Below are 55,756 nucleotides of genomic sequence, written 5' to 3' on the forward strand. Positions count from 1 at the left end.
TATAATAGTAATCATCCACATAAATCTTTGAATGGACTTAGCCCTTGGTTATATGCTAAGAATATTTAATCTATTAGAAGATATTTTATATTTATCAACAGTTTGAAAAAGGGGAAGTCTTCAGTGGGACTGTTGAACTCCAGCGCTCCCACTCTCAAACTCTCAAACGCTCCCACACTAAAAACCCTCAAGCCCTCTCACTCTCAAACCCGAAAACTCACTTCTTAGACGCCTTTGCCACCGGATTATAATCAAGACAGATTCTGACCCAATATTCAAAATCATCAGGCTTTTGGAAACCTGAAGGTTCTACGTAACAATATCCTCTGAGCTGCTTTCCTTTCATAATCATCGGCAGAAAACCCTTTTTCTCTGCAACCTCATCTTCCAGTCCCGGATCATAGCGGCACATCAGATTATCATGACTGATATTGATACACATCTTCCCGTTCACCAGAAAAGACAGTCCGCTGAACATTTTCTTTTCTTCAACCTGTATATTTTCTACCTTGGAGAGCCGTTCGCGTACCCGGTCGGCAAGTTCAGTACTGTAAGCCATGATTTTAATTTTTGTTATTTAAAATTAATAAAAAACAGTGATGATCACGTTATTTCTTCCGTTTTAGTCATTGATTTTAATTTGAAAATATAAAATTTTATTTAAATTAATTATTGTTTTACGATAATTAATTATACATTTGCAATATCAATTACTATTCATATCATGAACCAGACCAAAATTATTGCAAGGATTTTATTTTATATCTGCTCTGTATTATCAGCGGGATATCTAATCGTTGTGCTCTACTCTCTGATCTGCCTTATGACAGATTTTTCTGTTACGCCTTATGGAGAAGGGAAATACCTTCATATCAATTATCCGTTGACAGAAAAACCTTTCCTGAATATTGACAACAGCTATCCGTATATCATCTTTTCATTTCTGTCTGTGCTTATCACATATGGAATCTTTTTCTGGTTGGCCGCCAGGGTTTTCAGAGTATTTTTTCAGCAGAAGCTTTTTACCCAGGATAATATACGGCAGCTGACGAGATTTTACCTGTATAATATTTTCATCCCGCTTCCGCTGGTGATTATCGCGAGTTTCTTTGTGGAAGTAGAAAGTATCATCTGGGGATTGGTGTTTATTCACTTTATGCTTGGAATTTTCTGTCTGTTTCTTGCCAATATCTTTAAGCAAGGGCTACATTTGCAAAACGAACAAGACCTATTTATTTAACATGCCAATTATAGTCAACTTAGATGTGATGCTTGCCAAACGAAAAATGCAGAGTAAAGAATTGGCAGAAAAACTGGGTATCACCCCCGTGAACCTTTCTATCCTTAAAACCGGTAAAGCCAAAGGCGTCCGCTTCGATACCCTTGAAGCGATCTGTAAAATCCTTGAATGCCAGCCGGGAGATATTCTTGAATTTAAAGAATAGTTGTTGGGTTTGAGTGTGAGAGGGGTTGAGGGTTTTAGTGTGGGAGCGTTTGAATATGGCAGGTGAAACTTCCAGCAACCAACTTTTAACTTGCAGCATCCAGCAACCAGCAACATCTAAACTCCATCTTCCAGTACCCAGTCACTAACTTCTAACTTCTCAATAAGCTGCCGAAAGGCCGCCTGTCCTTCTATTCCCCAAACACAACATTATGAATACATTAACCATCAACAATCTTAGCCTCACGTACAAAAACGGTTTCCAGGCTATTAAAAACATTTCACTTGACATTCAAAATGGAATGATCGGGCTGCTTGGTCCGAACGGAGCCGGAAAATCCTCTTTGATGAAAACCATTGTCGGGCTTCAGAAACCCACATCGGGAACTCTGCTTTTCAATGAAACAGACATCGTTAAAAATCCCGATTATATCAAACAGAATCTGGGATTTCTCCCCCAGGATTTCGGGGTGTATCCCAAAGTTTCTGCCTATGATCTGCTGGAACATATAGCTGTATTGAAAGGTATTAGCGATAAACATCAGCGAAAAAACCAGATTCTGAGTCTGCTTGAAAAAGTCAATCTTTCTGATTTTGCCAAAAAAGAGGTCCATACCTTTTCAGGTGGAATGAAGCAGCGTTTCGGTGTGGCACAGGCTCTGTTAGGTGATCCTAAGATTATCATTGTAGATGAACCTACTGCAGGACTGGATCCCGAAGAACGCAACCGTTTCAATACATTGCTGAATGATATCAGCCAGGAGGTGATTGTCATTCTGTCTACCCATCTCGTGGAAGACGTCAGAAACCTATGCTCAGAAATGGCGGTAATGAACCATGGCCAGATTCTCAGAAAAGGAAATCCGGGAACATTGATCGCTGAACTGGAAAACAAAATCTGGTCAAAGCCTATTCACAAAAACGAACTGGAAAGCTATCATTCCAGCTATGAAATCATCAGCAGACAGCTTTTGGAAAGAGAACTTCATATCACTGTATTTTCTGAAGAACCTCCGAAAAACTTCAGCCCGGTAACCCCTTTGCTGGAACACGTTTATTTCCATACCCTCACTCAAAAACCTTAATCATGAACACTATATTTTTATTCGAAGCCGGACGCTCTTCCAAGCACTGGCTCACCTATCTTGTGGCTTTACTTTTAATAAGCCTGGGGATTTTTTGTGGCAGTCAGTTCAACCTTTCAGCAGGAGAAGGAATTTATCTGAACTCACCTTACACCATCGGATTTATGACCGGAATGCTGAGTCTTGCCGTTATTTTTTTTGCTACTGTTTATGCCTTACAGCTGTTATTCAAAGACCAGGATTCCAAGTTTGACAGTATTCTGTTTTCTTTTCCTTTTTCAAAATTTACTTATCTGAAAGGGAAATTCTTCACTTATTTTCTTCAGACCTTACTGAGTTTCACTTTCTTAATGACAGGTTTTCTCCTGGGCCAGCTGATGCGTACAGGAAGTGAAATGCAGGATCATTTTAATATTTTATATTACTTCTACCCGTTATTGATTTTCGGGCTGATCAACAGTTTCTTTGTCTGCAGCTTTCTGTTCCTTATTTCATTTACGGTAAAGAAAAAGCTATTGGTTGTAGTTGGAGGACTGCTTCTGTATGTGTTATATATGATCATTTTACTGTTTTCCAATTCTCCGTTTATGGCGGGAAGTCTGCCTCAGTCATTGGAAACACAACAGTTTTCAGCTTTGATCGATCCGTTTGGACTATCCGCTTATTTCATGCAGGCCCGTGACCTGACAGCCAGTCAGAAAAATGTTCAGATGGTCCCTTTTACAGGTTATCTTCTGTTCAACAGGATCTTATTTTTCCTGCTCTCATTTGGTTTTTTATTTCTGTCTCTTACCTTATTTTCTTTCTCCAATGCATCAGGAGGGAAAGTAAAAACACGGGGAACCTTTCAGTCATTCTCTGAAATGCATACATCGGAATATTCTACTGTTACACCAAACTTTAACTGGCGGAGCTCATTAAGGTCTGTATTCTCTTTCGTAAAAACAGATCTTACCTATCTTTTCAAAAGCATAGCTGTTCCTGCTGTTTCCATTCTGCTATTATTCTTTGTCGGAATGGAAATGTATGCTGAAATTGAAAAGGGAATCCGTCTTCCACAGAAGTATGCAGGCTCCGGATTGATGGCATCAGCCATTTCAGAAAATTTTCATCTGCTTGGGCTTCTGATTTCTGTTTATTTTCTCAATGATATGTTCTGGAGAAGTCCATCTTCCGGATTCTATCTGATTGAAAACAGTACTTTCTTTTCAAAAAACAGGTTAACAGGGCATTTTATTTCGATCAGCCTGTTGCTGTTCTTCTTTACCGTAATTTTAATCGTTCAGGGAATTGTTTTCCAGGCGGCTTATCTGTATTTTCATATCGACTGGAATGCCTATCTCGGCGTTGTCCTTTTCAATACTTTCCCTTTGATCTTATTTTCCGGATTGATCCTGCTGATTAATGACAGGATCCCCAATAAATTTATGGCATTAGGAATCTCCATTCTTGCTGTTTTCGTATTGTCGGGCCCTGTTTCCGGGAAAGTCATCTCCTACCCTCTTTTCAGGATATTTTCAGATTTCAAAGGGACTTACAGTGATTTTAACGGGTATGGAATTTATAAAAAAGCTTTTGCACAAAGGCTTTTGTTCGGAACAGGAATTATCGGCGTCTTATGGTTTTTCAACAGGAGCATAAAGAGTAAAAAAGTACGTGTACCTGTTTTTGTTTTCACTATCTTCCTGCTGATTTCAGGGATCATTGCCGGAATATTCTTTATGAAAGGGTATGCTCCTAAAGATGAACAGCAGATTATCTTAAGCTCTGTAGAATATGAAAAGAACTACCGGAAATATGAAAATCTCCCACAACCTGATATCACTGATATTGCCACAGAAATAAAACTGTATCCTTCAGAAAATGCTTATCAGATTGTTGGAAAATATACGCTTAAAAATCAAACCCAACAGCCTATCAATAAGATTCTGATCAATTTTAATGATGATTTACAACTTGAATCTGCTGTAATGACATCAGGAAATGAAAGAACAGAGATTCATAAAAATATTACGGAAGTTTCATTAAAACAGCCTTTGCTCCCGGGTAAAACAGCTTCTCTTGATTTTGTACAGTCATATCAATGGTTTGCTGTCAATGGTCACCAGTCTTTCAATGCTGTTATCGAAAACGGATCTTTCATGAGGATCAGCAGGTATTATCCTACTGTCGGGTACCAAAAGGACTATCAACTTCAGGATGAAAAACAACGCAGCCTATTCAATCTTGGGAAACTCACCGGACTGAAGGAGCCGGAAGCTCCTGAGGTTATAAAAAGAGATTTTATCAACCTCAACATGATTGTTTCAACTGAAAGAAATCAAACAGCTATAGGCACCGGAGATCTGATCAGGAAATGGGTAAAATCCGGGCGCAATTATTTCGAATATAAAGCAGATCAGATTCCTTTCAGATTTGCCGTTTCTTCTGCAGAATATAAAGTAAAAAGTGTAAACTATAAAGGTATAATGGTTAATATCTTTTATCATCAAAAACATTCTGAAAACGTCCGCCACCTTCTTGAAAATGCTAAGCTGACCTTAGATTACTGTCAGCAGAATTTTGAGCGTTATCCTTTTAAAACCATCAGTTTTGCAGAGATTTCTTCTTTTACCAGAGGCTTTGCTGCTACTGCATACCCTTCTGCGGTCTTTATGCCGGAAGATATGGTTTTTCATGCCAATATTGGGGCGGATAAGAAACAGGATGTCATCAATGAACTGGCGGGACATGAGCTTTCTCACCTCTGGTGGGGCAACAGCCGGATAGATCCGGACAACAGAAAAGGTTCTGTAATGCTTACCGAAACCCTTGCTATGTATACGGAAATGATGCTCTATAAAAAAATGCACGGTAAAGAAAAAATGATGGACAGGATTAAAGTACACCAGCAGATCTACGACAGCGAAAAAGGATTATCTGAAGATGTTCCTGTTTACAAAGCTACAGGAAATGCTCCTCACATCTCTTATTCTAAAGGTGCGATTGCCATGGTACAGTTGAGCAATCTGATTGGTGAAGACCATGTGAATACAGCTTTAAAAAATTTTCTCAATAACAACCAATATCCAAAGAAACCCACTTCATTGGACCTCATCCATGAATTTTATAAAGCTGCACCTGATGCCTCTATGAGAAAACAGATTGACAGATTATTCAAAACCACAGACAATATCACTTTTACATCCGACCCTAAAGCCACATCAGTAAAAGCTAATCCAAAGGAACCAATTGACGGATTCTAATTTTTCTGAATTTTTCAGGGATTATAACAAAATAGATACGTTGCATTTCGCAATCACATAAAAGCAAAAATCCCTCAAAGCTGAGGGATTTTTATGTTTAAGAATGAATCTTATTATGCTTCATTAGAAGGAGTCTGGTTTTCCACAGGTTTTTCGCTTTGTGGTCTCTCACCCTGCGGCTTTTGTCCTTCTGGTCTTCTTTGTCCTTCCGGTCTGCCCTGTCCTTCGTTTCTTGGTTTTCCTTCCGGCTTCGGAGGTCTTGGTAAAAGAACTTTACGGGAAAGTTTCATTTTCTTACGGTCATCATATCCCATGAACTTCACTTCTACCTCATCACCTTCTGCATATGGAACTTTGTCAAGACGAGCCCATTCAATTTCAGAAATGTGAAGAAGTCCTTCTGTTCCTTTAGCAATGGCTACGAATGCACCAAAGTCCATTACTTTTACTACTTTACCTTTGTAAACTTCGCCTACAACCGGTACGAAAGTAATTTCATTGATCTTAGCAATCGCTGCATTGATCTTTTCTCTGTCTGTTCCGGCAATCTCGATACGTCCGATTTCTCCGATTTCCTCAATTGCAATAACAGTATCTGTATCTTTCTGTAACTGTTGGATAATTTTTCCACCAGGCCCGATTACAGCACCGATGAAATCTTTCGGAATCTCCATTACCACCATTTTCGGAGCGTGAGGCTTCACGTCTGCTCTTGGCTGGGAAATTGTTTCCGTGATTTTGTTCAGGATGTGTAATCTTCCGTCTTTAGCCTGCATCAGAGCTTTTTCCATGATATCCATAGAAAGTCCCTGGATTTTGATATCCATCTGACAAGCTGTGATACCGTCTGCAGTACCTGTTACTTTGAAGTCCATATCTCCAAGGTGATCCTCATCTCCCAAGATATCAGAAAGTACCGTAAATTTACCTGACTTTTTATCAGTGATCAGACCCATTGCAATTCCTGAAACAGGTTTTGTGATCTGAACCCCTGCATCCATCAATGCCAATGTACCTGCACAAACTGTTGCCATTGAAGAAGAACCGTTAGATTCCAGGATATCGGAAACAATTCTGATTGTGTATGGATTTTCTGCCGGAATTACTGCTGTTAAAGCTCTCTGAGCTAAGTTTCCGTGTCCTACTTCTCTTCTTGAAGTACCTCTTAAAGGTCTTGCTTCACCTGTTGAGAATGGAGGGAAGTTATAATGCAGGAAGAATCTTTCGTCGTGCTGCGTGATTACGCTGTCGATCATGTTGGCATCTTTTACAGAACCCAGGGTTACAGCAGTCAAAGACTGAGTTTCCCCTCTTGTAAATACTGCAGAACCGTGAGCTCCCGGAAGGTAATCAATTTCTGACCAGATCGGACGGATCGTCTGAGGATCACGGCCATCAAGACGGATATTGTCTTCAAGGATCATCTGACGCATCGCTTCTTTTTCTACATCATGGTAGTATACTTTAACGAAAGGAGTTACTCTTGCCAACTCTTCTTCGTTTTCAGCATACTGAGCTAAAAACTCTTCAAGAACCGCTTTGAATTTTTCTCCTCTTTCTTCTTTATTGGATGGCGTTTTTGCTACTTCATATACTTTATCATAGCACTCTTTCCATACTTTTTCACGAATTTCCTCATCGTGTTCTTCGTGGCTGTATTCTCTCTTAGGGAAAGCTTTTCCTACTTTTTCAGCTAATCTTTCCTGAGCTTCGATCTGTTTTTTGATCTCAGCATGAGCGAAGTTGATCGCTTCAAGCATTTCCTGCTCAGAAATCTCCTTCATTTCTCCTTCTACCATTACGATGGAGTCCTTAGTAGCTCCAACCATAATGTCAATATCTGATTTTAATAAATTTTCATAGCTTGGGTTAACAGATAATTCTCCGTCAACTCTTACTACTCTTGCTTCAGACATAGGTCCATTGAAAGGGATATCTGTAATTGCAATAGCTGCAGAAGCTGCCAAACCTGCCAATGCTTCAGGCATTACTTCTTTATCGTAAGAAATCAGTGAAATCATCACCTGTACTTCCGCGTGGAAATCTTCAGGGAAAAGAGGACGCAATACTCTGTCTACCAATCTCATGGTAAGCACTTCATCATCAGATGGTTTTGCTTCTCTACGGAAGAAATTTCCGGGAATTCTTCCACCTGCATAAAACTTTTCTCTGTAATCTACCGTTAATGGTAAAAAGTCTACACCAGGATTGGCTTCTTTGTTGGCTACAACAGTTGCTAAAAGCATTGTTCCGCCACATTTCACCACTACAGATCCGTCAGCCTGCTTAGCCAGCTTTCCCGTTTCGATAGTGATCTCCCTGCCGTCTGCAAGGGTAATCGTTTCTGTAAACGCTTGAGGTATACTCATAAATTTGCTTCTTTATACTCCGTATTGAGTATGATTAATATTTAAACTCTTTAAATTTTCGTCTGCAAAGGTACTATATAATAATGATATATTAAATTTTTCGATTGCATAAATAGGTTCTTAAAATACAAAAAATTGGGTATCAGTGGATGATTTTTTTTAAATTTTATACCATCCTCGACAGCTTATTCGTAATATATGAAAGTAAAAAAGCGTTTTTATGAAGATAATGTATTGAAAAATCCCGCTGTTTTTGTATTATTGTCTCAAAAAATGAAAATAATATTATAATCTGGAAAGAAGTATCTGTTTCTTTCTAAAAAATATTAAAATTATTGCAAACCTATAGGCTGATCCCTATATTTGCCTTACTTCACCAAATACAATGCTGTAGGCAAAAAGTTAAGGACTTTTCCTTATACAGATAAATACATGTTTATGACTAATAAAGAAGTACAATTACAAAGCAGGAATTATACGGTTCCGTTGATTACCATTACCCTGCTGTTTTTTATGTGGGGATTCATCACCTGTATGAATGATATCCTGATCCCCTATCTGAAGCAACTTTTCAATCTTACCTTTTTCGAGTCCATGCTGGTACAGTTCTGTTTCTTTGGAGCGTACTTTATCGGATCGCTGATTTATTTTATGATCTCCATTACCAAAGGAGACCCTATCAATAAATTAGGTTATAAAAAAGGGATCCTGTTCGGGATTTTCCTGGCGGCATTGGGCTGTATCCTCTTTTATCCGGCGGCCACTTTTTCCTATTATCCGCTGTTTTTGGGGGCTTTATTTATTTTAGGACTGGGCTTCACGGTGCTGCAGATTACTGCCAACGCTTATGTTTCCCTTCTGGGAAGTGAAGAATCCGCTTCCAGCCGGCTGAATATGACCCAGGCATTCAATGCATTCGGAACAACCATTGCACCGGTGCTTGGAGGCCATCTTATATTTGAGTTTTTCTCTTCTCCGGATGGATCTTTCAGTGCGGTAGCCACAAGAATTCCTTATCTCATTTTCGCAGGAATCCTTTTACTGGTTGCCCTGTTGATTTCAAGGGTTAAGCTTCCGTCATTCCAGATGGGTGAAGAGGAAGTGGTAAAAGGCTGGGGAGCTCTTGAGTTCAGCCATCTGAAATTCGGGGTATTTGCAATGTTCTGCTATGTGGGCGGAGAAGTAGCGGTGGGAAGTTTTATCATCAGTTTCCTGGAACAGCCACAGATTATGGGCTTTAATGAAATCATCAGTAAAAACTATCTTTCCCTCTATTGGGGTGGAGCGATGATCGGACGTTTTCTGGGAGCGATATCTTTAAACCAATCAATAAGCCAAAGCAAAAAAGCTGTTTATATGCTGGGGGCAGCAGCTGCAGTCTTCCTTGTGATCTTCAGTATTGTTAACCTTACCTTCTCTCAGATCAGCTTTTTCCTGGTATTCATTGTTCTTAATTTCATTGCCTTTTTCGTGGGTAAAGCAGCTCCGGCAAGAACACTATCCATCTTTGCTGCGGTGAATGTTGCGTTATTGATTTCTGCTATGGTGAATCATGGTGAGCTGGCCATGTACAGTATTTTAGGTATCGGAATCTTCAACTCTATTATGTTTTCCAATATTTATACGCTGGCTATTTCAGGACTGGGTAAGTATACCAGCCAGGGATCATCACTAGTGGTAATGGCTATTTTAGGAGGGGCTATTGTTCCTATATTCCAGGGATACCTTGCAGATCAGTTTGGAGTGCAGCATTCATTTATTATTCCTGTATTCTGCTATCTGGTCATTCTTATTTTTGGAGCGTACTGCACCAAATATCTTGGTCATGTAGAAGCTGCTGAAGCTAAATCCGGACATTAAAATCAATTAAAAAAATATACAAAGCGGAATATCTCAAAGTATTCCGCTTTCTTTTTTTCCAGATCCTGAAATGTAACTTTTCATCATAAAAAACAACTTATCGTATGTATCAACACAATTATTATGAAAGCACAGTTAAAGCTTGAATACGCAGCCTTTCTTGTATTAGGAATATATGGTTTTGCTCAGACAGGATATTCCTGGTGGTGGTTTGCAGGACTATTCCTTGCTCCTGATATTTCTATGCTGGGATATACTGTTAATAATAAAGCAGGAGCATTTTGCTACAACCTGTTTCATCATTTTGGCGTGGCTGTCGCAGTTTATCTTGTAGGAATAATCTTATCACTTCCCTATTTACAGATGGCTGGAGCTATTTTATTTTCACACTCTGCTTTTGATAGAATATTAGGATATGGACTAAAATATCCGGATAGTTTTCAACATACACATTTAGGGAAAATCGGGAAAAAGACGGAATAAGTACTCATTCAGAGCGCTAACCACCCGTCAAAAATTCTTTGAATTTTTGCCACCCCTCCGGAAGAGCAGAATGCTTTCCATTAGATTTATCCCCACCAGTACTGATTCAGATAATAATATTCATTCTGATATTCTATAACAAAACAATCATTATAGAAAGTTTTATAAGAAAAAATACGGGTAATATCATAAACGAATAAAGAGTCTATCAAAACAAACAGGGTACTTGCAAAGTTTTTAGAGTGTGCCTCATTATCATAGGTATCATTCAAAGACTTTTCAATAAAGGTTTTCAAAAGGTTTTTATAGTCTGCAAGATTAATTTCATTAAGGCTTTCATCATTCTCAAGCTGTATTTCCGGGATGGGCTTACCTTTATAAAACTCAAAACCTTCAAAATAGTTTCCACCCATAAATTTCCTTTCCATATAAGGGTTTATAGCCATCAGAAAACCCTCGATAAGATGCATTTTATACTTCTCATTCAGTACTCTGTCTTTGTAAGAATCCGGAATTTCATAATTATATTTTTCAAAATACCTTAGAAGCTTACCTGCGACCCAAAGAGATTGTGTATTTATGAATTGTCCTGGTTGCAACGGTAATAATTCTATTAGAAACCGATTAATATAAAATTCTCTTCCATACCCAAGATCATTTCTCTGTATCATATCAGATATATCATGATCTGTAATTTCCACTTGATCATCATTCACTGTTATCTCATGCAGGTTTTCATTAAAAAGAGTATAGCAGTAATATCCCTGCAGGGTTTTCTCTTTAATAATTACTCTATGTTCCTCCTTAAAAAAATGGGAAAGAGCCGCTTGCTTTTGGTTTTTAAAACGTACTTTCATCGTATTACTTTTTACTGGAATTATAATTCCTGTTTTTGATAATGCAAAGTAAAAAACAAAGTACGCAACCATACTGCGCACAAATAAAATATTGATTTTTTCTGTTAGAATAATGATATGACTGACGCTTAAAACAAAAAAGCAACCTCTTTCGAAGTTGCTTTTTGTTTTTGAAAATCTTTATAGATTATTTTCTTAAACCTAGTTCAGCGATGATCGCTCTGTATCTTGCGATATCTTTATTTTTAAGGTAATCTAGTAATCTTTTTCTTTTACCTACCAATTTAACCAAAGATTTTTCAGTGTTGAAATCTTTGTGATTGCTCTTTAAGTGAGCAGAAAGGTGGTTGATTCTGAAAGTGAAAAGTGCAATTTGTCCTTCAGCACTTCCTGTGTCTTGTGCAGATTTTCCGTGTTTTGCGAAAATTTCCTGCTTTTTGTCTGTTGTTAAGTACATTCCAATATTGTTTAATGATTATTATGTAACGGGTGCAAAATTACGACTATTTTTTGATTCTGCAAACATTATTGATTTCATGAATCAAATTTGATAGAAAAAAATGTTAAAAATTTCTTAATAAATTATATACAATCCAACGAAAAGGCAGTAATTTTGCATTCGAATTACAAATGAAAAAAATTATACTCTTTACAGCGGTCGCTAGTTTTTTATTCATAGGCTTTACTTCAGTAAAAGCCCAGAAAAATGCTGATGATAAAATAAGAAAAGTTCTCTACTTCAATCCTGAGGTTGAGCCTGATATTGATGAAATAAAAGACCCTACCAACAATGCTTTCTTTGATGCTGTTACTGATAATTTCAGCGGCAGAAAAAATAAAATGCTCCGTGCTGAAGTTCAGGTTCCTTTTGACAGCATTGACAAACAGACCATCGTGGATTACTGCACCAACAATGATGCAGATTTTGCCATTGTTTCCAAAGTGAGGTATTTCAAGGTAGGTTTTGGCAAATATGTTTTTTCCAATCAGGTAGTGGTAAGCATGAAATTATTTGGTGCTGACGGCAATCTGGTGACTGAAACAGATCATGATACCTACAGAAAAAATATGCGCTTGCTGGGATCTACCGTCAACTCAGTTAAGATCGGAACAGAAGGAGCTATAAAAGGAATTATTAAAAAACTGAGAAAACTGAAACCAACAGAAGCAGAACTTTGAGGTTTAAGGTTTAAAGGACTTTTACGGTGAATGGTCAATTTGCTTCGCAAGTCAATGGTGAATTTTTTGCTGTAGAGATCAATGTATATATTTAATTAATTCATCATTTATTTTCATTTATATTTTTCATAAAGTATTTCTTCCTGAATTATAAATATTTTAACATTAAATAAAGCGCTTATCCGTACTTACGAATAAGTGCTTTTCATTTAAAACACACTATAAATTATTGATTAACAATTAAATATTTTCACCAAATAAGGAATTATTAAATATTTTTTTGCTATTTTAGTTCAACATTAAAACCAAAATCTTATGAAAAATTTAAAGAAACTCAGCCGAGAGAAATCAAAGCAAATCAATGGAGGCTCCATTGAAAGATGCAGTGAAAGTAATCCATGCACTGTAGGATGGTGCTGTTTTGGTGTCTGTTCACCATTCATTTGCCTTGAATAAAATTTAATACTCAATTAAAATTAAATCCCATGAAAAATTTAAAAAAGATCAGCAGACAGGCACAAAAGGAAATCAAAGGCAGCGGGCCTTTCAAAAGATGTACAGAACATTACCAATGTCCGGGCGGATCATGCTGCCATAACACATGCGTTTTAAATCCATGTCCTCTGGAGTAATATATATGATCATTACAGACACCTGCGAATGCAGGTGTCTCTTATTTAAAACATAAACGAAATATTTATTTATAATAAAATATTTTCACACGCAAAGGAATAATATAGAAATATTTATTATTTTAGTGTAACATTAAATCTAAACTATATGAAAAACCTGAAAAAACTCAGCAGGAGTGCTGCAAAAAAAATCAATGGCGGTATCGGACCGTTCAGATGCAGCATAACAAGACCTTGCTCCGTTGGATATTGCTGTAACGGAGAATGCCTGGATCATGACTGTATGATAGAGCCTTAACTTAAAACACCCTATCTTTATGAAAAACTCAAATCTCAAAAGACTCAACAGACAGGAACAAAAGGGAATACACGGAGGCGCCATAAAAAAATGTGGTGATGATTCGGACTGCGGACCTTACAATTGCTGTACAAACAGTGTCTGCACCTTCATTCCTACTTCAGAATGTGGACCAATTTAAAAAAATATTGGAATTTTAAAATTTAATTTTTTGAACACCTGCTCCGGCGGGTGTTTTTTGTTTTTATATAAAGCATTAAAGTTTAATTAATCCTTAATTTTGCCACTTTATTGCGCAGTCTTAAAAATTTGAATTATTTTTGCATATCCAAAAAATTTCACGTTTTGAATTCTAGAGACGAACTTATCTTCAACCCTGCCGATATTGCCGAAACTCTCAGTGAACTTCCTGCTGATGAGAGGCTGCTCGCGTTCCTGAAAGTTCCGAAAGAATACAAAGCAGAAGTTTTTTCACATCTTGATCCTGATTTTCAGGAAGATACCATCAGAAGTATCGGAAGCGATGAAGTTTCCGAAATCCTGAATGCAATGACGCCGGATGACAGGACCGCTCTCTTCGAAGATTTTCCGGATGAGCTTATCAAGTATTCTATCAATCATCTTAACCCACAGGAAAGAAGAATTGCTTTAAAGCTTCTTGGTTACAACTCGGATTCTATTGCCCGTCTGATGACTCCTTATTATATCCAGATCCGTAAGGAATGGACGGTAAAGAGATGTCTTCAGCAGATCAAAAAGGTAGGAAAAAGAGTGGAAACGATGAACTATCTGTACGTGGTGGACGAAAGAAACCGGTTAATTGATGACCTTGCTATCGGAACATTACTGCTGGAAGAAGAAGATACATTGGTTTCTGATATCACAGACAATCATTTTGTAGCGATTACCACTACCACCTCCAAAGAGGATGCGGTAACCTACTTTGAAAAGTATGACCGTGGTGCTCTTCCGATTATTACGGAGGCCGGTGTTCTCGTGGGAATTGTAACGATTGACGACATTCTCGATCAGATTGAGCAGCAGAATACAGAAGATATCCAGAAGTTCGGGGGATTGGAAGCACTGGATCTTCCCTATACCCAGACATCATGGACTGAAATGATCAAGAAAAGGGCAACCTGGCTGATCATTCTTTTCGTTTCTGAAATGCTGACGGCTTCTGCAATGGGCTATTTTGATAAAGAAATTGAGAAAGCCGTTGTTCTGGCCTTATTTGTTCCGTTAATTATTTCCAGTGGAGGAAATTCCGGATCGCAGGCAGCAACACTGATTATCCGTGCTATGGCGCTTCAGGAAATCAATCTGAAAGACTGGTGGTATGTCATGAGAAAGGAAATTATTTCCGGATTATGTCTGGGGGCTATTTTAGGAGTAATCGGATTTATACGAATCATGCTCTGGCAGCAGATTGGTCTCTTCGACTATGGCCAATACTGGGTATATGTAGGATTAAGTGTTTCTGTTTCCCTGATTGCCATTGTATTGTGGGGAACATTATCAGGTTCTATGATCCCGTTTGTTTTAAAGAAACTAAAACTTGATCCTGCCACCTCTTCTGCTCCATTTGTAGCAACCCTGGTGGATGTTACGGGACTTATCATCTATTTTACTGTAGCCGGGCTTTTCTTAACCGGAAAACTTTTGTAATTTTAGGCATCATCTAACATGCCAATATGAAAATCGTTTCACTCGTCCCTTCTATTACAGAGGCTTTATTTGACCTTGGACTGACCGAAAATGAAGTTGTAGGAAGAACAAAATTCTGCATTCACCCTCAGGATAAAATAAAAAATGTATCCGTAATCGGCGGAACAAAAAATATCAATATTGAAAAAATCAGAACGTTGCAGCCGGACCTTATTATTGCCAATAAGGAAGAAAATGTAAAAGACCAGGTAGAAGCTCTGATGGATGATTTTAAGGTAATGGTGACCAATATTGACACCATTGAAGACAACTATTATCTTCTTAAAAATCTGGGAAAGCTTTTTGGGAAGGAGGAAAGAGCCCAGCTTTTCAATCTTAAAATTTATGATATCCTGAACCAGACAAAACTTGAAAATCCTGTCAGAGCCGCTTATCTGATCTGGAAGAATCCATACATGACGGTTGGTTCGGATACCTTTATTCACAGAATTTTATCAGAAATTGGCTTTGAAAATATTTTCAGCAATACAACCCGCTATCCTCAGATTACTACTGAAGATCTTGCAGATGCTGATGTGATCATGCTTTCTTCCGAACCTTTTCCATTTAAAGAGAAACATATTGAAGAGCTGAAGCTTTTTTATCCGGATAAAAAGATCATGATCGTAGACGGAGAGGCTTTTTCATGGTATGGAACTCATATTGCAAAATGTGAACAGTATTTTAAAGGATTCCTAGCTGAGATTCAACAGGTGCAGCAAAGCTAGTTTTTCTCTGTCAACTTTAAACCCAAAACTCTAAACTTTAAATATTTAATCCATGTCTGATACCGTTATATTATCTCAAGGAGCAGAATTTGACCATGTTATACAGGAAGTGTCAAAATACATTCATCTTTATGTAATGGCATTCGAAAAAGAAGAAAGAACCATTACGCGGGTGGACAAACGTGAAAATATGTATGGCGGCAAAGGAACGGTATATATGATACAGATGTTTGACCAGCAGGACCTGGCCAATAACCGTCTGGCCGCTTATATGGTTTTACTGAATAGAGGGGATGAATCCGGATTTCATACCCATAACATTAGAAATGAGCAGGAATTGTATGTGGTTGTTCATGGGACCGGAGAGTACCGTGAAAGAACCGGAACAGAAGGACCGGTACGGAAGAAAATTCTTCAGAAAGGAGATATTACCGCAATCAGCTCAGTCGGATATCATTCTATCGAAAATACAGGAGACGAGCCCCTGATTATGTTTGTGATCACAACCAACAATCCATAAAAAAACTCCGGACTGAGAGCCGGAGTTTTTTTCATATTCGTATTGGAATTCAATTACAAAATCTTAGAAACTTCATTACAAAGCCATTCCAATAATTCACGATCTTCATTGGTAAAAGGATCAATGGTATGGGAATCAATATCGATCTGACCGATATTTTTTCCATCCTTAAAGATAGGAACTACGATTTCAGCTTTTGTATCGATAGAACAGCTTAAATAATTGCTTTCTTCATGTACATCCGGAACTACGAAAGTTTCATTGGAAACTGCAACCTGACCGCAAATTCCTTTTCCGTAAGGAATAATGGTATGATCAGTCGGTGCTCCTACGTAAGGGCCTAAAATCAGTTCATCCTTATCTCCGTTTTTGAAATAGAACCCTGTCCAGTTGAAATAGGAAATCTCCTGATCCAACAGGTGACATACTTTTTCAAGCTTTTCTTCTGTATTATGTTTAGGACTTTCAAGAATAGAGGAAAGTCTTTTCTTTAATTCTGACATTGTATATATATTTTAAGAGAATTGTTTTAAGGAAAGCTCTTCTTTATATCCGAACATTCCACGCTCTTTAATCATTTCTGCTACGCCCTCCGGCACCTGAGTTTCCCAGCCTTTCACACAGCATGCTATTTTTCTCAGTATTTCTCTGGAGTAAATTTCAAGGAACTCCGGATTATAGTTTGTAATATCTACAATACGGTTGTTATGTTTGAAATATTTGTACAGCTCTTTCAGGTTTTCTTCTACTTTCAGGTTGGAAGAATCCAGCAGCTGATGTGTTTCCGGATCTTTATAAGGGTACAGATATACTCTCATTCCGTTTCTGAAAAACTTACCAAACGCTTCAAGAATTCCTCCCGAAAGGTTTTTATAATATTTCTCATCGAATACCATCAGCATGTTATTTACTCCCATGGCCACTCCGATATCTCCGCTTGTATAGGATGCAAAATAATCGATCAGCCTGTAATATTCGGAGAAGTTTGAAATAATAACTGTGTATCCGAGTTTACCCAAAATATCTACTCTATCCAGGAAGTCTCTTTCATCAATATCTCCGTCTGCCCTCAGATTGGAAATGGTAATTTCGATAAGCACCTCAGTTTCTTCATGGGTACAGGTCGCATCTTTGAAAAACATATCCATACCGTTTTTAAGCATATCAATGTTTACTTTTGTTACCGGCCTGAAACTTCCTCTTACCGCGAAAATATTTTTCTTGTACAGCACATCTGCCGGAAGCATATTGTTTCCTTCAGAATTAAAGATCACTGCATCGGTCATTCCATTCTTTACCAGCTGAAGAGACATCAGCCTGTTATCAACATACGCAAAAGCAGGTCCGCTGAAATCGATCATATCAATCTCAAGATTATCTTTTGCAATATCGTCATACAGAGATTCTACTAAAGTTCTTGGATTATCATAATAATGGAAGGCTCCAAAAATAAGATTTACCCCCAGGTTTCCTAAGGTTTCCTGCTGAAGGGTAGCATCATTTTCTTTGAATTTTACGTGAATCACGATCTCATTGTAGTCCTCATTTTCTTTGGTCTGAAAACGGATTCCTACCCAGCCGTGGCCTTTTACAGTCTTATCAAAGTTGATGGTGGTTACCGTATTGGCGTAAGAAAAGAATTTTCTATCCGGATTATTATCTCTTGAGATTCTTTCTTCAATCAAAGCGACTTCATACCGAAGCATTTTGCGAAGTCTGTTCTGGGTAACGTACCTGTTTTTTACCTCTTTTCCGTAGATAGCATCACTAAAATCTTTGTCATAAGCAGACATTGCCTTAGCAATCGTACCCGAAGCTCCCCCTGCTCTAAAAAAGTGGCGAACAGTCTCCTGCCCTGCTCCAATTTCCGCGAAAGTACCATAAATAGTAGGATCTAGATTAATTGTTAATGCTTTTTGTTTAGGAGTTAGTTTCTGATACATTAGGACATGAAATTTTTTGTAAATTTACCAAAATTAAACCAACCTCAAAACAAAATGAAGTTGAAATTTTTAGGAACCGGTACTTCTCAAGGTGTGCCCGTTATAGGCTGTACATGTGAAGTGTGTACTTCCGAAAATCCCAAAGACAAACGTTTGCGCTCTTCCGTGATGGTAACTACGGAGGAAAATAAAAAAATACTGATCGACTGCGGTCCGGATTTCAGGCAGCAAATGCTTACCAATCATGAACATACCGTGGACATCGCGCTGATTACGCATGAACATAATGACCATGTAATCGGGCTGGATGATATGCGTCCACTGATTTTTAAAAGCGGAAAAGATGTTCCACTCTACTGCTATTCCAGAGTGGCTCACGAAATAAAAAACAGGTTTCCTTATGCTTTTGCCGATGTAAGGTATCCCGGAGCACCCGCTTTTGAACTTCACGAAATTGAAAATAAACCTTTTGAAGTACTGGATACGGAAATCACTCCTGTAGAAGTGATTCACTATAAAATTACTGTTTTTGGATATAAATTTAAAAATCTGGCTTACATCACAGATGCCGGGTTTATTTCCGACACGGAAAAGGAAAAACTGAAGGACCTGGATATTCTGATCCTAAACTGCATCAGAAAATTTGATCCTCATCCTGCCCATTTTATCCTTCCTGATGTTATTAAGCTGTTTGAAGAACTAAAACCGAAACAATTATTTTTAACACACATCAGTCATCATCTGGGGCTGCATGATGTTGAAGATAAGCAGCTTCCGGACGGAATACACCTTGCCTACGATGGTTTGGAGCTTAATTTTTAAAAAAATTCTGTAAAAAGCTTTTGAACATTGAAAAAAGTTCCTATATTTGCACACCAATTTGAAACAAACATCATGTTTGAATTCAACATCAAGCCCAGGTGGCGGAATTGGTAGACGCGCTGGTCTCAAACACCAGTTCTTAGGAGTACCGGTTCGATCCCGGTCCTGGGTACAAAATCTCGGCAAACTAGCATCCACACTACGTTTGCCGATTTTTCTATTTCATTCTCTAATGCGCTCAATTTTATTAACGTGTAAAAAATCGTGTAAAAATGAAACCGCATCACACTCCATTAAAAGTGTATCCTGTAACTTGGGATACCGAATTAAAGAAAAATCTAGACAAAGATTGGGAAATCCGCTATGTTTACTTTCACCCACTATTACCACCAGAGGGTAAGATTATCCGATTCAAAGGAATGAATCATTGCAAATCACTTTATGAAAAACAAGAAGTCACGAAAAGACTTATACATGATGAAGTGAAAATGCTCAGAAATGGATTCAATCCGGTAACGAAAGAGTATGAAAACATAGATGAAGATCTAATAATTCCAGAAACACCATTTCTTAAAGCTTTTGATATTGCTCTTAAATCTTTCAAGGGAGAAACAACGACTATTGAAGATTATGAAAATAGCCTTAAGCACATTAAGAACTATGCTAAAAAATTATCGCTTGACTTAAAGGAGATTGGAGACATTAGAAAAAGAGACATTAAGCAACTCCTCATTTCTATGTCAAATGATAATCATTCAAATTATAGAGTTAATAAAACGAGAGACCATTTATCAAAGTTTTTCTCTCATTTTACAGAATTGGAAATATTTGAAGCAAACTTTATAAGAAGCATATCTTTGTTAGAATGGAATCCTGAAACTCCGCATATTCTTAGATCTGAGGATGATTGGAGACGGTTCCATTCCATTAAAGATATAAATTATAATGAGTACATGTTCCTTTTCATATTTTTATACTCTTGTTGTCGATTTGAAGAAATAGCAAAGGTTAAAAAGTCAGATGTTGAACTTGATAAGAGTTTGTTCTGGATCACCGTCAAAAAAGGAGGTAAACATAAACGAACAATGAAAGCTATTAATATGGCCAGCTGGAAGTATTGGAAAATGTATTACGACATGGCTAATGAAGACGAGTATCTATTTAGTCATAATAGAGTACCAGGCAGCGTTCCAATCGCCGCACAAAGCCTTTATGTCGCAGCAGCAAAGTATTTGAGAAAGGTAGGATTAAATATTACAGGATACAAGCTTAAACACACATTTTCAAATTTGATCTCCAAAAATTATGACCTAACTATTGCACAAGGGGCTTTGGGTCATACAAGCATCAAAACTACAATGAAATATGCAATTGATCATCAAGAGCATCAAATAGACAAGAATAGAAAATTAAAAGTAAATATTGGAAATTAAAGTAATTAAGGCGTAGCTAAAATGTTACGTCTTTTTCTTTTAGTTCCAAAATCTTTTTCTCTATAATATCCTCTGTAAGTTCTTCATGGAATACATGATGCCATAAATATTATGCAAATCATTTTTTATCATGAATTGAGTGAAATTCAACTGCTCTATCACAAATCAAATGAGTAAAGTACGATTTTTCTCCCGTTTTTGGATCTTCAAAAATTTCACTCTCCCATTTAATCCACATATCAATGACGTCCCATTTTCTGAATTTATGTTGATGCGGATTAAAAGAACATTTAACCTCAAAATGCTGTTTTTTCTTGTCACCTTCAAACTCAACTACCATAGTATTTTTTGAAGGATGGGTTTCTTCCCTGACAGTACCTCGTAATTTCATGCGCCAAAATTGATACAAAATGAATCTATATCAAAATTATTTCTGATACAAATTATAACAATTTTAATTTTTACAGGAATGATCAAGGTTTGATGATATGCAAAAAGTACCCGACAAATCTCATCCTCCAAAGCTTATAATTTTTTACCTCGACAACTGCTTTCAGCCAATCTCCTTTTTTTAAATTATAAACAATATAGTTGTCACTTTTGCGATACATTAAATCTAGTATAGTTCCATCCTTTAATTGAATTCTCGTGTATCGCTTCTTTACCTTTAAAACTTCGCCTTCAATTTCCATGGTTAATTTTTACACCAAGGTACAAAAAGAAAAATCCCCGGAAATTCCGAGGATAAAAACTAATAACCATGAAAACTCAAATTAAACATGAGTTGTAGAGAAAGACAGGATTCGAACCTGTATGGGTTTTAGACTAACATTTGAAGCCTGATACAATAATGCTTAGCTTTACTTTAACCCTAAGTAGTGATACTGTTATTTATCGCGCTCTCATTTCATAGAGTATTTCACCAACCGCGATTACGTCTGCCAGTTCCGCCACTTTCTCTGTTTTTACAATTTAAGGGCAAGGGCCATCTGGGTCAATAATTTCCAAATTGTCATATTCTTCTTCGGTAATAATTACATAGCCTTTATTTTCAATCCATAAATGGATAGATTGCCAATCAAGATTATTTTCTTCTAAAATTTTTTCCATTTTTTCGTTAAGCTCTTCTGTTGTCATAATATTATATTTGTTTTGTTTTTAATGCTTTTTGGTATCTTATTATATTTTGTGGAGACTACTCCGTGGGTTTAACATCATCTGAAAGAGCTTTTAAAACTTTGGGAAGTTGTTTTAACGCCTCTATCTGTTTTGCTCGTCTGCAAGTATCACAATACGTTAAACTCCATCGAAAAAAAACATCTGAACGCTCATCATTCCAAATTTTAAATTCTATTGGTTTTTCATAGTCAACACCGCAAGTTGCACAATTAAGTTTTAAGGTTTCCATGCTCTTCTATTTTATTCCTTACAACCTCTTTAAATTCGCTTGTAGATTGTTCTATTTTCAACTGTTCCAGAACAAAATCGGAAAGGGGGATAAGGTTTTTCATAATATCTCAAATATTAAAGTTTTCTCAGGGTTAAAAGTTCTTGATTTGGCTTCATAAAACTGATGAAGGTCATATCTATAATCAACATAGTCGTTTTCTGAATAACCATTACTATTCGGATTAATAAAAGGTGGAGCATTTGGCTCTGCAATTGGACTTCTACCCCAATAATAACCTTTTGATTCAATAGCTGAAATGAAAGATTCTAAAGCTGACTTATAGCAATAAGTATTTACCGGAATACCTATAACATAGTGGGCAAATAAACCCGTGTGAATAGATTCATGCAAAAATCCTTTCGCTATTTCATGTGACAATTCAGAACCTTTGCAGAATACTATGTAAGTTCCCGATTTCATTCCTTTTGACATAATAAACTCATTCGCTTCTTCTGCTTCAACAATAAGAAGTCTTTTCTTTAATTCTAATTCAAGTTGTTTCATCTTTGTTTTTATTTAAGGGTTAAAATCCGTCAAATTCAGGCAGATTATTATATTCAGATTCCGACATTTCAATTAAAGATATTCGCACATCAATTATTTCATTCAATTCTAATTCTTCAAGTTCGCTTTTAAGTGTTTCAAGAATATTATCGTAATCTTCATCGATAAACCATGATCCGTTTAATTCTAATTTAAATACTTGTTTCATGACTATTTTGTTTATGTTTCTTTTACAAAGGTACAAATATTTTTGTACTATACAAATTTATTTGTACTCAATTTTTATTATATTTGCATTATGACTGTAGAGGAATACTTAAAATATCACTGTAAATTAGACCTGGGCTATATCGCCATAAGGATGTGGCCGAACAATAAATCAGCTCTATCATATCTTAGTAAGAAGTTGCATAAAAAAGATGGGAAGACCTTTACAAAAGCTGATGCAGAAAAAGCAATTAAAATACTTTCTACAACCGTAATTAATGATTTATCAGGTGAATTTAAATCATTGACAGTGGATTAACCACCAAATAAAAAACCTCCCTAAGGAGGCTAAAAAAACTTGTCTTGTACTTTGTAATCAATATCCGTAAATATACGGATATACTGTAGTAATAACTCTACGGGAAACCGTAATGTGGATAAAAATTTATTCTGTAGCTTCACGAAAATTTAATTAATAAAACTAGGCATTTCATTTTTAAATACTATTTTCGTGGAAGTAAAAACTAATAGAATGAATAATTTTTTTAACAAACGATATTCAATTCGTTTAATTTATCTTGTATTTATATTTCTGGCTTTAGTATTTTTTAGCACATTCCTTTTCTTACGTTATTTTATGCATTGTGATCCAAAGGACGCTTTTGAATTTACTTATAAATTTACATTATGTATTTTAGCATTTCTTACTTTGCTTTATCATATGCATAACTTAGAAAATCAAATTAGAACTCAAGAGGCTAGTAATAGGCAGAATTTATCTAAATATACTTATGATATTTGCGCTGACTTTAGAAAGCCAGGAATGAAAGACATTAATGAAGATTTGCGAAGGCTTATTATCACTCAATCTGACAATTTACAACCTCAAAACATTAGGCAATTTATCGCATATCTGGATGACCCAGTAAATAGAACAGACAGACAAGCTTTAACGATAACATTAAATTATTTTGAAAGCGTATCAGCAATGGTATTGGCTGGAGATTTGGATAATGAAATTGTAAAACGACTTTTTGGCAAGCTTTTTGGGAGATATTACGTAAAGTTTGCTCCATTCATAAATCATATACAGCAAGACAGTGCCAAGAGCTGGTCTAATTATGAAAAATTAGCGTTAAAATGGATTCATGAAGAAAAGCATTAATTATTTTTTATTATATTTGAACAGTAAAACAACATCACATACCCAATTAAAAAAATTTACAGCAATGAAAAATAGAGCACTAAAAATGGACTACTATGGTTTTTAAACCATCTAGATTACGACACTAAAAAATAAAATAAGAACAGCCTCCTTAATTGGGGGCTATTTTATTAAATGTATTAAATTCGATAGGTTTATTTCCCAAAGAACATATCCGCCTCTGCTTTTCTTCTCCGGATCAGGCCGTTCAAAACCTTACCTCCGGCTGTAATGTATTTCGTAGTAAACCAGTTCCGGATTGCGGCTTCTGATGCACGGTCATTTACCAGCTTGAACAGACCGTCTGAGCCACCGGTATTATAGGTATGAGAAACCAAAGCGTCAAATTGGTTTTGTGCCAATGGAACTTTGATTTTTGAATTCACTATTTTTTCATAAGTTGGTAAAACAGACGAAAATAATTCCACTCCTTTTTCTTTACTGATGGCAGGATCGTTCATGGTTACCTTTTTACCTCCGGGGTAATACGTATTTCCATAGCCTATTGTCGGAATACCCGCTGAGTCCAGGTATGGTTTTGAACTGAATCCTTCAAACGATATGATCAGATGTATTCCTTTCTGTGATGTTTTCATATTATAGCCTTATTAAATTGTAAGAAACTCCTATTCCAAAACCTGGATAAAATTGATTTGTTCCTGGTATATAGTAATACCCTGCCTGTATTCCTAATCCTAGTTTTTTAGGTTTAACATCTATTCGCTTTTTGAAATGCTCAACACCGTTAATCTTCATGTTTTTGTCTGGTGAAGAAATATCAATATAAGTTTTTTCAGGACCTAAAAGCCACTTTCTTTCATTATACTTTACAATATCAACTATTGCATTATACTTATAATCAACAGTGCTATCATTGGTATTTGAAACGATTTGAAGGTATTTGTTTTCGTAATATACACGATCTTTTTCACGTTGAATTTTACTTGCCTTCAACTGCCCTTCCAACACTAATTTCGCCCTGGTTAATTCGTCAATTTTTTCAGTAGCAATATTAAGAGCAGGAGCCAATGTATCCTGAACATATGTGATATAATTTTTCGTAATATGATTTTGAATCACCTCTCCTTCTTTCTGTTCAAAAGTGCCATGTGTAGTACTGTCTTTAGGATTAAGCCATTTATCAACATAAACAGTGTCATGCTTAGTAACTGATTCAGCTGCTATTCTGTCGTTTTTACTTAGAGTAAACCATCCTTTAAAAAGGTTTGCGACTAAAACTATAACCGCTAAAACCAAAATCGCTATAAATGCATTCTTTTTCATTTCGCTTGATTTAAAATTTGTTTAGCCTGTTCTTGAGTTTTTTCCCTAAGGGTGCTGTCTGCCTTTTTTATTGTCTCCTTCTCAATGTATCCGGCCTTTCTTAATAGTTGATCTTTAAGGGCATCTTTTTCCCATTTTTCTTTTTCGTATAATTCTTTCCAATACTGCTCAGCATCGTTATTTTTATTCATGTTGATGAAATAGGTAATCCAGAACATAACGAAAAACACTGCAGCAACAAAGGCAATTGGATTCCTAGCGATAAGCTGCTGAAATCGTCCGATTTGATTTGTATTTGGATCCCCCATTTCATTTTTTTATTTTACTCGGTTGTATTCCTCTAAGTTCTCCTGTAAAAACACTCTCAGGTAGTTTACAAAGGTTTCGACACCACATGTGATCGCATCAGAATCGTGACTTTGATAACTTGGATTAAACCTGAAGTTTTGGCATACCTCGAAGGTTGAAGCATATATCGAACCTAAAGCCTTCATAGCGGAGCCGGAAAACCCTGGACCGTTATAGTTGTTTGATTGGCCTATGAAATAGTCATCGGTTTGTGGGATCTGAATCGGTAGAGTCGGATATTTTGCTTTGTATTTTACCGAAAGCTCCTTCATCAGAATATTAGCAGAACTTTGTCCAAGTTCAGAACCTAAATTAACGACCCATGCCATATTGTATTTCTTTGGATCTGTTTCCGGCTGCCCGTGGAAATTATGGAAATCAATACCCATAACTGTGTTAGAGGTGATCTTACCCTGCATCCAAGTGTAAATTGACTGACTTTCAATCTCTGAAAGTGGATTTATGCCTGGATAAGTATTATCTGATGGAGTTCCGCCGCCGACCCAAAATGCCGGGAAATTCCTATTAAGGTCAACGTTATTGAAGTTTTTACGCGATCCCGCTCCGCCGCCTGTATTCCATCCATGCGGATTAGCGAAAGGAATGATACAGAATTCAACATTAAAGCGTAAATACTCTAAGAAAGAATGCGATTTCCAGTTCGTCAAGATCTGCTTCATCATTTCATACACAACAAACGAAGGTGTTTTTTCAAAACCATGAATTGAGCAGTTAATGAATATCCTCGGTAAAGTCTGCGAATTATTTCCGGTTGAATCTCCCGCAGCTAATTTCGCAGGTGAAAATACGTATCCGTAAATTGGCAGTGTGCCCCCGCCATCTGTTGGAACTGCCGTTGTCAAAGTTTCTTTTGTCACAGTATATCCCGCAGGAGGTGAAGTCACAAACGCGTCCCACTGTGTTGCCCACTGGCGACAATCTTCAAAAGGCGACTTCGGAACTCCGGTATTTGGACCAGAAGCGTAACTCGGCATTGTAGGCGCTGTATAGTAATCATTAAAGCTTCTGGACCTAGCGAATTTTACAAAACCTGTTGGATTGTTGAAAACTTCTGACTTTTTAAATAGTGTCCTGACAATATTGGAGTTATTTACTGCTATTCCAGAATTACCCTCAAAAATTTGTGCTCCCATTGGAATCGCATCCCAATCAATTGTTACTTTCCCGTAGATAGTTGTAGTTGAGGACCTGTCCGTTCCGGATCTAAGATAATAAGTCTTTACGCCTTTGTGAGCATTAGCGTCATATGCAATGCTTACACTGTTGTTAAACTCATCAGCATATAGGAATATACTTGGTTTTCCAGTTTCAGCAACACCAAAACCTAAATATGATTTTGAAGTGTAGTTTTTCCCTAGCGTGTAAAACGTTACTGTCTGTGCATCACGAATATTATAAAATTCCAAATCTACAATCGCTTTTGCAAGCCATAATTTCTCTGTATCTGTTCTTGAAGTTTGGTAAGTAGAGAATAATTTATTGTAAATTACATCAGTTGTTGCAATTGGTTTTATAGGATAATCAACGGTGCCATTGCTATCAATCAATCTATATTTTTTTGCCCCGAAAATATCGCGTAAAGTACCATTCAAATTCATTACGTAACACAACATATAATCATCAACCTTTAAAGGTGATGCTGCAGAATCAAATACAGCAACAGCTCTAACCAATGCCGTTGTAGTATTGTAAACTAATGTATAGTACGTTGGATTTGCAGAACAATCAACAGTTTGTGCGGGAATGTTAATACTTCCAAATGGTGTTATTATCTTGTTTGTTGACGCCCCTGTAAACACACACGTGTTATTAACGAGGTTTACGGTAAAGGTAGACGCATCCGATACAAAGATCCCTACTGGCTTTAAAAATGGATAGTATATTTTCCAGTTAGCATTGGCGCCGGGAACCGCCGATGTAATATTTGTCCCGGCAACCCATTCAAGACCAAGATACCTCACAACTTCATTTGTAGAATATGCGCCAAGAACCCAATCTCTTACAGCCCCTACTTTGGTAATATCCATTAAAGTTTTTGCATTCTTTGCAGAACTGGAATCCGTTGTTGAGCTTGAATTGAATCCATCAACAACAGGTGTAGAAGGTAACGCTTTTGATACTTTTTCTGAAACACCATTTGTAACCCATATTTGTACAAAATTATTGCTTAAATCAGCGGATGAAACCACAATCGGTTGCGGTGTGGGAGTTGAATTGTCTTTGAAGTTAGTATAAGTTCCGGCCGTTTTAACGTCCCACTTTTCAAATAAATAAGGATCACCTGGCGCCCATGCCGTTGGTGAGCTGGTCGGGGTAGCTTCTTTAGTTCCAGAAATAATCATTTCTCTAAAGTTGCTTACGGGAGCAAACGCTAGTTTATTTTGAGGATTATAAGTTAATATAAGACCTTCAAAAGGGTCCTGTGTTATTGGTATTTCTGTTGTTGGCACCTGTTTAACAAATGGTGCGGGTATAATTATATCAGGCATTTTCTATTGGTATTATATAGTTAGAATTGTAGACATAAACTGCTGTATTTCCTTCATTAGCTAACGCCATGGTGAAAACATTTGAAAGTATTGCTTCTTCGTCTAAAATTATATTCAGTCCATTTTCGTCTTTCTGGTAAGAAAATTTCATTATGACTTCCTGAGTGTTATCAGTAACTTCCGGCTTTTCTTTTCGTGTCATTTTGGTCCCATCTATATAAAAATCCTGATTTGTAGAATGTACAGCAATGAAGGTGAGTATGTTATTATTTCCCTGTGCTAAAATTCTGTACTTAACATTCTCTTCGTACCATGACCCAGAGATTTCAGAACCAAGTAAATCACCGACACGTTCCAAAGTGACGTCTTCATCCATTTCAAATTCTCCAAGGCAATAAGCTGGTAAGTTTGTGATCATCCAGTCATGTTCACCATCAGAATAAGAAAACAGATTTCTATTGTAAGTACATTTTGTTGCAATCCTTATATATTTTCGCCCCTCATTATCAGTGCTGTCGATGAACTTTACACAATTTGAATAAAATAAGGTATTTCCCGAAAAATCTCTTATTTCAAAATGCCCCTGTATTTCTTCATAAGAAATGAATGTGACAACGAATAATTTATTGTTATCAATGGTTAATCTGCACTCAATCTCAATTTCTTCATCCCCTACCAAAAACAATTTTAACTCCGTAGTGCTTACTTCATTATTGTACTGAGGAATTAAAAATCTATGGTAAGCATTTACTTCTAATGGATATGGCTCTTTATGCCCGAAATACTGAGCATTTTCCGGATTGGTCATGTCTTCCAGTTCCTCCATTGTTCTGAAGAATCTGACAGGGCTGTAATATGAAAACATCCTTGGCATAGAACAAAATTAAAAACTAGTGTATTATGACTTGATGACGATACATTAAGAGTATAGTTTTACTGTTTCAGCTTTTAGATCAAAAGTTTGGTTTGTATTTGTAATGGTATCTGTAAATTTTACTGTTAATTGTCCAGATACACTATATTGATAATCTCCCACAGTACAGTTTAATGGCTGCATAGTTTCTGTTTTGTCTGAATTGAAAATCTCAATGTAAAGTCTGACAGCTTCGCTATCTACATTTATATTTCTAGTCTCTATACCATTAACAGGAGGTCCGTAATTCGTTTCGACAACCAAATTACCACCAGTACCATTTAGATTTGTGGCCCATAATTTCCCACCTCCTGGCGTGAATTCATAATTATATTCAATCACAAAATTTGCTTTACCTTTAAGATCTACAACAAGCCTGCTATAACCGCAATCAGAATTTTCAGATTTATTTCTTAGAACTATAGCGTATGGATTAAATTTCCAGTCTAAAGATATAGTGTTTGAAATCTTATTAATGAAATCCAAAGTGTTCACTATAAGTCTGAAACTAACATTTGTTCCAGAAAGAATTTCTAAAAACGTATCGTCTATAATAATGCCCTGTTTTGTGTTTCCAAATTGCCTGATTGTTATCCAGTTTATACCATCGATACTATATTGAACATCAATTACCGGATTTATATAGTCATCAGTATAATCCCAATGAAACGTAACTGTGTTTTTATTATTCTGTACTACAGACAGCAGAACCGGATTTGCAGCAGATTTACTTTTTATTTTTCCTTTAAAACTTAAAACATTGGTTTTTCTATCATGCGATAATGCACCGTCACCAAATGGATAAGCATCATAAATACCTTGTGGTGTTGGTATTGTTATGTATCCACGGCTAGTCAGTCTATCACCTGAAATTCCATACCTCCAATTTTCGTATAACATAAGCCATTCCTGAAATGTTACGTTTAAGAATTTAATTTCTATGACCTCGCCCGAAAAGAAAGGCGTTTTATAGCTTCTCAATCTACTCAATGGCTCATTTGCTCCTACTTCAATCAATCCCTGCAATTCGTTTAAAAGATCGTCAGAATTAGCCTTCATCCTAGCCTTTTCGTTATTCTTATAACTTGTTACTTTAATGAATTCCCCATTTTGTTTTTTTCTTAAGCCGCTGCCAAACCACGGAAACCACCTTGCCATATGATATTTAGGATTGTGTCTGGCATTAGTAGATGTTGCCGGGTCTCTTATTAAATACGGCTCGGTAAACCCATCGTTAATTGATCTATTCTTAATCAAAGAAGATATAGTATATGTTATAGGCGTATCATTTACACCCACTTGAATTCCCGATGTTTTATCCAATGTTAAATCTATTTTATTAATATTTAGAATTGTATAAGGGCCTCCTTGATTAAGCCCTTCATCGATGTTAATTGTACTACCCACTTGCATTAATGTAGTATCGAATGGCGTAGAAGTACATGTTAGAACGAGTTTTCCATTTTTATTAGCATGGACACAATTTTCAAATACCCCTGTATCAGAATAATTAGTTTCCTCAACCATATCTATCATAACAAGATCATCATCATTGTCATTAGTTGAAGTACTATTATCTTCTATTAGTTCCTGTATTTTATACTCATCAATAATAAATTCGGTTTGCTTATCCAGCTTATTTTTTGCACTTATGATTGGTGTAGTAAACTCTGCAACAGTAATATAATTCTGAATATCGTCCTTTACATTTTTAGAATATTTCTTTGATCCAAATATCATTGTGTTATAAACAACATCCTTATCGTTTTCAAATTTATACCCATCCTGTATAAATTTTTTATTTGATAAGTCATAGCTTTTAACATCTTTAAAAAAGTAACCAATATCTTCTATAACTACATTTTGATCTAAAATGTCATACCCTAATGCAAGCAATTTTGCAGCGCCATCAGTGATCAATGATTTAAATGATGTTTTTACTTTCTGACCTGTAGTATAAATCGGTGGTAATCCTCGCAGATAAATTCCTGTCGAAATTGAAGTGTTGTAATATATTCCACCTGGACCAATATAATTACTTAAAACACCAAGCCCAGAAGCAGTGTAATTTTTAACAACTTGCTTAATACTATCAATTAAACGAATTCCCTTTGTACTAACAATGGGAGATTCCATATTCGTGGTTATCTCAATACTTGTATTGTCTTTTAATGTCGCAGTTATAAATTTATCCGTAGGATCTGTAACCATGAATAAAAAACTTAAATTTTGTCCAGGTGATAAATTAGAGCTGTTATTTATATAAAGATTGAATATTTCATTATCTATTTTTATCTGAGTAGCATTACCCTGTTGAGAAGTATAATTTTTAAGCAATTGAGTGTAATAGAATCCAGGACCAGAAACAACAGCATATAAACCAACATTTGGAGGTATGGGAATATTGTTATCTAATCTTCCAAAATTGACCTGCATATTACTAATTTCAATTTTGATAGATTTTAAAGTAACGTTTGTTGAGACAAAAGGTCCCTGATCAATTGTCTGAGTTAAGGTAACTGTCTTAATCCCTGCGTACTCATTTGTATTATTCCCAAATTGCCATCCGTCTGATCTTTGAAATGAAAAGAATATAGAAGTTCGTGGTTCATTATTTACAATTCCTTGTGAAATGTCCCATGAATAAAAGTTAGATTGTTTTATCGCCCCTTTCTTGTACCCTAACGGAAATGTATCTACAGGTGTGATTGTATTTTCGTCCAGGTCTTTTGTTGAAAATAAATCAATCGTAACATCATCACGGTTTAAAAGTTTATTTTGAGAAACACTTTTGATAAGCTCTACTTCAATTTTAAAGTAGAACTTATCGTAGGTATGAGAATATTCATTCATATTCACCTCAAAATTGTCTTTGAGCAGATCATATTCAACCCCATTTTTGACCCCAATATATTTAAAAATAATACGGCCGTCTCCCTGCTGCTCTGCATAAACATTTTTTAGGAGGTTATAGGCTATTTTACTTTTTTCCTGATAGAATTTAAGTTTAACCTTATTTCCTATGATAAAATCTTTCACATTCATTGATTCGTCATCAATGTTAACTACAGAATCAACATCATCCCATCCTCCGGGCTTATCAATAACATATTCTCCCTGGAAGCTTCCAGTAGGAACAATAAATTTAAAAACCTCTTTTACTCCGTTTTCTTGTAATATGTGTTTAATTGGAATCATTTTTTACTGATTTAAATTCTCCGTTTTCGTCTCTATAACCTATTAATTGACCATGATTAGCACCTCTATAAAGAATAACCTTACCATCTACTTCAATGACTGTAGGGTGAGTGTATCTTGAAAATGACTTATCAATTCGCTTCCCTAACTTTTCAGCAATTGCATCTGAATTATCCGGATAATTGTTTACGATGGAAATTTGAGGGGCTGATAAACTTTTATTAACAATATTTCTAAACAGTTTCTTCCCGATTTTAGCTTCAGATCCAAGCTCATTCATTAATCTCTTAGATTCAGAAGCTGTATAAACTTTATCTCCCTCATCAAGCCAGGTCATTTCAGCACCTTTATTAGATCCTATGGATTTAATGTTATCATTTTTATCTGTGATGATTTCTGCTCCTTTTTCCTGAGTCCAAGCCCATTCAGCCTTACCTCCGCTTCTACCTACAAAGTATTTTGGAACAGGATCTTTTGACATAATGGCAATTGATTGTGCAATACCAAAACCAAGTGCCAAAGCTGCCGGAATTGCCCCTGCAATGAATCCCATTTGGGCCAAAGTCATTGTGGCCGCTAAGGCACCATTAATCAAAGCCTGTTGAGCTGCTGCTTTTTGTTCAGCCTTTGCTTTTTGCGCCTCTATAAGCTTTTCCCTTTGTCTCTGTTGGTCTTTGTAGACCCTTGCTTCATCTTCAAGCCTGTTTCGTTCTGCAATTTGATCTGCATTCAGACTTTCAAGACTGTTAAGCATTTCCAGTCGTTTGTTAATGAATCCGACTTCTTGTTCGGTTGTTTCTTGAGAATGTTTCAACTGTTCATCAAGATCTGCTATTGTTCTCTCTTTTTGTTTTTCTGACAGTAATGATAATCCCTCTAATACAGCGGATGCAGCCATTAATGAATAATCTTTCCAATCTGCAGTCTGAGCCTTAATCTTGTCAAACATAACACCAAATTGATCTGCTACATGATTGAAACCTAAATCTTTAAGCCCTCCCATTATAACGTCCTTAGTAGCGTTATCTTTAGGGCTTAATGTCTCTATTAATTGGTTATTAAGTTCTTTAGTCTGATTTTTTAAATCTTGTATTTGCGTTTCCAAATCTGAAGCTTCTTTGAAATCTGCTGCACTTGCCACTCCATTTTGATTTATTAAAATCTTAGTTGACAACTGTTTTTGTAGTGCTTCTAATCGCTGTAATTCAAGTTTATTTGTCTCAATTTGATTATTCTTATCAAGAATATCAAGTCTGAATTGACGTTCTGCGATAGAAAGTTTTTTATCTGCAAGAATTACAGATTTTTGTTCCTCAAATGACGCAGATCCGAATGTTTTTCCATATTCATATCTTTTTTCAATATCATTCTTTACAGCTTCATTTAAAGACTTAATCCTTGCATATCTTTGATCTTCTATTTTTCCAATCTCATCATCTCTTTTTCTTTCCAGTTCGATAGTATCTTGCGCAGCATTTTGGGCCAGATTAATCTGATCTTCGTAAAATGATGACGTTTCCCTTAGCATCTGGCTATCTAAGGCAATAAGTTTATTAATTTTATCAAAGTCTGTTAAGTAATCAGAATCTTCCAGCTCTTTAGACTGTCTTTCTAAAGTATTATATTTCATTTTAAAGGTTTCATCCATGTTTTTCTTTTCATAGTCGTAAACCTCTTTATTTGCCTTTTCCAGCTCTTCTATAGCCTTTCTTCTTACTGATGCTTCTATTTGTTTTTCTTTGGCGTTTTTCCCAGTTAAGAATGATGAAATCTTATCTCTATACTTCTGGATTATCTTCATGTACTCTTCGTAATATTCACTTTGAGTAATTTGAAGACTAAGAAGCCTTTCTTTTTGAGAAGCTACATCATTATCCCTTTCTGATTGAGCTATATTTATATAATCTTTCTGTTCGCCTGTTAATTTTGCTCCGGTGTAAACTTTATCCTTTTTATCCTTTTCTTCTTTATCATCTGTCTTGGAGAATTTACCCAATCTTGAAGCCCTGTCCTTTCTGAGCTTTACAGTTTTCTTGTCTTCATTATATGCCATATCCAGAAGGATTTTATCTTCCTGCTGGTCTGACTTGTCAAAATTGGCTTTGGATGTTTTCAGATTCTCTAAACGCTTGTTGCTTGCAATTAATAAATCACTAGAGTCAAATTCTACAGTAAAGCTTCTTCCATCACCTCCATCAAATCTTTGTTTTGTTACCTTTTTCGCTTTTGTGTCAGCCCTTAGTTTTTTGTTAAGTTCTGTCTCAGACTGCACGTCTCGATTCAATTGCTCGTCCCTGGAAAGGCGTTCAGCCATTCTTCCTTTAAGTTTATCTCTAATTGCATCTGCTCTTGCAGCCGATACTATCGCATCCCTTAACTCAAGATAACTGGAACTTAATTTATCATTAAGATCTTTTTCTGTTTTAAGATTTCCAAAATATGAAGGATAATAATCCTGTAGTTCCTTCAGGATTTCTTTTCTGTCTTTTACAGAGGTATTAGCATTGTTGTATTTAGAATAAAGTTCATCCAGATGAGAAACTTCTTCTGCAGCATTTTTTACACCTTTGTCAAGTGCTTCATTAAGTTCTTTTTGATTTTCAGCTAACGTTCTGGTTTTTTTTGCTGCCTTTTCAGTATTATCAGCGAATAAGCCAAGCATGGGAATAGCAAGCGCCAATAATCCCAATATAATACCTAAAGGAGAAGCTTTTGTGGTTGTATTTAATGCGGCTTGCGCAGCTGCTGCCTGCCTTGTAGCAATTATTTCAGCCTCCAAAGTTGCAATATGAGCTTCTCTTGTCAATATTTGCTGTCTTTTAGCTGCTATTTCAGCTTCTGTTGTCGCAATTTGTCCCTGTATGGAAGCAATAGCAAACCTTTCCTGAACAATTTGATTTTCAAGACTTGCTATGTTCATATTCATGGCTAATGTGTCAGCCTGAATTGCTGCTGTTTTAGCTCTCTGTGCAGCAGTTGCACTTACTAAACCTAATTTCGCAGCATTATTTCTTACAATTCCCAGCAGGCTTTCTGAATTATTCCAAGCCGCTGCAACTGCAGCCTGAATAGCTGCGCCTTTATAGTATGCCCAAGCAGCTGTCATTAAAGTGATTCCTGTTATAACAATTCCAAAAGGAATAGCAGTGATAATTTTAATAAAATTCATCAACAATACAGAAACTCCTTTTAATAAGTCCATAAAGCCTTTTGAATCTCCTATTAACTCAAATTCCTTTTTGATCTTGTCAACTGTAGCAGCATATGTTTCCTGTTTTAAGGCTGCTGTTTCTGCTAAATAACCTGTTTGATTAATTGCTAAGCCAGCATCTTTAATTCTCTTTCTAACAAAGTCTGCATTACTGGCAATATCACCTAAAACCCCTTTTACTCTGGCTCCACGAACGCCAACTTCTTCTAAATCTTGCGAAATTCTTTCAAAGTCACCTGTTTTCAAGACCCCCTGAGCCACCATAACAACCGCTTCAAATGGATTGTCACTATAAGCTTTTCTTAGCTCTTCCACAGAAACATTGGCAAGCTTTGCGTACTTAGGCATATCGGAAAGGATTTTAGTCAAAATTTGCATTCCGGCAGTACCTGCAACTTCACTCTTCTGTCCTAATTGCTCAATGGCTGCTGCAAAACCTAAAACCTGTGGAAGAGTTACTCCTGTAATTCCTCTTACCGCTCCAATCCTTTCTGCTATATCAATCATCTTAGCCCCTGTTGCAACTCCTGAGTTTTGAAGCTTAACCAAGGCGGTACCGATTTCCGTTACCCTTTCTGCTGTGATATGTTTATCTTCATTGAAGATCGAAATCAATTTAATAATTGAAGCAGTACCTTCTTCTCTGTTTCCTGCTTCTTTTCCCGCAACTATAAAGTAATCATCTAAGGCTTTTGTAATCCCTTCAATTTCTTCTTTTGCGACTCCTTTTTTTGCAACGATAGCAGCAGTATTCACAAGTTCACCGAGACTGGTTCTTGTGTCTATCTGTTTTAGTGATTCAAAAAGTTCATCTGCAGCCTTTTTATTTCCATTCAAACGGATTTGTAAATCAACAAGACTATCAGATAACTCATAATTATTATGCATAAGTTTTCCAGCACCACTGATAACAGCCTGGAAACCCACATACATAGCAATCATTGACTTTATTTGCGACTCAAGTTGTTTAACGCCTGACATTGCAGCGTTTTGATAATTACCAACATTTCGCTGTCTGTCGCCTACATTGGCATCAATTCGTTTAAGTTCAGAATCTAATTGTTTAGCCTTTCCTGCAACAAGAGAGAACTGACCCTGTAGTCTCGCTAATTCTTGACTGTATTGCTGCTGGGAAATTAATCCCATTTTAAAATCTCTTGTAAGTAGTAGAATACCTGCTTCAAGATCTTTTGCCTGTCTCTTTAATTTATTAGCTTCCTGTGATACTTTTTGATAAGCCCCGGCATTAGCTTGAGATTGTATCTGCTGCTGTCTTTCTGCCCTTGCTTCAGCTATAGCAGCATTTGCTGCTTCTTTTCTCGCCCTATTTTGCTCAACGACTGTCTTTGTTTTCTGCGTTTCAATTTGCGCCAGTTTAAGCTTAATATTTGCAAGCTCTTTCTCAATATTAGCGTATTCCTGAGTTATATTTTTTAAATTCTTTAAGCCATTGGTATAGTCCTTGGCTTTTCCGGACTGAAAATTTTTATTAACAGCTTCCGTAATGGAAAGCAATGAATTAAAAGTCGAAACAAGATTTTTTGTTGCGTTTTCAATATCTCTAAGCTCTTTTACAGATTCCTGTCCCTGTATTACCGCTAATTTATCTGGCATTGTTATTTGATTTATTGATTGCTTCCACCTTACTTACCAACATTTTAACCATCACCCCAAACTCATATAAAGAAATTAATTTAGGGTCAACGTGTATTTCAAGACCTAAGCATACACTTATGTATTGTTCATCAATATCATACTCGATTTCTTCTTCTTCTTTTTCACTTTTAAGAATAGATGATTTGGCCTTTTCTACCTGATTTTTGAATTTTTGTATTTTATCCTTAATTTTTTGCTTTTGAATAATCGGATCTTCATTTTTTTGAACTTTTATTTTTGACAACAAATCTTTTATAGTCTCATTGTCTTCATTTATATTCAAAGCTTTTCTTTTCTCATTTGCATCTACAACAAGATCAATTATTTGTAAAACTATTTCAAGTTTGCCTATTTCATTTACAGCAATTAAGTAGTTGCTATAATTGATTATATCCTCGTTTTTAGTGTCTTGTGATAGTGCAAAATCCTGAATAATTGAATCAAACTTTTTTTCAAGTTCTGAGGCGTCAAAATCAATCCGGTCTCCTGCCTCATATCCTTTAACCATGTAAAAAAAATCTCCCGTTTGTATAATTCGTTTATAATTATAAAATGGGAGTTCTTTACTATCTTGATAAATTCTTACTTTATGTTTTTTGATCTTCTTCATATAAACATGGATGTTCTTTTACAAAGTACCATTCAGGAAATCCATCAGAACCGATAAATTCTCTTTCAATAGCAATTTCATTTGGATTTTTACCTTTAGGAACTTGCGCAATCTCTAGCCCTCTTTCGTTGCTGAAAACATGGTAAATGAAGTTCCTTTCTTCTGGGTCTTCAGCATATTTTCTTAGAATTTGACACTCTGTTTTCGTTATTTTTTTACTACAATTACACATTACCTGGTAACTCTTCCTGTATTAATTATACTTTCTACTTGTCTTTTTATTTTTGGTTTATTTCGCAATTGAGCATCATTTAATTGTTGCTTTGTGATACCTATAATTTTTGACTTGCTAATGATTGCATATATATCCCGCATGTATACCGGATTGTAATTAGTATCAAACTTAACGTCGTTAAGATTTACCCTTACCTTAATACTGCGATAAAACAAACCATCAAATTTTTTGTTCCACCAGTGCTTTAAATCCCAACGCCTTTTACTTAGAGGATTCATTCTATTTTTATAATCGGCATAGAATAGATTCCCTCTTCTGTATTTTTTAGAGTAAAGGGGCATTCTGCCCCCGTCACTCGTTTTACCATGCAAAAGGTTATCCTGATTTATAAGCGTCAAATTAGACTCCCTTAGAGCCTGTTGAACTGCTTTTGGAACTATGTTCTTTGCCAGCTGAACTCTTTTCAGGAGTGTTTGTGGATTTATTCTCGCCATCAGAATTAAATTTTGGCTGAATATGTTTTTCTATTGTCTCATTATCCAATTCCGGATAAGCTTCTTGAATGTATTGTACCGCCTTCTCCAATGAAGGAAAAGGTTTTGGTGGTACAATTACATATTTTCCTACTGTGTATTTCATTATGCTACTTTTTCTTCAGAAGATTTACCTGCGTAATAATCTGTGTCTAGCACATAAACGGCATAACCTCCATCGTAAATTTCAAATGAGATTTTATCATTAGCAACTAAGGCAGCGTGAGTAAAAGTGTACAATCCGTTAACTTCAGTAACCGCTGTTACAGCTTCTAAAACTCCGTTTCTTCTAATTTTCCAATTTGCCGGAGTTGTAAGACCGGATACCTTACTGTCCGCACATTGATTTGTTACAAGAACCTTAGTAGATGTAGCTGAAGCAACTAACGGTGAAGTAATATCTACAGAAAGTCCAGTAACGGGATTTAATTCTGTGAAATCAATTTCATCACTCTCAACAAGTGCAGACTGACCTTGCCAGTACTTCATAGCATCTGGAAGAAGATCAACTCTCAAGGTAGATCCCCCGCCTTCAGCAGCGGTTTTTACTTTTTTGATTCCTACAAAAGTTTTTACATTAAATCCTTTTACTCTTCCGTCTTTCATTAATTGCCCCAGAATAGAACCGTCTTGATAAACGATGAAAATAGAATATCTTTCGCTCTTATCTAACTTGTTAATTTCATTCTGGAAGCAATTACCTTTATTGAACATAAAGTTCCACTTTTTAATACCTAAAGTATTCTTTGTACTCTCACCTGTAGAAGACTCCGTATAATTTGGATCTACATCAGCATCTTCTGCCGAAAAATATTTTAAAGTACCAATAAATTTATCCTGCTGAATTAATCCATCAAGAATTGTTTTGGTAAATGTTGCAGGATCTAACTTAACCGATCTGTCGGCTAAAATAATCCCAGAAACTTGCTGTTCATCACAGAATAGGCCACCAGGTCTGGCAACCATATCTGAAATACTACATTTTTTAATTGTTAATGCCATTTTATATTTTTTTTATTTTTTTTAACATGTTGAATCAATTGAATAAGGAATTGTTTTTAAGTCTATGCGAAAACAGTAGTATGGCTGCATATTGTCGAAGCTATACTCAAATGATTCAAATACACTTTGGTAGTCTGTTACGATTGTGTATTCGTTTGTAAATCCTCCACTTTTATCAACAGCATTTACTATATCAGCTAAAACTTTTGAATCGCATCTTCCAGGCTCATCAGGGTAAATGAATTTTAAATCAAGAATGAAATAAAGCTTTACTTTTGTCTCGAATTGGATATTGTTAATTCTATCCTGATCATCTTCTGCAGTAAAAAAAAACTTATCGTTTTCAGAGACAATTAAATTTCCGCTATATTCGTTTTTTGAAGTATAATGCTCGACTGTTCTTTTCTCTTGGTCATCTTCAATCACGTAGCATCTAGGATAAGCTTCAATATCAATACTCCACTTGTTAGTTAAGGCTGCATAAATCTTTTTTTGTGCCTTATGAATTAATTGATCTAGCCCTATTGGATTAATTCTCTCGTGTATCATCTTTATACAGATATTACTTCAACATCAAATCCTCCTTCATATCCTATCTGTGTGTCAAACGATTTTTGGATTACCTTTTTCGCTTCTTTAAGCTCTTGAAAGTATCTCTTCACCGAAGTATTGGCGTCCAAATCTTTTGTTTCCATAAGTAACATGTCTTTGTTTATCCCATTTTCTGTTCTATTACTACGCTGATGGGAATTAGCTGAAAACATCAACAACGTCATATACTCGAAACATGCTTTTACATATGAAGTAAAATTTTGAAAATTATACTTAATGTAACTGTCGCTGTTTAATGACACAGACACATTAAATCCAAAGCCGTTAGATACATTATTGTACGTGAATTTTGAACTTTCTGGAGTATCACCTATTCCAGATACTGGATAACAGATAAATCCGTCATGTTTAAGTTCATCTACCCATCCAAAGTTTGTTTTAACCTCACGGCTGTCTATAGCAAAAATCCATCTGCCTGGACCTGAAAAAGAATAGTTTATTTCCTCAAAAAATAATTCTCCATTTTTAGGATGTAAAGTGAGTGTATCAACTAATTTCCCTCGATTTATAACATATAAGCTTATTGGATTAGTTGTAGTGGCCTGCACTGATATTTCATTCAGCACGATAGTTATATAATCGCTTCCTTTCGATTCAAAAACCCATCCTGAATAATTATTTGGTAAAGCCACATTACTTTCTCCATTTTCATATATGTATTGAGAATTAATAAGCCTTTTTGAGAGGTACAAATCAGAAAAAGCCTTATCCTTAACTTTTTCAATCCAAGATTTAATAACTAAACTTTCTTTATTAGTCAATAACCATATGTTTGAATTTGTATCAGGCTGTATTCCTGTTGTTCCATCTAAAATACATTGATATAGACTGTCGTTAAACATTACGACATCAACCCTGTTCCTGCTCTCTGAATAGTTGTTATATGTTTTTCCTGATTCGTATTGATCAAATTCAATATCAATAGAAGGAAGAAAGTGCAGAAGATTATCTACGGTAATATATGGGTGAATACCACTATTTAGAACTATTCCTGTTTTTGAATTCAGTATTAGTTCTTTATCTAATTTTACGTTGTTCGTGTATTCCTCTGCAAATCCTAACTTCATGATACTATATTTTTTTTAAGCTTCTCTAGCCCAAATTCCTGTTGACGCTGTGACTACCCATGCCTTAGATCCAGCGAGACCGGTTCCAAGTATTGTTAAACTATCCCCAGAAACAGACGTCGCTTTAGTATTAATTGCCGCCTTGTTTACTGTTCCATCAAGAACGACAACTGAACTTGCCAGGGTAATAGTTCCTGATATTCCCTCTGTAGAGACAGGTGAAACCTTTAGAATATTATTTCCGGCAGCTCCGATATTAACGAATGTAAACGTTAACCCTGCTTTAGAAGGCGGAAGTGTAATAGTTTTAGCATCGGTTCCTACAAGAATAATTTTCCCAGAATCGTTAGCTGTAAGTGTTGTATTGTCTGTTACAGCAATAGCATATACTTTTTCTACCTCTCCTACTTCACCATTTGAATATGTTACATAATTATCCATCTCCTTATTTTTTTTAAGTTGTTAATCCTGTGATTTTCACGATGTCGTTAACTCTATTTGCCAGATCGCTGTTATACCTGTACACAACATAGAATCTATGCCAGATAGCCATCTCCTGGAAGTGTGTCATGATAAGGTTAGAATCTTTTCCTGCGCTAACCATAGCCGTAGCATCTGTAGCTGCGTTGTTAACATATACATTAGCAACCATTCTTGTAAACGGAAGTTCAATACCTGATGTAGACCATTTCTTTCCGTCAATGACAGTTCCATTTCTGAAATCCCACGGGAAGTTCTCAATAATACCCATTGCCCCATCTCTCACGGCAAATCCGTTGAAAACAGCGCTATTTGGAAGTATTGTTCCTGTTTCATACAATCTTTCCATTGTAGGGAAATTTAGAGCTTGCAGGTTTTTCTGGTTAGCCATCCCGTATTTTGCTAATTCTGACTTTTGCACAGCCAGTCCACCTCTTGACGTAACATAACTGTAACCACCTCCAACTTCGTTAGCTCCCATAAGCGTATCAATATTGAAGAACATTGTCTCCTTTTGAGCAGCCTTGCTTACTTCTAAAGTGTCAGTAGTAGCGTTGAAGTTGAATGTTCCATCTCCTTGGCTTACCTGAGTTGTGTAATCAAGTTTTTGTGTTTTTCTCGCTTCCAAATTGGTTACAAGAATGGACTCTACCCTTTTACCCATCTCATAGCTGATGTTCTTCATTTTTTCTCTTAGAGCAAAATCAGCATCTACTGTATTGTTTCCATACAACGCCGGATGATGTCTAAATCCTGAGAAAACATCATATGCAACAAATGAGTATTCATCTGAAACTTCCTGGTTAGCTGGAATAACAAAACCCGGAGTAGATGTGACTTCGATTTGCTGATCTTTAATCACTGGAATCTTAACATTTCTTAAAGAAGAAGATTCGCTTAATCTTTGTCTCGCAGTTGGCGAGATGTAATCTGTAAATTGTGTGCTGTCCTTAACAAGATCTAAAACGCCAAGTTGCGCAAAACGCTTCTCATTAGTCGAATTGACATCTTGATAATCCAGCCACATTGTAGCCTCTAAATTCATTTTTTTTGTTTTAATTAATATTTAATACGTTTTGCGGTCTTTCGCGTCTAACTTTCTCTTATTTTCTTATTTAGCTCTCCGAATCTTTTAGCGTACCCCGGAGATGTTACGGTCAATCCTTCTTTAGCTAATTGAGCCTCAATAAATGCCGCCCTTTTAGCAGTATCCTTTTTAGCATCCTCTGGAACGTCTTCATTAAGCCCTTCTATTTTAAAAGACTTGGAACCCACACCTGCAGCAGCTCTTTCCCCTGTGATACTTTTCAATTCTACGTCACTATTGACTAGATCTGTAAGCTTTACATTTTTATAATGATTGTCTTTGTCCACAGCGATATATTCCCCATCTACTATTTCGATAGTGTACTTATCTTGAACTCTTTTTTGAAAATCATTCCATTTTGCTTTTACTTCGTACTGATTAGCTTCTTTAGAAAAAGCTGGCTTAACATTGCCGAAGGCGGCCATAATTTTAAATTCAGACAATTCTTTTGATGCTGTTTCATATTTACCTGCTTTATCAGTTAGCTCATCATAGTTTGCCAATTGCTTCTGGGCAGCGTCAAGTTTTTGCTTTGCTATTTCCAGTTCAGCTTTTGTAGCATCATCACCTTTAAAATCTTTTATCTTTTGTTGATACTCGGACTTTAGTCTTTCTATTTCAGATGACTTGCTTTCTAAAGCTGTAGTGGAAATTCTCGCAACATAATCACCGAACTTTTCGCCTTGTTGACGTTCCACTTTAACGCCTGTTTTTTCTTGAAGATAATTAGCGGCACCTGTCAGAATTCCTTCTGCGTTATCATTAGCTTTTTTGTCCCACTCTTTTTTCTGATCTGAAAAATAGTCTGTAAGCTTAGGTGTTAATGCTGATACTTGCTCAGGCGTTAAACCTGTTTCTTTAATTACTTCTTCTGATAATATTTCCATAATCTTTTATGAATTAAATTGTTTTACTTTTGTTCCTCTTTCGGTTCTGGTGATTCCGTTGTTTTTTTTCTTCCAACAGATAAACCCGACTTAGACTCTTTTGGCTCTTGCTGATTCTGTAATAATGACTCTAGTTTTTCTTCCAGATCTTTAATTCTTTTTTGCTCAGGCGTCAGCTCTTTCTCAGGAACTTCCAGGTACTTTTTAATATCATTCTCATATTCAGAAACATCTTCAATCTCCTTATACCTGTTTAGTGACTGAACAGATTCTTTGTCGGTTGTTTCATCCAGATTGTAAGCTTTCTCGACCTTAACAGATGATACACCATTGGCATTTAGATGCTTCATAAAGTTCATGTACTCCAATGTATCATATTGAATCGAAACACATTCGTTTCTTGTTACCACATTCCCTTTAGAGTCATACATCTGCTTACCGTAGTATAACCTAAGCTTTAATTGTACTCTCATTTTGAATTATATTTTTTATTAAATTATTTATCCTAATTATCTTCTCACTATCCTTCATCTCTCCCAATCCTTCGTAGAATTCTTCTATCTGCCCGTATTCAGCCTCAAAAAGCGAAATCCAGTATTCAAACCTCGTATAGAATTCAAAAGTTATCGGATCAATATCCTTTTTAAGCGCCGTTTCAAAGTCTTTATCTGATATATAAGGGATAAGTGTATAGAGAATAATATCTCTCTTTGCCTGTTGTAGATTATGCTTGTTTCTGTTCTGAGAAATTCTTTTTAGAATCTTTCTACGCTCAATCGCATTCGGAGCTTTATCAAATGAATTGAATAACTCGTCTAGTGTTTCAATAAAAAAATCAGTTCCGAAAAACACCTCAACTGTTACATTATCTTTGCCGTGTAACAAAGCAAGCGTTTTAAAGTCCGAAAGTTGCTTAATTCGGCTTAACTCGTTTGATAACCATCTTAACCTATCCTCTTTGCCGTTGTAGCCTTTTTCTACCTGCAATTCGTTTTTAGCAGCTTCATTTTGTTCTTTGTAGTCTCCTATTAATGACGCATTAATTCGATTTTCAATATCTTTTATCCTATCATCAATATAAGTCAGTGCCTCAATTGGCATATAATGAAATTGGAAGTAGTTCTGTACTACATCCATGTTTATATTTCCATCTGCGTCTGAAGGTGGGGTTACTTTTACTATCGTACCAGCTTGTAGTTGGCTTTCTGATGCAGGTACAGGGTAAATATCTTTATCTGAATTTGAACCAAGTATCGTTGGCGACATTGGCTCTTTTGATAGACCTTTCTTTAATTCCCCTGCTGCTTTGGTTTCCTTAGAATTTAATTGAACGGCTATAGGTATAGCTCCGTTAGGCTCCGTCATTCTTTGAAGCGTCTTAAGAAAAACATATTCCTCCAAATCTCCAATTACATACGAGAAAATAGACTTTTTAACTACATTATTTGTAGTGAACATATTTTCGCTTGAAATCCAATCCGCCGGGCATTCTCCAAGATCATGCGTACTCTGGCTGATTAATTTAAAATCTCTATCAAAAAATATATACTGATCTTTATCCAGATATGTGTAGCCATATATTTTTGCATTTTCGGTATCTAAATAAGAAGCATAAGCGATCTTATTGATCTTGTCCTTATCGCAGTCAACTGAAACTATTGAAGAAATGGGAATCACTTCTCGGTATTCGTCATCCGTTCTGCTAACATCTTGGGCAATTATGCCGTTATGATTAAACAAAATAGCATTGAATAATTCTTCATCAAATTCTTTTGAATTAAGATCAGAATGGCAAGTTTCTACTTTTCCACGTAAAGTATATTTGAAAATAGAGTCTTCCGCATGAAAAACTCTTCTTAATTTTGGCTTCACATCCTCGTTAACAATCTTAGCAGATGGAAGAGGATGCCTAAGGTATTTGTAAAAAGAAAGGAAATTATCCGTCTTAAAAACGGTTTTTACCCAATTAAGAAACTTATTATCTGTCGCATATTGTCTATTAGCCCAGGTTGTAAGATATTGAATCGTAATCTCAGACTGCAATTCAGACTGTACCAAATACGAAATGTCCTTATGCTGTTGTTTAGCCTTAAGGAGATTATCGTGGTTTACCTTCTTTTTTATGAACTCGTCCGGGCTCAATGCAATGTGTTTTAATTAAATACATTACAAACTTACTACCGACGTAATTATGACTTGATGGGTGTGTTGAAATAAAAAAAATAGCCTTTTAAGACTGTTCTGGATATGTGTATTTAATAATTTGTAACATTGGAATAATAATTTCATCACCATGAGAATCAATAATCTTTTCAGAATATATACAGTACGGTATTAGGCCGCCAGAATTAATATAATTTCTACTCACTTCTATAGCCCTATTAATAATTATAGTAGCATTCTTACAAGCTAATGAAAAAATCTTCAGTTCTTTTTTTCTTTGAATAGAATGAATTTTACTATTTATTCGCTTCTTATTGCTCATGTTTTTATATAATTATAAATTGATGAAAGTATTTGAAATACCCAAATCTAAGCGAGAACTACTATCATGTCTATAGTCTGAATTAGAAATACTTTTAAATGGAACTGCTTTATCAATCGCTAAAATACGATCGTAAATCTCTTTCAATTCTTTTAAATCCGGATTCTTCTCTTTTTTTAAAGTAGAATACCTTTTACTTAAACTTATGTAATCCTCTTTTTTATTTTTCATGATATTCAAATTTACTAATTTCTTTCAGATTCAACGGTATATGTTTGATTCCAAGCCATGTGGCCATACCTTACAGCATCCCAGAAGTGGTTAAACTTATCTATAGGTTCATTTATTAATATTCCGTTAATTTCTTTCCATTTATAGTTTTCAGCTTCCTTTTTAATCTTACTATAAAGTGCATTTTTAACAATACATATCTTTTTCTTTTTCATCGAAAGTATCCAATATGTTATTGATTTGTTTTTGGAAACTTTCATGGCATTCCATCCTAGCTTCTTAAGATCCCGCACCATTTGAATTGTACCATGATTTTCTGAAACCCTCCTATCTGAAGAATCACATACTAAAGCGGCTTCTTTATCTATTTCTAATAAATCTAAAGCTCCAGATAATTCATCTGCAGTCTCTTTAGGTTCATAAATCAGTGGCTCAGCATAGATACAATCCTCCGTTTCTATAAATTTAGCAAAAGCATTTGGATCTGATGTAAAACCGAAGTCATTTACGCCAATATACCCTAAATACTCAGGGAACTCATCTATCCATACTATATTGTCAAATATAACGCCTTGCATTGCACCACGTAACCCAAGACCATAGACTTTCCACATGAATTCATTAGCCGTTCCTTCTTTAATGTTTGTTGGATGAGGTGGAGGCTGATTTTTTTCTGTTACAGGTAATCCATTGTAATATACTCCATCCACAGTTACTTCATAACTGCCAGGAAGCCACGGTTCATATCCTAATATTTCTTTTAATTCATTTGGTGATATGTATGGATTATCTAGGAAAGTTGTTCGTAAAAACATAACATCTGATCTTTGCAGAACATTATCAAATACCCAGTGATCAGTGAATGATGGATTGTAATCCATCCACCAGAATTTACGACAGCGCATTTTAACCTGATCAAATATTGATTTACTGATCATCATTGCCTCGTTGAAGAATGCGTAATCACATCCCCCACCGTGTTTACCATCTCCAAGTAAATTAATTGTTGATTTTCCTATCCTAAAGCTAGGAACCTCTCTTGCATTATGAAATGGATTTGGCAAGTTATAATCATCCAGTCTTCTTTTAAAATCCTCATAAACAGTTGTTTTGAATTCATTATAGGTTTCCCTGTATATATTGATAGTGCATCCCTCCTTTTTGTGCTTTATAGTAGATAGGTAAATTATTATATCAACGCCTGACCATGTTTTACCGGACCTAGAACTTCCTTCAAGTGCTGCACCAGTGTAACCGGATATTAAAGCAGGTTTACCATTAATAAATCCCCATTGCTGATCATTAATAGCCTCATAAAGCACTTTGTAATTTGGATTAGTATTCTCATCTATATTTGTCAATTTACTATATAGACAATCGACTTCCCTTTCGTGGAGAAGTCGTTCTAATAACAATATTTCAGAGTCACTTAATGCCATTACTTATTTGCTTTTTCCAGCAATTCTTTTATTTTCTGCTCCCTTTCTTCAGGTGTTAAAATAAAATCACGGTTTTCAACTTCTTTTTTATCAACGAGACCTAAGTCACGGGCAATAATATTGGGATTTAAAAACCCGGATGCGGCTCCTGTGAATTTTTGATTGTAGATCGTTTCTTCTATACGCGTAATGACTGACATAAAATCTTTTTTGCTTTTCCTTTCTGAATTCTTAAATTCTCGGAAATAAGATGTTGAACAATCTAAGTATATGCATAACCCATGCAGTGTATATGGTCTCATTTTTGGCAACTCAACTCTATCCGCATCTTTTCCTTTAAAGTCTATTTCAATCAGTGGATTATTATCGCACCATTCAAAATACTCAGTTGCCGCATCCCACAATAATTCAGGAGACTCGAAAAGAGTATCTCTTCCGTGTTTTGCTCTCAACTTCCAAAACTGATTCCCTTTAGGCGCTCCCATCTTTTTTAATTTTCCAGTTTTCTAAATCGGCGTGATAAACTCTTCTTTTAGCAGTTATTTTACCATCGATCCTTTTCTCTCTTTCTTTAGAAAGTAGATATTCTCCGAATATTACCAAGTCTTTTTCTGTATAAGTTTGATTTTCCATATTAAATATCTTTCCAGGTTTTGTTGCTTACTATCTTTTGAATGCATCCTATTGATACATTATAGCTGTTTTTTAGGTCAATACATTTTGCTCCTTCAGCTCTCATTCGTCGAATATTTTGTACGTCTTCTTTTGAAAGAATTGCCATTGCGTTGTTTTCGTTCTTGTTGAGACTCTTTGGATAACACCCTCTACTTACTGCAGCAATAGCACTTTCTTTTTTTGTAGTCCATTCTATATTACTAAGTAGGTCTAATTTCTTGTCTCCATTCTTATATTTGATAACTTCATTCTCTTCAGGAGGTCTTATGAACTCTGAAGCAAGTAGCCTTCCACACAGTTCTATTTTTTGTCTTCCTCTCTTGTCGGTAAGCACAACGTGAAATCTGTTATTTAGATAAGCCTTTTTAAGAATTACCGGAGACTTTTTTATTATACTCTTAACTCTCCCGTAATTAGATACCATGTATCTATCAGGGTAATTTTTTAACTCCTTCCACTCTTCACCAGGAAGATCCTCCTTACATCTACTCATTGAGTAATATCCTTTCAACGTACTCCCTGTCACTCCCTCTGCCATAGAAAATTAGTTTAGTTGCATTGATTTAATTTCAATTGTCTTTGTTTCACTCTTTCAACTCTTTTAGAAAGAGAGTCTATCAATACAGAATGTTCTTTGAATTTTGGAATGTATTCCCTTTCAAAGTCCATCTTCCCGACACTGTAGCCTATTTTGTATGAGCCCCATACCGTCACCCATGCGCCTATTATTATCAGAAGCCCATAAAATAAGCTCATTAAAAATTCCAATTTCATCTCTTTCATACTCCCTAAATTAAAAACTCCTCAATCTTCTAGCTGTTACTTCAACAGCATTTTTGTTTATATCGCAGCCTATGAAGCTTCGATTAAGTTTTTTACATACTACGGCCGTTGTTCCGGAGCCTAAATAAAAATCCGCAACAGTATCCCCCTCATTTGAACTTGCTTTAACTACTCTTTCCAATAATTGAATACTCTTTTGTGTTGGATAAAGCCCGGTTTCGTTTTTAAATCTTGCCGTTGGTGCCAAATACCACCAATCTTCTAAAAGCTTTCCATTTGCTAAATTTGCTTTCTTTCCCTTAAAACCGCTTCCGGCTCCTTCAAACTTCTTCAGCGTATCTTCTGCTGCAGGAATTTTTATATCATTCGTGTTAAATGTGTAATTAGAAGACTTTGAATACAGGTATAAATTATCATGCTTTCGACTGTAGTTTTTTTGAGAATTAACACCAGGACCAGTGTAGCACCATACAATTTCATTTACACATCTTTCATATCCAAAAACCTCATCTAAGATTAATCTAACCCAATGGTTAATATGCCAATCACAATGAATGTATATGCTTCCTGTTTTTTTAAGCAACCTGTGCATTTCTCTTATTCTTGGTAAATAATGATGCTCAATGATGTTTCTAACAGGCTTTAAATCCTGATATTCACCAAAATTTCTTCCAGTACCATAAAGTATATCGCAGTATATAAGATCTATACTCTCATCCGGAAGCCCTTTCATTAATACCAGATTATCCACATTAAATAAATTCATCTTCTCCATAAAAAAATACCCGCTACCTATTACAGCAGCGGGACACCAAATCACAAAATATTAATATGAAAAAAATAGTTCCTACTGCATTAAATCAATCTACATTAAAAAGAATATCTCACCCTTCTTTTTCTTTCTCCAATTGCTCAACTTTAATTAAAAGATACCTTACTAAATCCGTCAGTTGATAGTCGTACAGATACAACTTTGGATTCTCTTTGAGTTTGCTAATTAAATCTTCAACTTCTTTTTCGCTCAACACCATATTTAAATTTTTATTAAATCAATCTCCCTCGAATTCGAGGCATTTAAAAAAGAACAGACAGAATATCCCCCTGTAATCCGTATAGGCTAACCTATTTGTTTTCGCAGTCTTATTGGTGTTGCTGTTACTTTCCATTGATCGTGCTGCAGGCTCAAACTTGTACTTCGTTTTTAGCGTATGCTTTATCTCTGTTTTCCGCCACTGTTCTTTATTTGCTGTTGCCCCCTGTTTCGCTCAGTAACACTTAACCGATGTTAAGGTCGTATATCTCATATACTGGCAACACTTGTATTTGCTTTATCGCAAACTTTTACATTATAATCCATTCCGTCATATTCATAAGGCAATTGTAGTTGTTTCAAACTCTCTTCAACATCTATCTGACATAAGCAAGCATGCATAACAACAGAAGAATACATTTCATCTTTCACAGGCTCTTGGTGAAAATAATCCACAAACTCCTGAGGCGTTTCTATTTCCACTTCTCCGTTGTTTATTATTATGGTATTACACATAATTGCCATTTTAAATTTATACTCATAAGCGCATTACCTATATGCTAGCATCACGTTTTTGAAAACCATTTACAAAACTTATTAACATGTTGTTCTTTAGTCATATTAAACAAGCCTTCATTTATTACCATTTCAGCATTAAGAAAAACATGTCTATAAACTCTTTTAGCACACCTTGGCACACCTTCTGCATACCCTCTGGTAATTTCGCACTTTAATCTCCATAAATAAGCTTTACTATATAAACGGAGCTTTTGTTCTTTAGTTAATCTAAACATTTCTTTTTAAAAACACCAAGCACCCTCCTTCATCAACCAACGATCCACCCCTTCTGCACTCATCATCTGTGCTTGGTAATTCAACAACAATTAAATCATATCACATAACCGCTTTCTTCTTCATTTCCCTAATCATTCCGCGGTAATACTCAATCTTTTCTTTTATCTCTGGAATTGACAGCTTTACTGGATCATGTGGCCCTTCTAGCCACTCCACTACTTCAACCCCGTACTTCTTAACAAGACCCTTCCGGTATTCAATTAAATTTCCGCCCCAATATCCATTGCATTTTCTGCACTGGAGGTTTACATTTTTTTCTTCAAAGCGTAACTCTGGGTGACCTCCCACGCTTCGATAGTGGCCCGCATCTGTGGGCTCTGGATTATTGCAACTTATACATTTGCTTCCTTTTTGGGAAATCCGGATAAATTCATTGAATACCTTTTGGAGATCTTGCAACCAATCGCTTTGACTCTTTAGCTTCTCCTTCCTGATCTTCTTCTCTTTTCTCCAAGTTTTAGCGTTTTGCTTTTGAATATTTGATTTGCCTAAAGAAATTGCGCATGCCGTTCCACATACTTTCTGAGTTGACAAAAAAGGTACAAACTCATCACTACATACTGCGCATTTCTTCGGCTTTACCATCTTCATAACCAACTGCTTTACAGTAAAGTTACAAAAACGAAAAGGACAAAACAATATCGATAAAACTTTTTTTATAGAAATTGCTAACAATTTTTCTTTGAATACTCTATCTTATTTAGAATTGAAATAAATTGAAGTATTTACATCAATTTATATCATGCATATTTGCATGTTATTAAAATTATAATTACATTTGTATAAGAAAATCAAATCAATAGAAGCCATGAAAATTCCAACACTTGAGCAGTTCACTAAAACAATGACAAATGGAGCTGGTAGAAAAGAAAGACGCTTTATCGAAAAATATGGTGATGTACCATTTGAAGCAGCTTATAACGTTTATGTTGCTGAAATTAAGTCTATGCTTTCAACAAATGATAAGATAAATGACTTTGAACAATTCTTAATAAATATAGGCGCTAAGGAAACGCAATCAAATGTAAGTGAAAGTAGATACTATCAATGGAATGGAAAAAAATATAGATTTTCTTCACACATATATCCTTCTGGATCTATGACTTCAGAATTTTGTATTGACCTTGCTGCAGATCCTGAATTAATTCACAAAATCGAATATTAATGGGAAAATATGACAACTCCGCAAATGCAGGAAAAGAAATTCTTTTTAAATTCATTAGAGAAAGAATGAAAGAAAAAAATATAGAACATATCGAACTTGCAAAATTGATTGATGTTAACGATAGTACTTTACGTAGGAATCTTAATAATGAAAACGAAATGAGCCTTTCAACTCTTTTTAAAGTTTTAGGCGCTTTAGAATTAAGACCTTTTTTTATTCCTGCAGAAATAGACAAAACCGAATACCAGCGAATTTTTTTCAGCTAAAAACACCCCTGTTAATACAGGGGCTTTATTTTGGAAGAGTAAATGAAATACCGTTAAGATGGTTAATTTGTACTATTTTCTTTTCCCGAATCAACTGTTTGAAAAATTCTTGTTTTTCGTCGGGTGTCATCTTTAAGATAGGATCATACACATTATGATCAATACCATTTGCTCCGCCGGATTTTGCAAATTCTTTTTTAACAGCTTCTAAGAATTTCGCTTCTATTTCTTCCATGTTTTCCATGGAGTAAAGATAATAAATTACACTATTTCAAAGATTATACATTTTGATGGGTTGAAGGTCCTGGATTCGGCTTCTGCGTACTTCCTTGCTCTCTTAGCAATTGTGAACATATCTGTGTACGCATTACAACGGTCTAATTCTTTTTCATACGGATTTTCTCCCCAATGGTAACCGGAAGCTTCGATAGAAGAAATGAAGGCTTGTAAAGCAGTTAAACAATCCAAAAATTCATTTTTGTAGTTTTTAAAGAAATAAATTTCAGGCGTATCATATGCTTTTTTTCTTTCAACCAATCCCTTCGCAATATCCTCAGTAAGATCGGGACCTTTGCAGATGAGTTTCAAATCCCACATGTTTAACTCTTGCATAACATCGGCAGGCCTTAAAAACTTTTCATGATCATACTCCACAATAAGGAGTCTTTTATTAAGTGATAATTCTAAGCTTTTCATTATTCTTTATTTTTCAATTGCCCATAAAACCATTCCTAAAATCATAATTGATAACATACCAATTATTCCTATAACTAAAAATGCTGTGATTACATTATCGTGTTTTATTTTCATTTTTGTTCTTTTCTTTTAAAGTGCCACCATAAGATGGCACGGGGTTAATCTTCAAAATTCAATTTATTAAGCCTTTGCTCAAGTCTACTTAACTTATTTTTTCGCCAATCATTAGACATTACAGTTATATCCGGATACATAAATTCTAACTGCTCAAGCATTATTTTAACATCTGCCACTTCCGACGCTAACTTTGTCATATTTTCATCGTTAGGTATTCTGATATACTTTCTCGTTGCAAGAGCTAGCTCTGTACTTTCTTCTTGCAGCATTTCCAACTGGGCTATTTCTCCCCAGGTACTGATTGCTTTTTGATAAATTTCTTTTGATTTTTCGTAATCCATTGCTTTATTATTTATTGGTTTAAATTGTTAGTAAATTGGCGGATTTCCAATTAACATATAGTGAGTAGGGTCAATGTTGTCCTTAATTTCATCGCTGAATTCTTCATCATTGTCACAGTTTGAATGAGAAATAGTGACGTAAGTGTCTTGATAATTCCAGTAATGAGCAGTTGTCCATTCGTTACCATTTAAAAAACCAATCCTAACACCTTTCGGATTAAAATCTTCATCTATCCACCTTTCATTAAAACAAATAACCTCAAATCCTTCTTCCGGAAGCGCATCTTCCACTCTCGTCCATCCATTATTGTTTTCCATTCCATATAGTTGATATGGTATTAAACTTTGCTTAAAACCTATTATATCAGGCCATGTTGCTAAATGTTTGTATTTTTTTAGATACTCAGATCTATTAGTTGTACTCGGAATATCAGCAATGCCAGTTTGTAAGTTCACATATTGTTTTAAAAATTCCCAATCTTCTCCATAGGCTTCTTGTATTTTCTCTTCTTTTGTCATTGTATTATTGTTTTTGAGTTAAAGTTGCTTTGTTTATGTATTCTGATTCCGGAAGCGAAAAAATATTGAAGTGCCATGATAATAATAACTGAGCTGTGGCATAGGTGAGAATATCTAAATCAGAACATATTCCTATCTCATCAATTTCATTCACTTCATCATCACTCCATTCCCATCCGTTTATTTCGTAAATTTTCCTAATCGGAATAAATCTTTCTCCCTCATGCTCTATCTCCTTGGTTAAATAGGATAGATCGTAGAGAATTGGCTTTACAGTAAAATCCCAATAGTTGCCAACACTTGTTTCTAACGCCTCGTTATTGACTCCAATAACTGTTTCAACCCAATCTTGACCTTCATCATCAGTTGAAATCTGTAGTCCATACGGCAGATAAGCTGAGTAAATTTTTAAAAGTTCGTCTTTATTCATTGTTTTGTTTTTATAAGTGAGTGAAGGAATTTTATAAGTTCAGGGGATTGGTCTTTGATATAAGGATTTGAGAGGGTCCATTTTACCGTTGGATTTGTGCTAAATTTATTTAATGCATGATTGAACCATAAATAGTTCCCTGCACTGTCAAAACCATAATAATCTATTGTATCGCTTTTAAGTGACAACCATTCCAGTACATCGTTAAGCATTGGTTCCAAACCAATTATTGGCAATTCTTTCAGCCTCGGAAGCTTCTCCCGTATATCGGCTGTTAGTTCTTCTAGTTCTTTCATTTGATAAGATTTTCGGGATTAATGATTGATGATTTGTCGACTTCGTATTCAGTTCCAATGTGGCAAAGTATTTCTTTTACTTCTACATTATCAGCTATTCTCTTCTGCTGTTCCTCCTGGACTAGATCACAGGCTTCAAATATGTACTCATCTAAATCAATATCGAATTCGATACAACAATTCTTCAGGTCATTCCAATTATCAAATTCTCTGGTTCTTGCATACTGATCAAATATCTCTTGTTTCTCTTTGTGGTTTTCCATTGTGAATTTTTTAAGGTTTAAAAGGCCCCGAAGGGCCGGGTGTTAACATCCACAACTTGTTACTTTTGTAGGCGTGTAGATCGTTGCAGGCACCGTTTGCCCATTAGAATTAATTTCAAACCCATTCGTCCACGTGACTTGATATATACCATCGCCATTGATTACGCATGAAGTGCCTTGAAGAGCGGTCCAATCAGTGTGGCATACGATGTATGGGGTTCTTCTGGAGTCATATCCTGAAGCTCTTTTTACCGAATTAAGTAAATCTGCTTCATTTGCATTGCTACCTGCTCTTCTTTGTGCTTCTTCTGTTTTTTGAACTTCGTTTTGAAGTTCATTACTTTCGTTTTGGCACGCAGCCAGTGTGATCAGTGCTAATGCACCGATGAAAATTGATTTTTTCATTTAAAAAAGTTTTTGTTTATTTCCCGGAAAGAACGGTCCGGTTTCCGTTTATTTTAGCTCTGTAGCTTCTTTGATTAGTTGTTTAGTATCAATTCCACTTAAATAATCAAACAACACGTTTTTATCATCTTTTTGCCATAATTCATCCAAAGCTGAA

The 55,756-nt window shown here is 35.7% G+C and carries 67 protein-coding genes and 1 tRNA gene (1 of these 68 cut by a window edge); 20 read left to right on the forward strand and 48 right to left on the reverse strand.

What is annotated here, in order from left to right; genetic code table 11:
* Positions 1-217: 217 nt before the first annotated feature.
* Positions 218-559, reverse strand: coding sequence for a TfoX/Sxy family protein (locus tag CRS_RS13190; protein WP_142724504.1), 342 nt, complete (start codon positions 557-559; stop codon positions 218-220).
* 165 nt (positions 560-724) lie between these two features.
* On the opposite strand from CRS_RS13190, the gene CRS_RS13195 reads away from it, so the two are divergent.
* From CRS_RS13195 to CRS_RS13210, 4 genes are all read left to right on the forward strand, one after another.
* Positions 725-1,240 (forward strand): DUF2975 domain-containing protein, encoded by a 516-nt coding sequence (locus CRS_RS13195; RefSeq protein WP_142724505.1) that lies wholly within the window; start codon positions 725-727, stop codon positions 1,238-1,240.
* A gap of 1 nt (position 1,241) precedes the next feature.
* Positions 1,242-1,445 (forward strand): helix-turn-helix transcriptional regulator, encoded by a 204-nt coding sequence (locus tag CRS_RS13200; protein WP_002980904.1) that lies wholly within the window; start codon positions 1,242-1,244, stop codon positions 1,443-1,445.
* Positions 1,446-1,656: 211 nt separating this feature from the next.
* Entirely contained in the window at positions 1,657-2,529 is an 873-nt protein-coding gene (locus tag CRS_RS13205; protein WP_142724506.1) for an ABC transporter ATP-binding protein, read from the forward strand.
* 2 nt (positions 2,530-2,531) lie between these two features.
* Complete coding sequence (locus CRS_RS13210) at positions 2,532-5,774, forward strand: M1 family aminopeptidase (RefSeq protein ID WP_142724507.1); 3,243 nt, start codon at positions 2,532-2,534, stop codon at positions 5,772-5,774.
* Between the two features lie 113 nt (positions 5,775-5,887).
* On the opposite strand, the gene CRS_RS13215 is transcribed toward CRS_RS13210, so the two are convergent.
* The gene (locus tag CRS_RS13215; protein ID WP_142724508.1) at positions 5,888-8,143 is read right to left on the reverse strand and encodes a polyribonucleotide nucleotidyltransferase; all 2,256 of its coding nucleotides are present in this window, start codon (positions 8,141-8,143) and stop codon (positions 5,888-5,890) included.
* 438 nt (positions 8,144-8,581) lie between these two features.
* Between CRS_RS13215 and CRS_RS13220 the strand changes: the two genes are divergently transcribed.
* A complete protein-coding gene (locus tag CRS_RS13220) occupies positions 8,582-10,003 on the forward strand; it encodes a sugar MFS transporter (protein ID WP_228451252.1) in 1,422 nt (473 codons plus the stop codon).
* Between the two features lie 123 nt (positions 10,004-10,126).
* Complete coding sequence (locus CRS_RS13225; RefSeq protein ID WP_142724510.1) at positions 10,127-10,486, forward strand: DUF4260 domain-containing protein; 360 nt, start codon at positions 10,127-10,129, stop codon at positions 10,484-10,486.
* Positions 10,487-10,572: 86 nt separating this feature from the next.
* Here the strand turns inward: CRS_RS13225 and CRS_RS13230 are convergent, their stop codons facing one another.
* Together CRS_RS13230 and rpsO are read right to left on the reverse strand one after the other, a co-directional pair.
* Positions 10,573-11,343, reverse strand: a complete 771-nt coding sequence (locus CRS_RS13230) for a hypothetical protein (protein WP_142724511.1) — start codon at positions 11,341-11,343, stop codon at positions 10,573-10,575.
* 187 nt (positions 11,344-11,530) lie between these two features.
* A complete protein-coding gene (rpsO, locus tag CRS_RS13235) occupies positions 11,531-11,800 on the reverse strand; it encodes a 30S ribosomal protein S15 (RefSeq protein ID WP_002980912.1) in 270 nt (89 codons plus the stop codon).
* 173 nt (positions 11,801-11,973) lie between these two features.
* Here rpsO and CRS_RS13240 point away from each other — a divergent pair, with 173 nt between their 5' ends.
* From CRS_RS13240 to CRS_RS13255, 7 genes are all read left to right on the forward strand, one after another.
* Positions 11,974-12,522, forward strand: coding sequence for a pyruvate decarboxylase (locus tag CRS_RS13240; protein WP_142724512.1), 549 nt, complete (start codon positions 11,974-11,976; stop codon positions 12,520-12,522).
* Between the two features lie 485 nt (positions 12,523-13,007).
* Positions 13,008-13,154, forward strand: a complete 147-nt coding sequence (locus CRS_RS24460) for a hypothetical protein (protein WP_172617067.1) — start codon at positions 13,008-13,010, stop codon at positions 13,152-13,154.
* A 148-nt stretch (positions 13,155-13,302) separates the two neighbouring features.
* A complete protein-coding gene (locus CRS_RS24465) occupies positions 13,303-13,452 on the forward strand; it encodes a hypothetical protein (RefSeq protein WP_172617068.1) in 150 nt (49 codons plus the stop codon).
* A gap of 19 nt (positions 13,453-13,471) precedes the next feature.
* A complete protein-coding gene (locus tag CRS_RS24470; RefSeq protein WP_172617069.1) occupies positions 13,472-13,633 on the forward strand; it encodes a hypothetical protein in 162 nt (53 codons plus the stop codon).
* A gap of 164 nt (positions 13,634-13,797) precedes the next feature.
* A complete protein-coding gene (gene mgtE, locus CRS_RS13245) occupies positions 13,798-15,120 on the forward strand; it encodes a magnesium transporter (RefSeq protein WP_002980917.1) in 1,323 nt (440 codons plus the stop codon).
* A 26-nt stretch (positions 15,121-15,146) separates the two neighbouring features.
* Positions 15,147-15,887, forward strand: a complete 741-nt coding sequence (locus tag CRS_RS13250; RefSeq protein WP_142724513.1) for an ABC transporter substrate-binding protein — start codon at positions 15,147-15,149, stop codon at positions 15,885-15,887.
* A 52-nt stretch (positions 15,888-15,939) separates the two neighbouring features.
* Complete coding sequence (locus CRS_RS13255) at positions 15,940-16,407, forward strand: cupin domain-containing protein (RefSeq protein ID WP_142724514.1); 468 nt, start codon at positions 15,940-15,942, stop codon at positions 16,405-16,407.
* A 53-nt stretch (positions 16,408-16,460) separates the two neighbouring features.
* On the opposite strand, the gene CRS_RS13260 is transcribed toward CRS_RS13255, so the two are convergent.
* Together CRS_RS13260 and CRS_RS13265 are read right to left on the reverse strand one after the other, a co-directional pair.
* Positions 16,461-16,910, reverse strand: a complete 450-nt coding sequence (locus tag CRS_RS13260) for a GAF domain-containing protein (protein WP_101238988.1) — start codon at positions 16,908-16,910, stop codon at positions 16,461-16,463.
* 12 nt (positions 16,911-16,922) lie between these two features.
* The gene (locus CRS_RS13265) at positions 16,923-18,350 is read right to left on the reverse strand and encodes a TonB-dependent receptor (RefSeq protein WP_142724515.1); all 1,428 of its coding nucleotides are present in this window, start codon (positions 18,348-18,350) and stop codon (positions 16,923-16,925) included.
* Between the two features lie 54 nt (positions 18,351-18,404).
* Between CRS_RS13265 and CRS_RS13270 the strand changes: the two genes are divergently transcribed.
* From CRS_RS13270 to CRS_RS13280, 3 genes are all read left to right on the forward strand, one after another.
* Positions 18,405-19,172: an MBL fold metallo-hydrolase gene (locus CRS_RS13270; RefSeq protein ID WP_142724516.1), complete on the forward strand. Its 768-nt coding sequence runs from the start codon at positions 18,405-18,407 to the stop codon at positions 19,170-19,172.
* A gap of 92 nt (positions 19,173-19,264) precedes the next feature.
* A tRNA-Leu gene (locus CRS_RS13275) sits at positions 19,265-19,344 on the forward strand.
* Between the two features lie 100 nt (positions 19,345-19,444).
* Positions 19,445-20,605 (forward strand): site-specific integrase, encoded by a 1,161-nt coding sequence (locus tag CRS_RS13280; RefSeq protein WP_142724517.1) that lies wholly within the window; start codon positions 19,445-19,447, stop codon positions 20,603-20,605.
* Between the two features lie 118 nt (positions 20,606-20,723).
* On the opposite strand, the gene CRS_RS13285 is transcribed toward CRS_RS13280, so the two are convergent.
* From CRS_RS13285 to CRS_RS13300, 6 genes are all read right to left on the reverse strand, one after another.
* Complete coding sequence (locus CRS_RS13285) at positions 20,724-20,996, reverse strand: hypothetical protein (protein WP_142724518.1); 273 nt, start codon at positions 20,994-20,996, stop codon at positions 20,724-20,726.
* Positions 20,997-21,577: 581 nt separating this feature from the next.
* Positions 21,578-21,742 carry a hypothetical protein gene (locus CRS_RS24475; RefSeq protein WP_172617070.1) on the reverse strand — a complete coding sequence of 55 codons (165 nt, stop codon included), beginning with the start codon at positions 21,740-21,742 and terminating at the stop codon, positions 21,578-21,580.
* A 58-nt stretch (positions 21,743-21,800) separates the two neighbouring features.
* Positions 21,801-22,013: a hypothetical protein gene (locus tag CRS_RS13290; protein ID WP_142724519.1), complete on the reverse strand. Its 213-nt coding sequence runs from the start codon at positions 22,011-22,013 to the stop codon at positions 21,801-21,803.
* On the reverse strand, positions 21,994-22,116 hold the full coding sequence (locus tag CRS_RS24745) for a hypothetical protein (protein ID WP_262711788.1): 123 nt from the start codon (positions 22,114-22,116) through the stop codon (positions 21,994-21,996). The genes CRS_RS13290 and CRS_RS24745 overlap by 20 nt, the downstream gene beginning before the upstream one ends.
* Entirely contained in the window at positions 22,113-22,559 is a 447-nt protein-coding gene (locus CRS_RS13295) for a hypothetical protein (RefSeq protein WP_142724520.1), read from the reverse strand. The genes CRS_RS24745 and CRS_RS13295 overlap by 4 nt, the downstream gene beginning before the upstream one ends.
* Before the next feature lie 19 nt (positions 22,560-22,578).
* The gene (locus CRS_RS13300) at positions 22,579-22,767 is read right to left on the reverse strand and encodes a hypothetical protein (RefSeq protein WP_142724521.1); all 189 of its coding nucleotides are present in this window, start codon (positions 22,765-22,767) and stop codon (positions 22,579-22,581) included.
* 90 nt (positions 22,768-22,857) lie between these two features.
* On the opposite strand from CRS_RS13300, the gene CRS_RS13305 reads away from it, so the two are divergent.
* Both CRS_RS13305 and CRS_RS13310 read left to right on the forward strand, forming a co-directional pair.
* On the forward strand, positions 22,858-23,085 hold the full coding sequence (locus tag CRS_RS13305; RefSeq protein WP_142724522.1) for a hypothetical protein: 228 nt from the start codon (positions 22,858-22,860) through the stop codon (positions 23,083-23,085).
* A 213-nt stretch (positions 23,086-23,298) separates the two neighbouring features.
* On the forward strand, positions 23,299-23,931 hold the full coding sequence (locus CRS_RS13310; protein WP_142724523.1) for a DUF4760 domain-containing protein: 633 nt from the start codon (positions 23,299-23,301) through the stop codon (positions 23,929-23,931).
* Positions 23,932-24,125: 194 nt separating this feature from the next.
* Here the strand turns inward: CRS_RS13310 and CRS_RS13315 are convergent, their stop codons facing one another.
* The 27 genes from CRS_RS13315 to CRS_RS13440 all read right to left on the reverse strand — a co-directional run bounded on the left by CRS_RS13315 (position 24,126) and on the right by CRS_RS13440 (position 51,692).
* Entirely contained in the window at positions 24,126-24,566 is a 441-nt protein-coding gene (locus CRS_RS13315; protein WP_142724524.1) for a lysozyme, read from the reverse strand.
* Between the two features lies 1 nt (position 24,567).
* Complete coding sequence (locus CRS_RS13320; protein WP_142724525.1) at positions 24,568-25,254, reverse strand: DUF6808 domain-containing protein; 687 nt, start codon at positions 25,252-25,254, stop codon at positions 24,568-24,570.
* Entirely contained in the window at positions 25,251-25,562 is a 312-nt protein-coding gene (locus CRS_RS13325; RefSeq protein ID WP_142724526.1) for a hypothetical protein, read from the reverse strand. Before CRS_RS13325 ends, CRS_RS13320 begins: the two co-directional genes overlap by 4 nt.
* 9 nt (positions 25,563-25,571) lie before the next feature.
* A complete protein-coding gene (locus CRS_RS13330) occupies positions 25,572-28,112 on the reverse strand; it encodes a M14 family zinc carboxypeptidase (protein ID WP_142724527.1) in 2,541 nt (846 codons plus the stop codon).
* On the reverse strand, positions 28,105-28,986 hold the full coding sequence (locus tag CRS_RS13335; RefSeq protein WP_142724528.1) for a hypothetical protein: 882 nt from the start codon (positions 28,984-28,986) through the stop codon (positions 28,105-28,107). The genes CRS_RS13330 and CRS_RS13335 overlap by 8 nt, the downstream gene beginning before the upstream one ends.
* Positions 28,987-29,031: 45 nt before the next feature.
* A complete protein-coding gene (locus CRS_RS13340; RefSeq protein ID WP_142724529.1) occupies positions 29,032-32,223 on the reverse strand; it encodes a hypothetical protein in 3,192 nt (1,063 codons plus the stop codon).
* Entirely contained in the window at positions 32,210-37,048 is a 4,839-nt protein-coding gene (locus CRS_RS13345; protein ID WP_142724530.1) for a phage tail tape measure protein, read from the reverse strand. Before CRS_RS13345 ends, CRS_RS13340 begins: the two co-directional genes overlap by 14 nt.
* Positions 37,038-37,700 carry a hypothetical protein gene (locus CRS_RS13350; RefSeq protein ID WP_142724531.1) on the reverse strand — a complete coding sequence of 221 codons (663 nt, stop codon included), beginning with the start codon at positions 37,698-37,700 and terminating at the stop codon, positions 37,038-37,040. The genes CRS_RS13345 and CRS_RS13350 overlap by 11 nt, the downstream gene beginning before the upstream one ends.
* On the reverse strand, positions 37,678-37,932 hold the full coding sequence (locus tag CRS_RS13355; protein ID WP_142724532.1) for a hypothetical protein: 255 nt from the start codon (positions 37,930-37,932) through the stop codon (positions 37,678-37,680). The genes CRS_RS13350 and CRS_RS13355 overlap by 23 nt, the downstream gene beginning before the upstream one ends.
* Complete coding sequence (locus CRS_RS13360; RefSeq protein WP_142724533.1) at positions 37,932-38,429, reverse strand: hypothetical protein; 498 nt, start codon at positions 38,427-38,429, stop codon at positions 37,932-37,934. Before CRS_RS13360 ends, CRS_RS13355 begins: the two co-directional genes overlap by 1 nt.
* Before the next feature lie 144 nt (positions 38,430-38,573).
* Positions 38,574-39,470 carry a hypothetical protein gene (locus tag CRS_RS13365; protein WP_142724534.1) on the reverse strand — a complete coding sequence of 299 codons (897 nt, stop codon included), beginning with the start codon at positions 39,468-39,470 and terminating at the stop codon, positions 38,574-38,576.
* 21 nt (positions 39,471-39,491) lie between these two features.
* On the reverse strand, positions 39,492-40,019 hold the full coding sequence (locus tag CRS_RS13370) for a hypothetical protein (protein WP_142724535.1): 528 nt from the start codon (positions 40,017-40,019) through the stop codon (positions 39,492-39,494).
* Between the two features lie 2 nt (positions 40,020-40,021).
* Positions 40,022-41,149, reverse strand: a complete 1,128-nt coding sequence (locus tag CRS_RS13375) for a hypothetical protein (RefSeq protein ID WP_142724536.1) — start codon at positions 41,147-41,149, stop codon at positions 40,022-40,024.
* A 15-nt stretch (positions 41,150-41,164) separates the two neighbouring features.
* On the reverse strand, positions 41,165-41,590 hold the full coding sequence (locus CRS_RS13380; RefSeq protein ID WP_142724537.1) for a hypothetical protein: 426 nt from the start codon (positions 41,588-41,590) through the stop codon (positions 41,165-41,167).
* Between the two features lie 13 nt (positions 41,591-41,603).
* Entirely contained in the window at positions 41,604-42,674 is a 1,071-nt protein-coding gene (locus CRS_RS13385) for a hypothetical protein (protein WP_142724538.1), read from the reverse strand.
* 47 nt (positions 42,675-42,721) lie between these two features.
* Positions 42,722-43,603, reverse strand: a complete 882-nt coding sequence (locus CRS_RS13390; RefSeq protein WP_142724539.1) for a hypothetical protein — start codon at positions 43,601-43,603, stop codon at positions 42,722-42,724.
* Between the two features lie 23 nt (positions 43,604-43,626).
* Positions 43,627-44,076, reverse strand: coding sequence for a hypothetical protein (locus CRS_RS13395; RefSeq protein ID WP_142724540.1), 450 nt, complete (start codon positions 44,074-44,076; stop codon positions 43,627-43,629).
* On the reverse strand, positions 44,054-45,745 hold the full coding sequence (locus tag CRS_RS13400; protein ID WP_142724541.1) for a hypothetical protein: 1,692 nt from the start codon (positions 45,743-45,745) through the stop codon (positions 44,054-44,056). Before CRS_RS13400 ends, CRS_RS13395 begins: the two co-directional genes overlap by 23 nt.
* Positions 45,746-46,100: 355 nt before the next feature.
* Positions 46,101-46,319 carry a hypothetical protein gene (locus CRS_RS13405; protein WP_142724542.1) on the reverse strand — a complete coding sequence of 73 codons (219 nt, stop codon included), beginning with the start codon at positions 46,317-46,319 and terminating at the stop codon, positions 46,101-46,103.
* A gap of 14 nt (positions 46,320-46,333) precedes the next feature.
* Positions 46,334-47,758, reverse strand: a complete 1,425-nt coding sequence (locus tag CRS_RS13410; protein ID WP_142724543.1) for a phage terminase large subunit — start codon at positions 47,756-47,758, stop codon at positions 46,334-46,336.
* Entirely contained in the window at positions 47,758-48,243 is a 486-nt protein-coding gene (locus CRS_RS13415) for a DNA-packaging protein (protein ID WP_142724544.1), read from the reverse strand. Before CRS_RS13415 ends, CRS_RS13410 begins: the two co-directional genes overlap by 1 nt.
* Complete coding sequence (locus tag CRS_RS24480) at positions 48,230-48,391, reverse strand: hypothetical protein (protein WP_172617071.1); 162 nt, start codon at positions 48,389-48,391, stop codon at positions 48,230-48,232. Before CRS_RS24480 ends, CRS_RS13415 begins: the two co-directional genes overlap by 14 nt.
* A 1-nt stretch (position 48,392) precedes the next feature.
* Positions 48,393-48,971 (reverse strand): NUMOD4 domain-containing protein, encoded by a 579-nt coding sequence (locus CRS_RS13420; RefSeq protein ID WP_142724545.1) that lies wholly within the window; start codon positions 48,969-48,971, stop codon positions 48,393-48,395.
* Positions 48,972-48,982: 11 nt separating this feature from the next.
* Positions 48,983-49,216, reverse strand: coding sequence for a hypothetical protein (locus CRS_RS13425; protein WP_142724546.1), 234 nt, complete (start codon positions 49,214-49,216; stop codon positions 48,983-48,985).
* 10 nt (positions 49,217-49,226) lie between these two features.
* A complete protein-coding gene (locus CRS_RS13430) occupies positions 49,227-49,991 on the reverse strand; it encodes a site-specific DNA-methyltransferase (protein ID WP_142724547.1) in 765 nt (254 codons plus the stop codon).
* 525 nt (positions 49,992-50,516) lie between these two features.
* Complete coding sequence (locus tag CRS_RS13435) at positions 50,517-50,762, reverse strand: hypothetical protein (protein ID WP_142724548.1); 246 nt, start codon at positions 50,760-50,762, stop codon at positions 50,517-50,519.
* 378 nt (positions 50,763-51,140) lie between these two features.
* Positions 51,141-51,692 carry a recombination protein NinG gene (locus CRS_RS13440; RefSeq protein WP_228451253.1) on the reverse strand — a complete coding sequence of 184 codons (552 nt, stop codon included), beginning with the start codon at positions 51,690-51,692 and terminating at the stop codon, positions 51,141-51,143.
* A gap of 217 nt (positions 51,693-51,909) precedes the next feature.
* Between CRS_RS13440 and CRS_RS13445 the strand changes: the two genes are divergently transcribed.
* Together CRS_RS13445 and CRS_RS13450 are read left to right on the forward strand one after the other, a co-directional pair.
* Complete coding sequence (locus tag CRS_RS13445) at positions 51,910-52,266, forward strand: hypothetical protein (protein ID WP_142724549.1); 357 nt, start codon at positions 51,910-51,912, stop codon at positions 52,264-52,266.
* Positions 52,266-52,532, forward strand: coding sequence for a helix-turn-helix domain-containing protein (locus tag CRS_RS13450; RefSeq protein WP_142724550.1), 267 nt, complete (start codon positions 52,266-52,268; stop codon positions 52,530-52,532). The genes CRS_RS13445 and CRS_RS13450 overlap by 1 nt, the downstream gene beginning before the upstream one ends.
* Before the next feature lie 25 nt (positions 52,533-52,557).
* Here the strand turns inward: CRS_RS13450 and CRS_RS13455 are convergent, their stop codons facing one another.
* The 9 genes from CRS_RS13455 to CRS_RS13495 all read right to left on the reverse strand — a co-directional run.
* The gene (locus CRS_RS13455) at positions 52,558-52,767 is read right to left on the reverse strand and encodes a hypothetical protein (RefSeq protein WP_142724551.1); all 210 of its coding nucleotides are present in this window, start codon (positions 52,765-52,767) and stop codon (positions 52,558-52,560) included.
* Positions 52,768-52,793: 26 nt separating this feature from the next.
* Positions 52,794-53,228 (reverse strand): hypothetical protein, encoded by a 435-nt coding sequence (locus tag CRS_RS13460; RefSeq protein WP_142724552.1) that lies wholly within the window; start codon positions 53,226-53,228, stop codon positions 52,794-52,796.
* Positions 53,229-53,386: 158 nt separating this feature from the next.
* Positions 53,387-53,686 (reverse strand): hypothetical protein, encoded by a 300-nt coding sequence (locus CRS_RS13465; RefSeq protein ID WP_142724553.1) that lies wholly within the window; start codon positions 53,684-53,686, stop codon positions 53,387-53,389.
* A gap of 27 nt (positions 53,687-53,713) precedes the next feature.
* Positions 53,714-54,205: a hypothetical protein gene (locus tag CRS_RS13470; RefSeq protein ID WP_142724554.1), complete on the reverse strand. Its 492-nt coding sequence runs from the start codon at positions 54,203-54,205 to the stop codon at positions 53,714-53,716.
* 4 nt (positions 54,206-54,209) lie between these two features.
* On the reverse strand, positions 54,210-54,635 hold the full coding sequence (locus CRS_RS13475; protein WP_142724555.1) for a hypothetical protein: 426 nt from the start codon (positions 54,633-54,635) through the stop codon (positions 54,210-54,212).
* Entirely contained in the window at positions 54,632-54,931 is a 300-nt protein-coding gene (locus CRS_RS13480; protein ID WP_142724556.1) for a hypothetical protein, read from the reverse strand. The genes CRS_RS13475 and CRS_RS13480 overlap by 4 nt, the downstream gene beginning before the upstream one ends.
* Entirely contained in the window at positions 54,928-55,194 is a 267-nt protein-coding gene (locus CRS_RS13485) for a hypothetical protein (protein ID WP_142724557.1), read from the reverse strand. The genes CRS_RS13480 and CRS_RS13485 overlap by 4 nt, the downstream gene beginning before the upstream one ends.
* Positions 55,195-55,236: 42 nt before the next feature.
* Positions 55,237-55,599: a hypothetical protein gene (locus CRS_RS13490; protein ID WP_142724558.1), complete on the reverse strand. Its 363-nt coding sequence runs from the start codon at positions 55,597-55,599 to the stop codon at positions 55,237-55,239.
* Positions 55,600-55,647: 48 nt separating this feature from the next.
* Positions 55,648-55,756, reverse strand: the end of a protein-coding gene (locus tag CRS_RS13495; RefSeq protein WP_142724559.1) for a hypothetical protein. The gene runs 212 nt beyond the window's last position; 109 of the gene's 321 nt are visible here — the last part of the coding sequence; its start codon lies beyond the right edge, outside the window; it ends in the stop codon at positions 55,648-55,650.

Source organism: Chryseobacterium sp. ON_d1, assembly GCF_006829085.1.
Taxonomy (GTDB): domain Bacteria; phylum Bacteroidota; class Bacteroidia; order Flavobacteriales; family Weeksellaceae; genus Chryseobacterium.

Bases quoted from the DNA above. Each gene is read 5' to 3' on its own strand.
- CRS_RS13305 (WP_142724522.1), top strand. From the start codon at position 22,858: ATGACTGTAGAGGAATACTTAAAATATCACTGTAAATTAGACCTGGGC.
- CRS_RS13260 (WP_101238988.1), bottom strand. From the start codon at position 16,910: ATGTCAGAATTAAAGAAAAGACTTTCCTCTATTCTTGAAAGTCCTAAA.
- CRS_RS13225 (WP_142724510.1), top strand. From the start codon at position 10,127: ATGAAAGCACAGTTAAAGCTTGAATACGCAGCCTTTCTTGTATTAGGA.
- CRS_RS13480 (WP_142724556.1), bottom strand. From the start codon at position 54,931: ATGAAAGAACTAGAAGAACTAACAGCCGATATACGGGAGAAGCTTCCG.
- CRS_RS13210 (WP_142724507.1), top strand. From the start codon at position 2,532: ATGAACACTATATTTTTATTCGAAGCCGGACGCTCTTCCAAGCACTGG.
- CRS_RS13355 (WP_142724532.1), bottom strand. From the start codon at position 37,932: ATGTGTAATTGTAGTAAAAAAATAACGAAAACAGAGTGTCAAATTCTA.
- CRS_RS13345 (WP_142724530.1), bottom strand. From the start codon at position 37,048: ATGCCAGATAAATTAGCGGTAATACAGGGACAGGAATCTGTAAAAGAG.
- CRS_RS13460 (WP_142724552.1), bottom strand. From the start codon at position 53,228: ATGAAAAGCTTAGAATTATCACTTAATAAAAGACTCCTTATTGTGGAG.
- CRS_RS13445 (WP_142724549.1), top strand. From the start codon at position 51,910: ATGAAAATTCCAACACTTGAGCAGTTCACTAAAACAATGACAAATGGA.
- CRS_RS24465 (WP_172617068.1), top strand. From the start codon at position 13,303: ATGAAAAACCTGAAAAAACTCAGCAGGAGTGCTGCAAAAAAAATCAAT.
- CRS_RS24460 (WP_172617067.1), top strand. From the start codon at position 13,008: ATGAAAAATTTAAAAAAGATCAGCAGACAGGCACAAAAGGAAATCAAA.
- CRS_RS13230 (WP_142724511.1), bottom strand. From the start codon at position 11,343: ATGAAAGTACGTTTTAAAAACCAAAAGCAAGCGGCTCTTTCCCATTTT.
- CRS_RS13265 (WP_142724515.1), bottom strand. From the start codon at position 18,350: ATGTATCAGAAACTAACTCCTAAACAAAAAGCATTAACAATTAATCTA.
- CRS_RS13205 (WP_142724506.1), top strand. From the start codon at position 1,657: ATGAATACATTAACCATCAACAATCTTAGCCTCACGTACAAAAACGGT.
- CRS_RS24470 (WP_172617069.1), top strand. From the start codon at position 13,472: ATGAAAAACTCAAATCTCAAAAGACTCAACAGACAGGAACAAAAGGGA.
- CRS_RS13470 (WP_142724554.1), bottom strand. From the start codon at position 54,205: ATGACAAAAGAAGAGAAAATACAAGAAGCCTATGGAGAAGATTGGGAA.
- CRS_RS13395 (WP_142724540.1), bottom strand. From the start codon at position 44,076: ATGAGAGTACAATTAAAGCTTAGGTTATACTACGGTAAGCAGATGTAT.
- rpsO (WP_002980912.1), bottom strand. From the start codon at position 11,800: ATGTACTTAACAACAGACAAAAAGCAGGAAATTTTCGCAAAACACGGA.
- CRS_RS13240 (WP_142724512.1), top strand. From the start codon at position 11,974: ATGAAAAAAATTATACTCTTTACAGCGGTCGCTAGTTTTTTATTCATA.
- CRS_RS13435 (WP_142724548.1), bottom strand. From the start codon at position 50,762: ATGTGTAATACCATAATAATAAACAACGGAGAAGTGGAAATAGAAACG.
- CRS_RS13285 (WP_142724518.1), bottom strand. From the start codon at position 20,996: ATGAAATTACGAGGTACTGTCAGGGAAGAAACCCATCCTTCAAAAAAT.
- CRS_RS13300 (WP_142724521.1), bottom strand. From the start codon at position 22,767: ATGAAACAAGTATTTAAATTAGAATTAAACGGATCATGGTTTATCGAT.
- CRS_RS13330 (WP_142724527.1), bottom strand. From the start codon at position 28,112: ATGCCTGATATAATTATACCCGCACCATTTGTTAAACAGGTGCCAACA.
- CRS_RS13315 (WP_142724524.1), bottom strand. From the start codon at position 24,566: ATGAAAACATCACAGAAAGGAATACATCTGATCATATCGTTTGAAGGA.
- CRS_RS13215 (WP_142724508.1), bottom strand. From the start codon at position 8,143: ATGAGTATACCTCAAGCGTTTACAGAAACGATTACCCTTGCAGACGGC.
- CRS_RS13425 (WP_142724546.1), bottom strand. From the start codon at position 49,216: ATGAAAGAGATGAAATTGGAATTTTTAATGAGCTTATTTTATGGGCTT.
- CRS_RS13420 (WP_142724545.1), bottom strand. From the start codon at position 48,971: ATGGCAGAGGGAGTGACAGGGAGTACGTTGAAAGGATATTACTCAATG.
- CRS_RS13200 (WP_002980904.1), top strand. From the start codon at position 1,242: ATGCCAATTATAGTCAACTTAGATGTGATGCTTGCCAAACGAAAAATG.
- CRS_RS13405 (WP_142724542.1), bottom strand. From the start codon at position 46,319: ATGAAAAATAAAAAAGAGGATTACATAAGTTTAAGTAAAAGGTATTCT.
- CRS_RS13430 (WP_142724547.1), bottom strand. From the start codon at position 49,991: ATGGAGAAGATGAATTTATTTAATGTGGATAATCTGGTATTAATGAAA.
- CRS_RS13450 (WP_142724550.1), top strand. From the start codon at position 52,266: ATGGGAAAATATGACAACTCCGCAAATGCAGGAAAAGAAATTCTTTTT.
- CRS_RS13390 (WP_142724539.1), bottom strand. From the start codon at position 43,603: ATGGAAATATTATCAGAAGAAGTAATTAAAGAAACAGGTTTAACGCCT.
- CRS_RS13365 (WP_142724534.1), bottom strand. From the start codon at position 39,470: ATGGCATTAACAATTAAAAAATGTAGTATTTCAGATATGGTTGCCAGA.
- CRS_RS13220 (WP_228451252.1), top strand. From the start codon at position 8,582: ATGACTAATAAAGAAGTACAATTACAAAGCAGGAATTATACGGTTCCG.
- CRS_RS24480 (WP_172617071.1), bottom strand. From the start codon at position 48,391: ATGGAAAATCAAACTTATACAGAAAAAGACTTGGTAATATTCGGAGAA.
- CRS_RS13255 (WP_142724514.1), top strand. From the start codon at position 15,940: ATGTCTGATACCGTTATATTATCTCAAGGAGCAGAATTTGACCATGTT.
- CRS_RS13320 (WP_142724525.1), bottom strand. From the start codon at position 25,254: ATGAAAAAGAATGCATTTATAGCGATTTTGGTTTTAGCGGTTATAGTT.
- CRS_RS13310 (WP_142724523.1), top strand. From the start codon at position 23,299: ATGAATAATTTTTTTAACAAACGATATTCAATTCGTTTAATTTATCTT.
- CRS_RS13335 (WP_142724528.1), bottom strand. From the start codon at position 28,986: ATGCCAAGGATGTTTTCATATTACAGCCCTGTCAGATTCTTCAGAACA.
- CRS_RS24745 (WP_262711788.1), bottom strand. From the start codon at position 22,116: ATGAAAAACCTTATCCCCCTTTCCGATTTTGTTCTGGAACAGTTGAAA.
- CRS_RS13350 (WP_142724531.1), bottom strand. From the start codon at position 37,700: ATGAAGAAGATCAAAAAACATAAAGTAAGAATTTATCAAGATAGTAAA.
- CRS_RS13340 (WP_142724529.1), bottom strand. From the start codon at position 32,223: ATGATTCCAATTAAACACATATTACAAGAAAACGGAGTAAAAGAGGTT.
- CRS_RS13475 (WP_142724555.1), bottom strand. From the start codon at position 54,635: ATGAATAAAGACGAACTTTTAAAAATTTACTCAGCTTATCTGCCGTAT.
- CRS_RS13410 (WP_142724543.1), bottom strand. From the start codon at position 47,758: ATGGCATTAAGTGACTCTGAAATATTGTTATTAGAACGACTTCTCCAC.
- CRS_RS13280 (WP_142724517.1), top strand. From the start codon at position 19,445: ATGAAACCGCATCACACTCCATTAAAAGTGTATCCTGTAACTTGGGAT.
- CRS_RS24475 (WP_172617070.1), bottom strand. From the start codon at position 21,742: ATGACAACAGAAGAGCTTAACGAAAAAATGGAAAAAATTTTAGAAGAA.
- CRS_RS13380 (WP_142724537.1), bottom strand. From the start codon at position 41,590: ATGGATAATTATGTAACATATTCAAATGGTGAAGTAGGAGAGGTAGAA.
- CRS_RS13325 (WP_142724526.1), bottom strand. From the start codon at position 25,562: ATGGGGGATCCAAATACAAATCAAATCGGACGATTTCAGCAGCTTATC.
- CRS_RS13370 (WP_142724535.1), bottom strand. From the start codon at position 40,019: ATGATACACGAGAGAATTAATCCAATAGGGCTAGATCAATTAATTCAT.
- CRS_RS13270 (WP_142724516.1), top strand. From the start codon at position 18,405: ATGAAGTTGAAATTTTTAGGAACCGGTACTTCTCAAGGTGTGCCCGTT.
- CRS_RS13190 (WP_142724504.1), bottom strand. From the start codon at position 559: ATGGCTTACAGTACTGAACTTGCCGACCGGGTACGCGAACGGCTCTCC.
- CRS_RS13295 (WP_142724520.1), bottom strand. From the start codon at position 22,559: ATGAAACAACTTGAATTAGAATTAAAGAAAAGACTTCTTATTGTTGAA.
- CRS_RS13490 (WP_142724558.1), bottom strand. From the start codon at position 55,599: ATGAAAAAATCAATTTTCATCGGTGCATTAGCACTGATCACACTGGCT.
- CRS_RS13415 (WP_142724544.1), bottom strand. From the start codon at position 48,243: ATGGGAGCGCCTAAAGGGAATCAGTTTTGGAAGTTGAGAGCAAAACAC.
- CRS_RS13440 (WP_228451253.1), bottom strand. From the start codon at position 51,692: ATGAAGATGGTAAAGCCGAAGAAATGCGCAGTATGTAGTGATGAGTTT.
- CRS_RS13485 (WP_142724557.1), bottom strand. From the start codon at position 55,194: ATGGAAAACCACAAAGAGAAACAAGAGATATTTGATCAGTATGCAAGA.
- CRS_RS13375 (WP_142724536.1), bottom strand. From the start codon at position 41,149: ATGAAGTTAGGATTTGCAGAGGAATACACGAACAACGTAAAATTAGAT.
- CRS_RS13250 (WP_142724513.1), top strand. From the start codon at position 15,147: ATGAAAATCGTTTCACTCGTCCCTTCTATTACAGAGGCTTTATTTGAC.
- CRS_RS13360 (WP_142724533.1), bottom strand. From the start codon at position 38,429: ATGGCGAGAATAAATCCACAAACACTCCTGAAAAGAGTTCAGCTGGCA.
- CRS_RS13290 (WP_142724519.1), bottom strand. From the start codon at position 22,013: ATGGAAACCTTAAAACTTAATTGTGCAACTTGCGGTGTTGACTATGAA.
- CRS_RS13385 (WP_142724538.1), bottom strand. From the start codon at position 42,674: ATGAATTTAGAGGCTACAATGTGGCTGGATTATCAAGATGTCAATTCG.
- CRS_RS13195 (WP_142724505.1), top strand. From the start codon at position 725: ATGAACCAGACCAAAATTATTGCAAGGATTTTATTTTATATCTGCTCT.
- CRS_RS13455 (WP_142724551.1), bottom strand. From the start codon at position 52,767: ATGGAAGAAATAGAAGCGAAATTCTTAGAAGCTGTTAAAAAAGAATTT.
- CRS_RS13465 (WP_142724553.1), bottom strand. From the start codon at position 53,686: ATGGATTACGAAAAATCAAAAGAAATTTATCAAAAAGCAATCAGTACC.